This window comes from Kitasatospora sp. NPDC022856, from assembly GCF_055561235.1.
Genome location: NZ_JBVHHE010000019.1, coordinates 115,343 through 157,563 on the forward strand (window position 1 = coordinate 115,343; position 42,221 = coordinate 157,563).

General features: G+C 71.8%; 41 protein-coding genes and 4 pseudogenes (1 of these 45 cut by a window edge). 20 read left to right on the forward strand and 25 right to left on the reverse strand.

Annotation, left to right across the window (positions count from 1 at the left end; genetic code table 11):
- The 3 genes and pseudogenes from ACZ34W_RS24430 to ACZ34W_RS24440 form a co-directional block, all read left to right on the forward strand.
- Positions 1-383, forward strand: partial view of a hypothetical protein gene (locus ACZ34W_RS24430; protein ID WP_465607122.1) — the 3' portion only. It extends 289 nt beyond the left edge of the window; the window shows 383 of its 672 coding nt (coding positions 290-672); its start codon lies beyond the left edge, outside the window; its stop codon occupies positions 381-383.
- A gap of 126 nt (positions 384-509) precedes the next feature.
- A complete protein-coding gene (locus ACZ34W_RS24435; RefSeq protein ID WP_465607050.1) occupies positions 510-1,049 on the forward strand; it encodes an SMI1/KNR4 family protein in 540 nt (179 codons plus the stop codon).
- A 250-nt stretch (positions 1,050-1,299) separates the two neighbouring features.
- A pseudogene (locus ACZ34W_RS24440) lies at positions 1,300-1,496 on the forward strand (helix-turn-helix domain-containing protein); the annotation flags it as partial.
- Between the two features lie 41 nt (positions 1,497-1,537).
- On the opposite strand, the gene ACZ34W_RS24445 reads toward ACZ34W_RS24440, so the two are convergent.
- Positions 1,538-2,098 carry a carbonic anhydrase gene (locus tag ACZ34W_RS24445; RefSeq protein WP_465607052.1) on the reverse strand — a complete coding sequence of 187 codons (561 nt, stop codon included), beginning with the start codon at positions 2,096-2,098 and terminating at the stop codon, positions 1,538-1,540.
- Between the two features lie 111 nt (positions 2,099-2,209).
- Here ACZ34W_RS24445 and ACZ34W_RS24450 point away from each other — a divergent pair, with 111 nt between their 5' ends.
- On the forward strand, positions 2,210-2,635 hold the full coding sequence (locus ACZ34W_RS24450) for a MarR family winged helix-turn-helix transcriptional regulator (protein ID WP_465607054.1): 426 nt from the start codon (positions 2,210-2,212) through the stop codon (positions 2,633-2,635).
- On the opposite strand, the gene ACZ34W_RS24455 is transcribed toward ACZ34W_RS24450, so the two are convergent.
- The gene (locus tag ACZ34W_RS24455; RefSeq protein ID WP_465607056.1) at positions 2,553-2,939 is read right to left on the reverse strand and encodes a transposase; all 387 of its coding nucleotides are present in this window, start codon (positions 2,937-2,939) and stop codon (positions 2,553-2,555) included. The two genes, ACZ34W_RS24450 and ACZ34W_RS24455, sit on opposite strands and share 83 nt — an antisense overlap.
- Before the next feature lie 201 nt (positions 2,940-3,140).
- On the opposite strand from ACZ34W_RS24455, the gene ACZ34W_RS24460 reads away from it, so the two are divergent.
- A complete protein-coding gene (locus ACZ34W_RS24460; protein WP_465607058.1) occupies positions 3,141-3,659 on the forward strand; it encodes a DUF4383 domain-containing protein in 519 nt (172 codons plus the stop codon).
- A 232-nt stretch (positions 3,660-3,891) separates the two neighbouring features.
- Here ACZ34W_RS24460 and ACZ34W_RS24465 read toward each other — a convergent pair whose 3' ends face one another.
- The 6 genes from ACZ34W_RS24465 to ACZ34W_RS24490 all read right to left on the reverse strand — a co-directional run bounded on the left by ACZ34W_RS24465 (position 3,892) and on the right by ACZ34W_RS24490 (position 14,839).
- On the reverse strand, positions 3,892-4,566 hold the full coding sequence (locus ACZ34W_RS24465) for a CBS domain-containing protein (RefSeq protein ID WP_465607060.1): 675 nt from the start codon (positions 4,564-4,566) through the stop codon (positions 3,892-3,894).
- A gap of 831 nt (positions 4,567-5,397) precedes the next feature.
- Positions 5,398-6,210 carry a pyruvate formate-lyase-activating protein gene (gene pflA, locus ACZ34W_RS24470; protein WP_465607062.1) on the reverse strand — a complete coding sequence of 271 codons (813 nt, stop codon included), beginning with the start codon at positions 6,208-6,210 and terminating at the stop codon, positions 5,398-5,400.
- A gap of 80 nt (positions 6,211-6,290) precedes the next feature.
- Entirely contained in the window at positions 6,291-8,552 is a 2,262-nt protein-coding gene (pflB, locus tag ACZ34W_RS24475; RefSeq protein ID WP_465607064.1) for a formate C-acetyltransferase, read from the reverse strand.
- A gap of 34 nt (positions 8,553-8,586) precedes the next feature.
- Positions 8,587-11,229 (reverse strand): bifunctional acetaldehyde-CoA/alcohol dehydrogenase, encoded by a 2,643-nt coding sequence (gene adhE / locus ACZ34W_RS24480; protein WP_465607066.1) that lies wholly within the window; start codon positions 11,227-11,229, stop codon positions 8,587-8,589.
- A gap of 237 nt (positions 11,230-11,466) precedes the next feature.
- Positions 11,467-12,414, reverse strand: coding sequence for a universal stress protein (locus ACZ34W_RS24485; protein ID WP_465607068.1), 948 nt, complete (start codon positions 12,412-12,414; stop codon positions 11,467-11,469).
- Positions 12,415-12,454: 40 nt separating this feature from the next.
- A complete protein-coding gene (locus tag ACZ34W_RS24490) occupies positions 12,455-14,839 on the reverse strand; it encodes a phosphoketolase family protein (RefSeq protein ID WP_465607070.1) in 2,385 nt (794 codons plus the stop codon).
- Positions 14,840-15,275: 436 nt separating this feature from the next.
- Between ACZ34W_RS24490 and ACZ34W_RS24495 the strand changes: the two genes are divergently transcribed.
- Complete coding sequence (locus ACZ34W_RS24495; protein ID WP_465607072.1) at positions 15,276-16,151, forward strand: universal stress protein; 876 nt, start codon at positions 15,276-15,278, stop codon at positions 16,149-16,151.
- Positions 16,152-16,445: 294 nt separating this feature from the next.
- Here the strand turns inward: ACZ34W_RS24495 and ACZ34W_RS24500 are convergent, their stop codons facing one another.
- Positions 16,446-17,696, reverse strand: a complete 1,251-nt coding sequence (locus ACZ34W_RS24500; RefSeq protein WP_465607074.1) for an alpha/beta hydrolase — start codon at positions 17,694-17,696, stop codon at positions 16,446-16,448.
- A 128-nt stretch (positions 17,697-17,824) separates the two neighbouring features.
- Here ACZ34W_RS24500 and ACZ34W_RS24505 point away from each other — a divergent pair, with 128 nt between their 5' ends.
- From ACZ34W_RS24505 to ACZ34W_RS24515, 3 genes are all read left to right on the forward strand, one after another.
- The gene (locus tag ACZ34W_RS24505; RefSeq protein WP_465607076.1) at positions 17,825-18,271 is read left to right on the forward strand and encodes a MarR family winged helix-turn-helix transcriptional regulator; all 447 of its coding nucleotides are present in this window, start codon (positions 17,825-17,827) and stop codon (positions 18,269-18,271) included.
- 287 nt (positions 18,272-18,558) lie between these two features.
- Positions 18,559-19,257 (forward strand): response regulator transcription factor, encoded by a 699-nt coding sequence (locus ACZ34W_RS24510; RefSeq protein WP_329491780.1) that lies wholly within the window; start codon positions 18,559-18,561, stop codon positions 19,255-19,257.
- Positions 19,258-19,369: 112 nt separating this feature from the next.
- Entirely contained in the window at positions 19,370-19,783 is a 414-nt protein-coding gene (locus tag ACZ34W_RS24515; protein ID WP_465607079.1) for a pyridoxamine 5'-phosphate oxidase family protein, read from the forward strand.
- 46 nt (positions 19,784-19,829) lie between these two features.
- Here the strand turns inward: ACZ34W_RS24515 and ACZ34W_RS24520 are convergent, their stop codons facing one another.
- The 3 genes from ACZ34W_RS24520 to ACZ34W_RS24530 form a co-directional block, all read right to left on the reverse strand.
- The gene (locus ACZ34W_RS24520; RefSeq protein ID WP_465607081.1) at positions 19,830-21,545 is read right to left on the reverse strand and encodes a sensor histidine kinase; all 1,716 of its coding nucleotides are present in this window, start codon (positions 21,543-21,545) and stop codon (positions 19,830-19,832) included.
- A gap of 491 nt (positions 21,546-22,036) precedes the next feature.
- Positions 22,037-22,714, reverse strand: a complete 678-nt coding sequence (locus tag ACZ34W_RS24525; protein WP_465607083.1) for an NUDIX domain-containing protein — start codon at positions 22,712-22,714, stop codon at positions 22,037-22,039.
- Positions 22,711-23,094 (reverse strand): DUF4406 domain-containing protein, encoded by a 384-nt coding sequence (locus ACZ34W_RS24530; protein WP_465607085.1) that lies wholly within the window; start codon positions 23,092-23,094, stop codon positions 22,711-22,713. Before ACZ34W_RS24530 ends, ACZ34W_RS24525 begins: the two co-directional genes overlap by 4 nt.
- 49 nt (positions 23,095-23,143) lie before the next feature.
- Between ACZ34W_RS24530 and ACZ34W_RS24535 the strand changes: the two genes are divergently transcribed.
- On the forward strand, positions 23,144-23,902 hold the full coding sequence (locus tag ACZ34W_RS24535) for a DeoR/GlpR family DNA-binding transcription regulator (RefSeq protein ID WP_465607087.1): 759 nt from the start codon (positions 23,144-23,146) through the stop codon (positions 23,900-23,902).
- A 154-nt stretch (positions 23,903-24,056) separates the two neighbouring features.
- Here the strand turns inward: ACZ34W_RS24535 and ACZ34W_RS24540 are convergent, their stop codons facing one another.
- Together ACZ34W_RS24540 and ACZ34W_RS24545 are read right to left on the reverse strand one after the other, a co-directional pair.
- Positions 24,057-24,506, reverse strand: a complete 450-nt coding sequence (locus ACZ34W_RS24540) for an SRPBCC family protein (protein ID WP_329491774.1) — start codon at positions 24,504-24,506, stop codon at positions 24,057-24,059.
- Positions 24,507-24,582: 76 nt separating this feature from the next.
- Positions 24,583-25,188 carry a hypothetical protein gene (locus ACZ34W_RS24545; RefSeq protein ID WP_465607090.1) on the reverse strand — a complete coding sequence of 202 codons (606 nt, stop codon included), beginning with the start codon at positions 25,186-25,188 and terminating at the stop codon, positions 24,583-24,585.
- A 446-nt stretch (positions 25,189-25,634) separates the two neighbouring features.
- Between ACZ34W_RS24545 and ACZ34W_RS24550 the strand changes: the two genes are divergently transcribed.
- Positions 25,635-26,291: a hypothetical protein gene (locus ACZ34W_RS24550; protein WP_465607092.1), complete on the forward strand. Its 657-nt coding sequence runs from the start codon at positions 25,635-25,637 to the stop codon at positions 26,289-26,291.
- Here ACZ34W_RS24550 and ACZ34W_RS24555 read toward each other — a convergent pair whose 3' ends face one another.
- The gene (locus ACZ34W_RS24555) at positions 26,292-27,293 is read right to left on the reverse strand and encodes an RICIN domain-containing protein (RefSeq protein ID WP_465607094.1); all 1,002 of its coding nucleotides are present in this window, start codon (positions 27,291-27,293) and stop codon (positions 26,292-26,294) included.
- A gap of 311 nt (positions 27,294-27,604) precedes the next feature.
- On the opposite strand from ACZ34W_RS24555, the gene ACZ34W_RS24560 reads away from it, so the two are divergent.
- Positions 27,605-27,982, forward strand: coding sequence for a hypothetical protein (locus ACZ34W_RS24560; RefSeq protein ID WP_465607096.1), 378 nt, complete (start codon positions 27,605-27,607; stop codon positions 27,980-27,982).
- A gap of 293 nt (positions 27,983-28,275) precedes the next feature.
- On the opposite strand, the gene ACZ34W_RS24565 is transcribed toward ACZ34W_RS24560, so the two are convergent.
- Positions 28,276-29,292: an Lrp/AsnC family transcriptional regulator gene (locus tag ACZ34W_RS24565; RefSeq protein WP_465607098.1), complete on the reverse strand. Its 1,017-nt coding sequence runs from the start codon at positions 29,290-29,292 to the stop codon at positions 28,276-28,278.
- 179 nt (positions 29,293-29,471) lie between these two features.
- On the opposite strand from ACZ34W_RS24565, the gene ACZ34W_RS24570 reads away from it, so the two are divergent.
- Both ACZ34W_RS24570 and ACZ34W_RS24575 read left to right on the forward strand, forming a co-directional pair.
- Complete coding sequence (locus tag ACZ34W_RS24570) at positions 29,472-30,656, forward strand: M20 metallopeptidase family protein (protein WP_329491762.1); 1,185 nt, start codon at positions 29,472-29,474, stop codon at positions 30,654-30,656.
- 31 nt (positions 30,657-30,687) lie between these two features.
- Complete coding sequence (locus ACZ34W_RS24575) at positions 30,688-31,014, forward strand: nuclear transport factor 2 family protein (protein ID WP_380382045.1); 327 nt, start codon at positions 30,688-30,690, stop codon at positions 31,012-31,014.
- A gap of 460 nt (positions 31,015-31,474) precedes the next feature.
- Here the strand turns inward: ACZ34W_RS24575 and ACZ34W_RS24580 are convergent.
- Positions 31,475-31,723: pseudogene (locus ACZ34W_RS24580) on the reverse strand (short-chain dehydrogenase); the annotation flags it as partial.
- On the opposite strand from ACZ34W_RS24580, the pseudogene ACZ34W_RS24585 reads away from it, so the two are divergent.
- Positions 31,724-31,885 (forward strand): annotated as a pseudogene (locus ACZ34W_RS24585) (TetR/AcrR family transcriptional regulator); the annotation flags it as partial. It lies immediately after the preceding pseudogene.
- 174 nt (positions 31,886-32,059) lie between these two features.
- Here ACZ34W_RS24585 and ACZ34W_RS24590 read toward each other — a convergent pair.
- The 3 genes from ACZ34W_RS24590 to ACZ34W_RS24600 all read right to left on the reverse strand — a co-directional run bounded on the left by ACZ34W_RS24590 (position 32,060) and on the right by ACZ34W_RS24600 (position 33,074).
- On the reverse strand, positions 32,060-32,533 hold the full coding sequence (locus ACZ34W_RS24590) for an MSMEG_6728 family protein (RefSeq protein ID WP_465607101.1): 474 nt from the start codon (positions 32,531-32,533) through the stop codon (positions 32,060-32,062).
- A gap of 63 nt (positions 32,534-32,596) precedes the next feature.
- A complete protein-coding gene (locus ACZ34W_RS24595) occupies positions 32,597-32,749 on the reverse strand; it encodes a hypothetical protein (RefSeq protein WP_465607124.1) in 153 nt (50 codons plus the stop codon).
- An 85-nt stretch (positions 32,750-32,834) separates the two neighbouring features.
- Positions 32,835-33,074, reverse strand: a complete 240-nt coding sequence (locus ACZ34W_RS24600; RefSeq protein ID WP_465607103.1) for a hypothetical protein — start codon at positions 33,072-33,074, stop codon at positions 32,835-32,837.
- Between the two features lie 209 nt (positions 33,075-33,283).
- On the opposite strand from ACZ34W_RS24600, the gene ACZ34W_RS24605 reads away from it, so the two are divergent.
- Entirely contained in the window at positions 33,284-33,454 is a 171-nt protein-coding gene (locus ACZ34W_RS24605; protein WP_329485246.1) for a hydrophobic protein, read from the forward strand.
- Between the two features lie 73 nt (positions 33,455-33,527).
- Here ACZ34W_RS24605 and ACZ34W_RS24610 read toward each other — a convergent pair whose 3' ends face one another.
- Complete coding sequence (locus ACZ34W_RS24610; RefSeq protein ID WP_465607105.1) at positions 33,528-33,860, reverse strand: hypothetical protein; 333 nt, start codon at positions 33,858-33,860, stop codon at positions 33,528-33,530.
- A 273-nt stretch (positions 33,861-34,133) separates the two neighbouring features.
- Here ACZ34W_RS24610 and ACZ34W_RS24615 point away from each other — a divergent pair.
- Both ACZ34W_RS24615 and ACZ34W_RS24620 read left to right on the forward strand, forming a co-directional pair.
- A pseudogene (locus tag ACZ34W_RS24615) lies at positions 34,134-34,334 on the forward strand (Orn/Lys/Arg family decarboxylase); the annotation flags it as partial.
- A gap of 20 nt (positions 34,335-34,354) precedes the next feature.
- On the forward strand, positions 34,355-34,894 hold the full coding sequence (locus ACZ34W_RS24620; protein ID WP_465607107.1) for a CinA family protein: 540 nt from the start codon (positions 34,355-34,357) through the stop codon (positions 34,892-34,894).
- Positions 34,895-35,192: 298 nt separating this feature from the next.
- Here the strand turns inward: ACZ34W_RS24620 and ACZ34W_RS24625 are convergent, their stop codons facing one another.
- Together ACZ34W_RS24625 and ACZ34W_RS24630 are read right to left on the reverse strand one after the other, a co-directional pair.
- Entirely contained in the window at positions 35,193-35,690 is a 498-nt protein-coding gene (locus tag ACZ34W_RS24625; RefSeq protein ID WP_465607109.1) for a hypothetical protein, read from the reverse strand.
- Between the two features lie 338 nt (positions 35,691-36,028).
- Positions 36,029-36,703, reverse strand: coding sequence for a hypothetical protein (locus tag ACZ34W_RS24630; RefSeq protein WP_465607111.1), 675 nt, complete (start codon positions 36,701-36,703; stop codon positions 36,029-36,031).
- A gap of 833 nt (positions 36,704-37,536) precedes the next feature.
- Between ACZ34W_RS24630 and ACZ34W_RS24635 the strand changes: the two genes are divergently transcribed.
- Together ACZ34W_RS24635 and ACZ34W_RS24640 are read left to right on the forward strand one after the other, a co-directional pair.
- Positions 37,537-37,740 carry a cold-shock protein gene (locus ACZ34W_RS24635; RefSeq protein ID WP_030918248.1) on the forward strand — a complete coding sequence of 68 codons (204 nt, stop codon included), beginning with the start codon at positions 37,537-37,539 and terminating at the stop codon, positions 37,738-37,740.
- Positions 37,741-38,109: 369 nt separating this feature from the next.
- On the forward strand, positions 38,110-39,648 hold the full coding sequence (locus ACZ34W_RS24640; protein ID WP_465607113.1) for a DEAD/DEAH box helicase: 1,539 nt from the start codon (positions 38,110-38,112) through the stop codon (positions 39,646-39,648).
- Between the two features lie 376 nt (positions 39,649-40,024).
- On the opposite strand, the gene ACZ34W_RS24645 is transcribed toward ACZ34W_RS24640, so the two are convergent.
- Entirely contained in the window at positions 40,025-40,414 is a 390-nt protein-coding gene (locus tag ACZ34W_RS24645; protein WP_465607115.1) for an STAS domain-containing protein, read from the reverse strand.
- Positions 40,415-40,903: 489 nt separating this feature from the next.
- On the reverse strand, positions 40,904-41,185 hold the full coding sequence (locus tag ACZ34W_RS24650; protein ID WP_329492399.1) for a helix-turn-helix domain-containing protein: 282 nt from the start codon (positions 41,183-41,185) through the stop codon (positions 40,904-40,906).
- Between the last annotated feature and the right edge of the window lie 1,036 nt (positions 41,186-42,221).

A 42,221-nucleotide genomic window follows, 5' to 3' on the forward strand; every position in this document is an offset into this window, starting at 1 on the left:
GTGCCTTCGAGTACCGGCCCGGTGACGGCTCCGCAGCGCCTGTGGCCGCCGTGACGGTCCGCCACGGGCTGGTCCCGGTCGCCCGCCCGGTCGGTCCACTGCTGGCCGTGGTGGCGATCGGCGGCGTCACCTACGTTGCCGCCGACGCCGCCGACCACGCCCGGGCCGCCGGCAAGGCCTCGATCGCCGAGCGGAAGAAGTCGCGCGCCCTCGCGCTCCGCGCCCTGTTCGTCGAGGGCGCCACCTACCGGCCGGACGTCACCTGGGCGGGCTCGCTCGACGGCAGCCCGCGGAGCTCGGGCGCCACCGAGGCTGAGGGGCCCGCCCCGCGCTTCGGGGCGGAAGATAGGCGTGGGGAGAAATGGAACGCATGCTCGAAGTAGCATCCCTGCGAGGCTCTCCGGCCGGCACTTCCCAACCTCCGCAGTGGCGGAGTCGGACGGAATCATCCCTGTAGAGAAGTCAGAGGGCAGAGGGCGATGAGTGTGGCTGAGAGTTGGTCGCGTGTGATGAGTCTTCTTCGGGAGCACGCGCCGGCCGATCACGCGGAGCTGCCAGGGCCCACTACGGAGCAGATGCTCGCGGCAGCCGAGGAACGGATGGGGATCTCCCTGCATGGGGACCTGCGGACCTGGCTGTTGCAGAACAATCTGGATCTGCCGGAGGAAGACGTCGACGACGACATCATGTGCTGCGGCTTCGACGGGTTCCCCGACGAGGGGAGCTTCTTCCTGGGCATCCGGGCGATGGAGAGGCTCTACGCGAACCGCTCCACGGCCTGCGGATTCGACCCTCCGGACCAGCCGGAGAATCCGTTCTGGCGTAACGAGTGGATCCCGTTCCTGTCGGACCAGGACGGTTGGATGGGAAAGTTCGTCGATGTGCGGGACGGACGCGTGGGCAGTTGGTTCGTGAGTGGCCCCACAGTCACGGGCGAGCACGAATCGATGGCCCAGTACTTCGACTCCGTGGCGGAGACGCTGACGAGGATCGCCGATGGGAGCTCCCCGGTCTGTCGGTTCACCGAAGGTCGACTTGCCTGGTCGTGAGACGGGTCCCGACTGGATGACGGCCATGACCCATCCGTCCTCACCCCGGAACGGCAATGAGATTCCTCAGCGAGGAACTCGCGGTACTCGGCGGTGATTCCGCAGGGGGCCTGGCCGGTCCGGATCCGACGAGGACCATCCCCCGCAGACGGGCGAGTCGCGTCGCGGCGACGAGCTTCGCGACCTTGCCGCCCATGGGGTGTCCGACCAGCACGTAGTCCTCGATTGCGGCGGCGGCGAGGACGGCGACGCGGTGCAGCAGGTCACCGGGCGTACCGCGAAGGCTTACATCGTGGAGCGGATCGTGCTCGGGGCGAAGCGCCTACTGGCTCACGAACGCTTCACCGCGGCGCGGTGTGCGAGTGAACTCGGGTTCCCGGACCCGTCGAACTCCTCGCTCTCCTTCCGGACGAGACGGGCCTGCGCCCCGGCGCCTGGCAGGCGGCGACGATCCTCGACCGACCCGTCGACATTCGTCCCCCACCGGGCTACCTGCCGGCCGGAGCAACGGTCTCGACGACGTGTTCGACGACGTGTTCGACGACGGTCTCGACGAGCCCGGTCTCCAGCCGGAGCACGTACCCCGACACCGACGCGAGGACCTCGCCCGTCATCAGCGGGTCGGCGAGGAGCTTCTCGACGTCGTGCCGCACGGTGGCGACCGGGTCCGTCACCGCGCGCTGGGCGAGCACGGCGTCGTCGCCTCCGGTGCGGTCAGCGAACGCGCGGCGGAACGCCGGTTCGGCGAGCAGACCGGTACCGCACTGCGTGTGATGCACGATCGCGACGTCCATCCTGACTCCGAGCCGCACCGCCAAATAGGCGATGTCCTCGATCACGCGGCTGTCCACCCGTCCGCCCGTGTTCCGCAGCACTCCCACGTCCCCTGTTCCGATCCCGAGGAAGCCCGCGGGCTCGACGCGCGGATCGGCACAGACCAGTACCAGCGGAAGCCGCTCCGGCATCGGTGTGGGCATCGCCAACCGGGCGAGGTCCACGTTCGCCGCGAAAACCTGGTTGCGCTTCAAGAACTCGTCGAAGTCCGACACGATTCCTCCATGTGGTGTACCTACAACATTGATGGCGTCGGCTACGCTACATAGGAGGAGGTGCATATGCAACACCAAGGATCGGAAGAACCGAAGCTGCGAGCCCTGTGGATGGCGGACCGGTGTCTCGGCAGGCGCATCGCCCGGCTGCACCGGCTCGTCTCGCGGCGCTTCGAGGCGGAGCTGCGGGAGTCGGGGCTCACCCTGCCGCAGGTCGAGGTGCTCTCCGAGATGACCGCCTCCGGCGAGCCCGTTCGCCCGTCGGAGATCGCCGGCTGGCTCGGGATCGAGCGCTCCACGATCAGCCGCAACCTCGACCTCCTCGCCCAACTCGGCTACGTCCGCGCCACAGAGACATCGGCGACCGGGCGAACGACCCGTGTCGTCGTGACCGACGCCGGCCATCAGGCACTGGCGGACGCCCAGCCCGCCTGGGAACGGGCGCAGGCGTGGATCAGCACCGCCGTCGACGAGGACGCCGTCGACACGCTCGACCGCTGGCTATCCGCCCTCGAACTCGCCCCCCGGCCCCGCTGACCGCGAACGCGGACCCTGCGGCGCAGGGCCTCGTTCCCCCCTCCGACGATGACGCGGCCACGGGGGCGGCAGCCGAGGGGGTGGCCCGGGGTGTCGGCCTGCCGGCCGCCCGGATCCAGTTCCGCAGGGTCTCCGGGTTGATCCCGAGGTCGTCGGCGACCGACTTGATCATCGAGCCCTGCTGCGACTCGTACAGCGCGACCGCGTCCGCCTTGAACTCCGGCGGGTAGTGCTTCATCACCATCGGTGCAGGACTCCTGTCCACCCAGACCATCAAGGCCCGAGTGTCTCTGGTGTCCAACATCCGGGGTCAAGGCCCCGGGCCGACCTGACCCACGGCCCCGCACGCGCCGGCTGTCGGCCGACAGCCGGCGCTTCCCGGAGGAGAGCCGGACCGAAAACGATGCGGCACCGCTGCGACTGGGCCCGCCGACCGCACCGGCCGAACCTGCGGAAGAGCCCGCACTCTGTGCGCGCACCCGATCCTCGAGAAGCGGAGCGGACCATGAAACTGCACGATGAACTGCCGGTCGACCACCGGCTCTCCCAGGTCTACCGCGCCGGCGCCGGTCTGTGCGGCGCGGCCCTGTTCGTGTTCGGCTGCCTCGGCCTCGCGGACGGGCTGTCCTTCTTCAGTACTTCCGGGGAGACGATCGCCGGCTTGTCCAGCAACGGGCTGCTCAGCCTCGTCTCGGTCATGACGGCCGTCGTGCTCGTCGTCGGAGCGCTGATCGGCGGCAACATCGCCTCCACAGTCAACATCACCGTAGGCACGCTGTTCGTCCTCAGCGGCTTCGCCAATCTGGCACTGCTCGAGTCGTCGGCCAATATCCTGGCCTTTCGACTCCCGAACGTGCTCTTCAGCTTCGTCATGGGTCTGCTGATCGCCACATTCGGCATGTACGGGCGGGTGAGCGGCAAACTGCCGCTCGACAACCCCTACTGGCGCCACCGCCATCAGCGGCCGGCCGCCGGCGACGGGAATGCGGCCCTCCCCGAGAAGCCGGGACAGTTCGCACGGTGACCGACCTGGCCGGGAGCGCCCCTGCGGATGAGCCGGACCTGCAACCGGCGATCGAGCACCGCCGCTCCAGCCGCCGTCCCGTCGCCGAGCGCGACCTTCCAGAGGTGGTGACTCGATACCCGCCAGGTCGCGCGAGGCGGATCGACCCGCGCGACGCACCCCCTGCCCCGGGACCGTGTCTGCAGCTCGCGGCATCGGGTTCCGGGCGCACGGGGTGGCGCGCAGCCGTTGTTCAGCGAACCGGGTGCAGGGCAGCGGTGTCGTCCGTGCGGTATTCCAGTCGGCTGGTCACGTCGATGACACCGTCCACACTCCGGCACAGCCGTTCCACCACCGGCACCAGGGCGCGGTGCTCGACCGTGCCGCTCAGGGTGACCCTGCCCTCGTCGACTCGCACACCGACGCGGCCCGGCGCGACCCCCAGGGTGCGGTCGAGGATCTCGTGGGTGATCTCCTCGTTGATGGCTCGGTCCTGGCGGAGGAAGACACGCAGCAGGTCGCTCCGGCTGACGATGCCGACCAGGCGTCCTGCCTCGTCGACGACGGGGAGGCGTTTGAGGTGGTCGCGCTGCATCAGGCGGGCAGCCTCGACCACGGTCCACTCGGGCCGCGCGCACACCGCCGGACTGGTCATGAGGCCTTCGGCGGTGGCGGCGCGGCTGCGGATGTGCTCGTCGGGTGACAAGTGCGGGGTGGGCAGCAGTCCGGCGGGGTCCTCCCGGGCGGCCTCGTTGAGCAGCAGGTCGGCCTCGGAGACCAGGCCGATCGGCCGTTCCTCGTGGTCCAGGACCGGTACGGAGGTGATGTCGTGTTCGGCGAGCAGGCGGGCGACTTCCTTGAAACCGGTGTCGGGCCGGACGGGGACGACTGCCCGGGTCATCAGCTCTCCCACGATGCGGTGTCGCATGGTCGGCTCACTCCTTCGCTGGTGCCGACAGCCCCGAGGCTGCGCGGTCGGGTGTGGCGGGTGCGGTGCGGTGTGGCGCCCGCGATCCGCCGCTGGGGTTCATACTGCTCGGCCACGATTCTTCTCCCTGCCGCTGTGGTCGTCTCCACCATCGGTTGACGGGCACGTGGTGGCGAAGGGCCGGGGGGCCTCTATGCCGGGACCTTCGGCCCCGGTGCGGCACGACCGCCGTTCCGGGGGCCGACGGGCCTGCCGGACAGGGCCCATCAGTCCCTGCCGCCGCCTGGCCCGTTGCGGTGCAGTCGGTGGGGGGGACGAAGCCTTCACAGACTCCGAGGAGCCGCGTATCCCGCGCTCCGCCCCCAGAGGCCAGGTCGCCGGGAGCGTTGCTCCCCCACCAGTGGCCCAAGGCCTGGGCAGCGGGCCGAGAGTCGGCCGGCATCCGCCTCCTGATCGACCGACGTGATCAGCAGAGCACTGCCCGCGGGCGACAGCCAGGGCCGGGCCCCCTCTCGCTCGTGCGCGACCATACCTGCCTGCGCCGACATCCGCCGCACCAGCAGTAGCCGACCGCGAGACGACCGCGGCCGGCCGCTGCACTTCTGCGTTCCACGGATCTCGGCCGCTTCCCGGTATCCATGGCCCAGGGCCGGAGCAGCCCTGGAGGCGCGTCACGGATATCCCTGGGCGGCCGCCGGATCACCCGCGTCAAGATCTCGGCCCCACGCCGCGCTCCTCCAGCGGCAGCGGCGCGAGCACGACGAAGCTCTCCGGTCGGTCGTGGAACTGTGGGGCTCGACTTGCCGGCGGGCGGGCGCGCGACGGGTTCGGTCAGACGGCGTGCAACCCGTGGGCGGTGAACACCGTGCGAGCGGCGGTCACCTGGTCGCGGGTGGGCGTCGGCGCGTCGGCGAGGGTGAACTCCAGACCCAGTGCGCGCCATTTGGCGGCGCCGAGCTTGTGGAAGGGCAGCACATCGACCCGGGTGACGTTGCCGAGGGAGGCGGCGAAGGAGGCGACGCCCTCGATGTTCTCGGGAAGATCGGTGAGCCCGGGGACGAGAACGAAGCGGACCCAGACCTCCGTGCCGAGGCCGGCCAGGCGGCGGGCGAAGTCCAGGGTGGGAGCGAGTCTCTGCCCGGTCAGGTGCCGGTAGAGCGCGCGGTCCCAGGACTTGATGTCGAGCAGGACGAGGTCGGTGTCGGCGAGCAGGGCGTCGGTGGCGCGGGAGCCGAGGAAGCCGGAGGTGTCCAGGGCGGTGTGCAGGCCGAGTTCGTGCTTGAAGCGATGCAGCAACTCGCCGGTAGGACCCGGCTGGAGCAATGGCTCGCCGCCGCTGATCGTCGCTCCGCCGCCGGAGGCGCGGATGAACTCAGTGTACTTGGCGGCCTCCTGGACGATCTCGTCGGCGGTGGCGGGTCGACCGTCGCGCAGGTGCCACGTGTCGGGGTTGTGGCAGTAACGGCAGCGCAGCGGGCAGCCGGCGAGGAAGGCGACGAAGCGCGTCCCCGGGCCGTCGACGCCGGTTGACAGGTCCCAGGAGTGCAGCATGCCGGACACCGGGCGTGAGGCCGCCGTGCCCGCGGGCGGGCACGGCAGGGGCGCGGCATCGCCGGCCGAGACGGCGACGGCGGTTTCGGTCATTGCGGTTCTCCTTGCACAGAGGCGCGGTGCCGACACCCGTGGTCGGGGAGGGCGTCGGCACCGCGTGCCGGTGAGCGCGACTACAGCGCGCTGTGGAAGGTGCGGCCGATCACGTCGAGCTGCTGCTGGCGGGTGAGGCGCACGAAGTTGACCGCGTAGCCGCTGACGCGGATGGTCAGCTGGGGGTAGTTCTCCGGATGCTCCATGGCGTCCAGCAGGGTCTCGCGGCTCAGGACGTTGACGTTCATGTGGAAGCCGCGGCAAGTGGTGTAGCCGTCGAGCACGCCGACCAGGTTGGCGATCCGCTCCTCCTGGGTGCGGCCGAGCCCCCCGGGGGTGACCGTGTTGGTGAGGGAGATGCCGTCCTCGGCCTGCTCGTAGGGGAGCTTGGCCACGGACAGGGCCGCGGCGACGAAGCCGTGGTGGTCGCGTCCGTTCATCGGGTTGGCGCCGGGCGAGAACGGTTCGCCGGCCTTGCGGCCGTCCGGGGTCGCGCCGGTCTTCTTGCCGTAGACGACGTTGGAGGTGATGGTCAGCACGGACTGGGTGTGTTCGGCGCCGCGGTAGGTGGGGTGCTTGCGCACCTTGTCCATGAAGTCCTCGACCAGCCGCACCGCGATGACGTCGGCCCGGTCGTCGTTGTTGCCGTACGCCGGGTACTCGCCCTCGACGAGGTAGTCGACGGCGAGGCCGGTGTCGTCGCGCACCGGGTGGACGGTCGCGTGCTTGATGGCGGAGAGCGAGTCGGCCGCCACAGCGAGGCCGGCGATGCCGCAGGCCAGGGTGCGCCGGACGTCGCGGTCATGGAGGGCCATCTCCAGACGCTCGTAGGCGTACTTGTCGTGCATGTAGTGGATGACGTCCAGCGCGTGGACGTAGGTGGCGGCCAGCCAGTCGAGCTGCTGGTCGAACTTGGCGAGCACCTCCTCGTAGTCGAGGACGTCGCTGGTGATCGGAGCGGTGGCCGGGCCGACCTGGGTGCCGGAGACCTCGTCCCGGCCGCCGTTGATCGCGTAGAGGAGGGTCTTGGCGAGGTTGACCCGGGCGCCGAAGAACTGCATCTGTTTGCCGACCCGCATCGCGGACACGCAGCAGGCGATGGCGGTGTCGTCGCCGAGGCGCGGGCGCATCAGCTCGTCCGACTCGTACTGGATGCTGGAGGTGTCGATCGACACCTTGGCGCAGAACTCCTTGAAGCCAAGAGAGAGTCGTGGTGACCAGAACACGGTCAGGTTGGGCTCGGGAGCGGGGCCGAGGTTGTAGAGGGTCTGGAGATAGCGGAAGGAGGTACGCGTCACCAGTGGGCGCCCGTCCTCTCCTATCCCGCCGATGGACTCGGTGACCCAGGTCGGGTCGCCGGAGAACAGCTCGTCGTACTCCGGGGTGCGCAGGAAGCGCACGATCCGCAGCTTGATGACGAAGTCGTCGATCAGCTCCTGCGCCTGCTCCTCGGTCAACTTGCCTGCATCGAGGTCCCGTTGCAGGTAGATGTCGAGGAAAGTGGAGGTGCGGCCGAGCGACATCGCGGCGCCGTTCTGCTCCTTCACGGCGGCCAGGTAGGCGAAGTAGAGCCACTGGACCGCCTCGCGGGCCGTCGTCGCGGGGCCGGAGAGGTCGTGGCCGTAGCCCGCTGCCATCTGCTTCAGCTCGCCGAGTGCCCTGATCTGTTCGGCGAGTTCCTCACGCTCCCGGATGGTCTCCTCCAGCCGCGCCGGATCGTGCGGCAAGACGTCCAGTTCGGCCTTCTCGGCCCGCTTCACCTCGATCAGCCGGTTCACGCCGTACAGCGGCACCCGGCGGTAGTCGCCGATGATCCGGCCGCGGCCGTAGGCGTCGGGCAGTCCGGTGATGACGCCGGCCTTGCGGGCGGCGAGGATCTCGGACGTGTAGGCGTCGAAGACGCCGGCGTTGTGGGTCTTGCGGTACTCGGTGAACACCTTCTCCAGCTGCGGGTCGACGGGGTAGCCGTAGGTCTTCAACGCTCCGGCGACCATCCGCCAGCCGCCGTAGGGCATGACCGCCCGCTTGAGCGGGGCGTCGGTCTGCAGCCCAACGATCAGCTCCCGCTCTCGGTCGATGTATCCGGGCGCGTGCGCGGTGATTCCGGCGGGCACGTCGTGGGCGACGTCGTACACGCCCTTGGCGCGTTCCTCGGGGAAGCGGTCGGTGATCAGCTTCCACACCGCGAGGGTTCGTTCGGTGGGGCCGGCCAAGAAGGATGCGTCCGCCTGGTAGGGGGTGTAGTTGTGCTGGATGAAGTCGCGCAGGTCGATCGTTTCGCGCCACCGGTCGCCCTGGAATCCGTGCCAGGCGGTCACAGTCCCGTGCTGCTGTGTGGTCATGGTCGGTCTGTCCTTCTCGCTCGGGTGGTGGTGCTCAGGACCGGTCGCCGTAGTAGGCCTGGCGCATCAGCTGTTGCATGTCGGTGAGCAGGGGCATCCGGGGGTTGGCCGGGGCGCACTGGTCCTCGTAGGCGTTCATCGCCTGCTGCGGCAGGGCGGCCAGGAAGGCCGTCTCGTCGACGCCGGCCTCCTTGAAGGAGCGCGGGATGCCGACCCGGTCGCGCAGGTCCTCGATGGCGGCGGCCAGGGACTCGACGCCCTGCTCGGGGGTGTCGGCGGGCACGCCGAGCATCCGGGCGATGGCCTGGTAGCGCTCGGGTGCCACGTAACTGCGGTACTTGGGCCAGCTGGTGACCTTGGCCGGGGCCGTACCGTTGTAGCGGATGACGTGGGGCAGCAGCAGGCCGTTGGCGCGGCCGTGGGCGACGTGGAAGGTGGCGCCCAGGGTGTGTGCCATGGCGTGCACGACGCCGAGGAAGGCGGAGCCGAAGGCCATGCCGGCGATGGTGCCGGCGTTGTGCATCTTCTCCCGCGCGAGCGGGTTGCCCGGGCCGTCAGTGACGGCCCGTTCGAGGTTGTCGAAGATCAGCCGGATGCCCTGGAGGGCCAGGCCGTCGGTGAAGTCGTTGGCGTAGACGGAGACGTAGGTCTCGATGCAGTGCGTCAGCGCGTCGAAGCCGGTGTCGGCGGTGACGTCCTTGGGCAGGTGGGTGGTCAGCGCGGGGTCGACGATGGCCACACTCGGGGTGAGGGCGTAGTCGGCCAGCGGGTACTTCTGGCCGGTGGCGGTGTCGGTGATCACCGCGAACGGGGTGACCTCGGCTCCGGTGCCGGAGGTCGTCGGAATGCACACCAGCTTCGCCTTCTCGCCCAGGTCGGGGAACGTGAAGGCGCGCTTGCGGATGTCGAAGAACTTCTCCTTCAGGTCCGCGAACTCGACCTCCGGGTGCTCGTACATCAGCCACATCACCTTGGCGGCGTCCATCGGTGAGCCGCCGCCGAGCGCCACGATGGTGTCGGGCCGGAAGCCGCGCATCAGCTCGGCGCCCTTGCGAACGGTGTCGATGCTCGGGTTGGGCTCGACGAAGTCGACGACCCGGACCTCGACGGGCTCGCGGCGGCGGTCCAGGACGTTGCGGATCCGCTCCAGGTGGCCGATCTCCACCATCGTCCGGTCGGTGACGACCACGACACGGTGGGCGTTCGGCATGCTGGCCAGGTACTTGACGCTGTTGCGCTCGAAGTAGATCTTCGGCGGCACCTTGAACCACTGCATGTTGGTGTTGCGCCGCCCGATCCGCTTGATGTTCAGCAGGTTCGGTGCCGAGACGTTCCCGGCCACCGAGTTGTGGCCGTAGGAGCCGCAGCCCAGCGTCAGTGAGGGGGTGAAGGCGTTGTAGACGTCGCCGATGCCGCCCTGCGAGCTGGGCGCGTTCCAGATGATCCGGCAGGCCTTGACCGCATGCCCGAACTCCTCGACGAACGCCGCGTCCTCGGTGTGCACCGCCGCCGAGTGCCCGAGCCCGTTGAACTCCACCATGGCCGCTGCCAGTTCGACGCCCTCGCGGCGTGAGGCGGCGGTCAGCACCGCCAGCACCGGGCACAGCTTCTCCCGGGTCAGCGGCTCGGCCGGCCCGACCCGCTCGACGTCCACCAGGATCACCGAGGTGTCGGCCGGCACCTCGAACCCGGCCGCCGCCGCGATCTCGGGGGCGCTTCGGCCCACCGCGTCGGCGTTCAGCCGCTCGCCCGCGCAGGAGGAGCCCCCGTCATCGGCGGGAAACAGGTGCCGCTCCAGCAGCACCTTCTCCTCGGCGCTCGCGTGGTGCGCCTTCAGCATGTGGAACTCGGCAAGCGCGGCGTCGCGGATCTCCGCGTCCAGGATGACGACCTGCTCGGAGGCGCAGATCATGCCGTTGTCGAAGGTCTTGGACAATACGATGTCGTTCACCGCCCGCTTGAGGTCGGCGGTCTTCTCCACATAGGCGGGGACGTTGCCGGCGCCGACGCCGAGGGCCGGCTTGCCGCAGGAGTACGCGGCGCGGACCATCGCGTTGCCGCCCGTCGCCAGGATGGTGGCCACGTCCGGGTGGTTCATCAGGGACCGGGTGGCCGCCATCGACGGCTCCTCGATCCACTGGATGCAGGACGGCGGCGCCCCGGCGGCCACTGCCGCCTCCCGTACGATCCGGGCCGCTTCCGCGGAGCAGTGCTGGGCGGCGGGGTGGAAGGCGAACACGATCGGGTTGCGGGTCTTGAGCGCCAGCAGGCACTTGAAGATCGTGGTGGAGGTCGGATTCGTGACCGGTGTGATGCCGGCGACCACACCGACCGGCTCGGCGATCTCCACGATCCCGTCGATCTCGTCCCGGCGCACCACACCGACGGTCTTCGTGCGGGCCATCACGTGGGTGACGTTCTCGCAGGCGAAGACGTTCTTGACGGCCTTGTCCTCGAACAGGCCGCGCCCGGTCTCCTCCACCGCGAGAGCGGCGAGGCCGGTGTGCCGGGCCAGCGCGGCCAGCGACGCCTTCTTGACGATGTGGTCGACCTGCTCCTGGGTGAAGTCGGCGTACTCCCGAAGGGCCGTCAGTGCGTCGGCGACCAGGGCGTCGACGGTGGTGGTGCTGGCCGGGGCGGGAGGGGCCGGTTCCTCGGGCTGCGGGCGGCGGGGCATGGCGGGACCACCTTTCGGTTCTTCCTGCGGGGTTCCTGCGCTGGCGGGAGTCGCTCGCGCTTGCACCTACAGCCTCCCTGGGCGGCGCCGCGCGGGGAGGCGGCCGTTGGGGTATGCCTACGGGCCGAAGGTCCCTCGTCCACGGGATGCCGGGGTCAGCACGCCCCGGGGCGGACGCGACGGTGGCCGTGGCAGGACCTGGGATCGGTCCTGCCACGGCCACCGTCGCGTTGTCGGTCAGTCGTGCGGTACCACCGCGACCGGGCTGTGCGTGTGGTGCGGTACCGCGTTGGCCACGGCTCCCAGCCCGGGCACGGCCGGCCGGATCAGCGGGGTCCGCCGGCCCACCACTACCAACGAAGCGCTGCGGGATGCCTCCACCAGTGCCTTCCCGGCCGGCCAGCCGGTCACCTCGCCCTCGACGCGTACCTCGGGGTGCTTCTCCCGCCAGGGTGCCAGCGCATCCTGGAGCCGGACCAGCGCAGCCGCCGCCAGGGCATCCGTGATCTGCGGGGGGTCTATCGGGGCAGCCGGCAGGTACCGCCCGGTTGGCAGGTGCCGCCTCTCCATCGCCCGCAGCTTCGCTCCCCGTTCGGCGGCCTGCTCGGCGCTGCGTCCTTGGCCGGCCCCCGCCGCTGCCGGACCTTCCCCGGCGTGCACGATCCGCAACGGCAGGCGGTGGCTTCGTGCGGCGAGGAAGGCGAAGAGCAGCGCCGCCTCGGCAGGTCGGCGGGCGTCCAGCCCCACCACCACCTGCTCACGCGGATGCGCGCCCGGGCGGTCCACCGGGAGCACCACCGTGGGACAACTGGCCCGGGCTGCGATGTGCAGCGCGGTGGAGCCGACCCGAAGCTCCGGGAAACCGCCGCTGCCGCGCGCCCCGAGCACCAGCAGCTCGGCGTCCTCCCCCGCAGCGACCAACGCAGAGGTGGCGACATCGTGGACCTCGTCGGTGTGCACCACCACCTGCGGGTGCCGTACCGCGAGGACGTGCCGGACCTCGTGGAGCAGATCACCGTTGGGCCGGGTCGGCCGGCTCCAGCTGGGGAGCAAGTGCGGCATCAGGGGCTGGGCTTGCAGGACGCGCAGCGGACGGTCGCGCAGCAGTGCCTCGCGTGCGGCCCAGTCGGCGGCCGCCAGGCTGGCTTCCGAGCCGTCGACCCCGACGGCGACGGGCAGGTCCATGGTGTTGGTCTCCTTCGGGTGGAGCGCCTTTCGGCCTGGGTCAGCTGCCCGGCTGCCAGTCGGTGATCTCGGGCAGGTCGGTGCCGTGTTCGCGGATCCAGTCGTGGTGGCGCAGGCGCTGGTCGGCCATCTGCTGACGCAGGGCGGCGGCGCGGACGGCGAGGCTCGGGACGCGGTCGATGACGTCCATGACCAGTCGGTAGCGGTCGAGGTCGTTGCGGACCACCATGTCGAAGGGCGTGGTGGTGGTTCCGGACTCCTTGTAGCCGCGCACGTGCAGGTGCGGGTGGACGGTGCGGCGGTAGGCGAGGCGGTGGATCAGCCACGGGTAGCCGTGGTAGGCGAAGACCACCGGCTTGTCCCGGGTGAACAGGGCGTCGAACTCGGCGTCGGGCATGCCGTGCGGGTGCTCCCCGGCGGGCATCAGCCGGGCCAGGTCGACCACGTTCACCACGCGCACCCGCAGCTTGGGCAGGTGCCGGCGCAGCAGCTCCGCGGCGGCGATCACCTCCTGGGTCGGCACGTCACCCGCGCAGGCGAGCACGACGTCCGGCTCACCCGTGCCGTCGTCGGTGCCGGCCCACTCCCAGATGCCCGCCCCGCGTGCGCAGTGCGCTCGCGCCTGGTCCAGGGTGAGCCAGTCGAAGCAGGGCTGCTTGCCGGCCACCACCACGTTGACGTAGTCGCGGCTGCGCAGGACATGGTCGGCGACCGCGAGCAGGGTGTTGGCATCCGGCGGGAAGTAGACCCGCACGGCCTCGGGGCTCTTGTTGAGGACGTGGTCGACGAAGCCCGGGTCCTGGTGGGAGAAGCCGTTGTGGTCCTGGCGCCAGACGTGCGAGGTGAGCAGGTAGTTGAGCGAGGCGATCGGTGCGCGCCAAGGAATCCGCCGGGTGGTGCGCAGCCACTTGATGTGCTGGTTGACCATCGAGTCGACGATGTGGACGAACGCCTCGTAGCAGGAGAACAGCCCGTGGCGGCCGGTCAGCAGGTAGCCCTCCAGCCAGCCCTGGCAGGTGTGTTCGGAGAGGATCTCCATCACCCGGCCGTCGTGGGCGAGGTGTTCGTCGGTGTCCAGCACCTGGGCCTGCCATGCCTTGCCGGTGGCGGAGTAGACGGCCTGGAGGCGGTTGGAGGCGGTCTCGTCCGGTCCGACGATCCGGAAGTCGCGACGCTCGGCGGTGTCCGCCATCACCTGTTCGAGCAGGTCTCCGAGGACCCGGGTGGGCTCGTGCAGGGTGGCACCGGGCTTGCCTACCGGGACCGCGTACCGGTCCAGCTCCGGCAGCGGCAGGTCGCGCAGCAGCAGGCCGCCGTTGGCGTGCGGGTTCGCCCCGAGCCGGCACTCGCCCGGCGGGACGCAGGCGAGGACCTGCCCGGTGGGGCGGCCGTGTTCGTCGAAGAGCTCCTCGGGCCGGTAGGAGCGCAGCCAGGCCTCCAGCTGGGCGAGGTGCGCCGGATTGTCGCGGACCTGGTCCAATGGCACCTGGTGGGCACGCCAGGTACCCTCCACCGGTACGCCGTCCACCGCGGCCGGGCCGGTCCACCCCTTGGGCGTGCGCAGCACGATCACCGGCCAGTCGGGCCGGTCGGTGGCGCCGTCCCGGCGCGCGGCGCGCTGGATGGCTGCGATCCGGTTGACCGCGCTGTCCATGGCGGCGGCCATCGCCCGGTGGACGGTCGACGGGTCGTCGCCGGTGACGTACAGCGGATCGTGTCCGTAGCCGCGCAGCAGGGCGTCCAGCTCGTCCGCGGGGACACGGGCGAGCACCGCGGGGTTCGCGATCTTGTACCCGTTGAGGTGCAGGATCGGCAGCACGGCACCGTCGTGCACCGGATCGAGGAACTTGTTGCCGTGCCAGGAGGCGGCCAGCGGCCCGGTCTCCGCCTCGCCGTCGCCGATCACGCAGGCGACGAGCAGACCGGGGTTGTCCAGCGCCGCGCCGTAGGCGTGCGAGAGGCCGTAGCCCAGCTCGCCGCCCTCGTGGATCGAGCCGGGCGTCTCGGGCGCCACATGGCTGGGGACCCCGCCGGGGAAGGAGAACTGCCGGAACAGCTTCGCCATGCCTTCGGCGTCCCGGGTGATGTCCGGGTAGGTCTCGGTGTAGCTGCCCTCCAGCCAGGAGTTGGCCAGCACCGCCGGGCCGCCGTGGCCCGGACCCCAGACACAAACGGCCTCCAGGTCGCGCTGCCGGATCACCCGGTTCAGATGGGTGTGCACAAGGTTCAGCCCGGGCGAAGTGCCCCAGTGGCCGAGCAGGCGCGGCTTGATGTGCTCGGAACGCAGCGGCTCGCGCAGCAGCGGGTTGCCCATCAAGTAGATCTGACCGGCCGCCAGGTAGTTGGCGGCACGCCAGTGGGCATCGAGTGCCCCCAGCTCGTCCTCGGACAGATCTACGGGCGTCGAAGCGGCGGTCACGGACATGACTGCGGTCTCCTCGGGGATCGGTCGGCTGGTCCAGCCGCTGGTGGCAGGCTGTGCCCATAGTCACGCTTCGCAGCCGTCCGGGTACAGGGCCGATCGGACCACACCGCGCTGCACGGCACCGGGACCCGTGACTCAGGAGGACGTCGTCCTTACCGTCGAGCACTCCGTACGCGGCGCCATGCACGCCCTCTACAGCGGCTCGGCCTCGACCTGCCCGTCCCGCCCGCGGTCCACCACGCCCTTGCCGAACCCGCCACAGCCCTGCGGGCCCTGCGAACCGCCTTCGGCTGAAGGCCAGGGCAGAGCCGGCGCCCGGTGCGGGACCTTCGGGCCGTTCACCGGGCGCCGGTCGGCCCTGGCCGGGAAACCCGGGCCCGCGAAGACTTGCCCGACACGATCACCGAACCCCGGCTCATCCCGGAGAGGACATCTCATGACCGATCACCTGCTCGCCGCCATCGACGGCTCGGTGGAAGGCATCGCCGCCGCCCGCTGGGCAGCCGACGAAGCCACCCGCTACGGCCTGCCGCTGCGCCTGGTCCACGCCCAGACCTGGCTCGACGGCCTCCACGCCGACTCGGGCCAGCCCACCGACGTCCGCGCCCTCACCACGCGCATGCTCGCCGACGCCAAGCGAGCGGTGGAGGACACGCATCCTGGCCTGGAGATCCGCGCCGAGTCGATCGGGGGCGGCGAGCCCGTCGAGGTGCTGGTCGACGCGGCCTCCGGCGCCCGCATGCTGGCCCTCGGTTCCCGCGGGCTCGGCGGCTTCGGCGGACTCATGGTCGGCTCCATCGGCCTGGCCGTCACCGCCCGCAGCGAGGTCCCGACCGTGCTGGTCCGCTCCGGCGGGACCGACTGCCGCCCAGGGCCCGACGGACCCGAGGTCGTCCTCGGCGTAGACACCCGCGACGCCGCCGCAGACGTCATCGACTTCGCGTTCCGTGCGGCCGCGCGGCGCGGGGCGGTGCTGCGCGCTGTGCACGGCTGGACGCCGCCGCCGGTCTGGGGCTATGCCGGCTGGGCGGCTCCACAGCCCGAGGCCGAGCAGTTCCGGGCGATCGAGGACGAACTCCTCACGCTGGCGATGACCGGCTGGCAGGAGAAGTACCCCGGTGTCACGGTGATCCAGGACAGTCGGACCGGCAGCGGCGCCGCGGCGCTCGTCGACGTCGGCGCTGGCGCGGACCTCGTCGTGGTGGGCCGCCGACGCCGCCCGCACCACCACGCCGGCCTGCGGCTCGGGCCGACCGCCCACGCCGTCCTCCACCACGCACAGGCACCGGTCGCCGTCGTCCCGCACGACTGACCCACCCACCGCGTCGAGGGTGGTGGACCCCGGCACGCCAGGCGTCCACCGCCCTCTTCGCGCGCCCCGGCTCACGCGTCGAACCTCCGGCCGAGTTCGCCGGACCCGGCGCCTGGCGCGAGCTGCCCGGATCGGCGCCGATCGTGGGCGGACACCCGGCATCGGCGCTCACTGCGCCTGGGACTCCGGACAGGTGGTCCGTCGTCCGGTAGGACGGCTGCCGCGCCATCCGATCGAACTCTCGCCTTCCGTGCCGGCGTCCGGCGGACACCGGCTGAGCTGCCTGCCGGAGTACTAGCGGGCGTCGGCGATCACTGCCGGGGTGGCACCGAGCCACCAGGTGGGGTTGGCGGTGCCGTCGGTGGTGCGGCCGTCACTGTGGACGTAGTGCCGCACGTCGCGGCCCGGCTCGGCGTACTCGCCGTTCAGGGCGCGCTCGACCCATTCGGCGCCGAACCGGAAGACCTCGGCGGCGATGCCGCCCAGCGGGTGGAACTCGTTCTCGTAGACGCGCATCTCCTTGGGGGCACGGACCCGCTCGTAGTTGGCCAGCGCCTGCTCCAGCACGGTGAGTTCGTCGAACTCGCCGATGCCGTACACGACCGGGCAGGTAATCTCCCGGACCAGGTCGCCCAGCGGCATCCGGGCGACCAACTCGGTGTCGAAGGCGTCCTCGTCGGTGTAGCCGGCCATGAACATGTAGTTGTTCTTGAAGGTGGGCTGGGCGCGCTCGAAGATGGTGGTGAAGTCGCCGGTGACGGCTTCGAAGGCGGCCAGCGCGGCGAGGCGGTGGTCGGTGGCGGCGGCGCGGGAGCCCCAGTAGCCGCTCATCGAGATGCCGAACATGCCGATCCGGGCCGCGTCGACCTCCGGCAGCGAGGCCAGGTGGTCGATGTAGCGGCTGATGGCGCGCTCGTAGTTGGTGAGGTCGACGGTCAGCCCGTTGGCCCGGCTCTCGCCCTGGCCGGGGCCCTCGATGGACAGTGCCACGATGCCGCGAGAGGTGTAGTACCGCTCCGCCGCGTAGATGTAGTCCTCCTTGATCATGTTCATCCCCGGGCCGAGGATCACCGCGGGGGCGTTCCTGACGTCTCCGGCCGGCAGGTGGAGGAGGGCGAAGATCTGCTTGCCCTCGAAGTCGAGGACGACGCGTCGTACCCGATTGTCACGCAGTACGCCCAAGTGCTCGACGCAGTGATTGGCGTGCTCGCGGAAGGCGAGCTTGCGCGGGTCGTTGGCGTCGAAGATCGAGTACTGGGCGCGGCCCCACATCACCGCGGCGCGCACGTAGAGGTCGGCGGCGGTCTGGGCGAAGCCGCCGCGCTCGTGGTGGGCGGCGCGCTCCTCGGCCTGCCCAGCGATGGTGGCCCAGGCCTTGGGGAGCATCACGCCGCTCCGCACCAGGTCGAAGACCTTGTCGAAGTCGGTGTGGTCGTGGCCGAGTTGCTCCAGGGTGCCCTTCGCCTGGGGGTGCAGGGCGTCGAAGCCGCCCTGGGCGAGGGCGATGTCCAGGGCCCAGCTCTGGCCGGTGGATCGTACGGTCATGACAGACGTCCTCACGTGAAGGGGGTGCCAGGTGTTCCGTTCGGCAACACCTAAGTACTTAATCAATAAGTACTTAGGCTAAGCTGGATGTCAACCCGCCCACCGATCAGCGACACGGAGACCCTCCGATGCCCGATCCAACCCGCGACGCTGCCCTCGACCGGCTCGCCCGCGCCGCCTACAGCCTCAGCGCCGCCGACTCCCGCCTGCGCGGACGCGCCACCCGCACCCCGGGCGCCCTCTCCCTCACCCACGCGCGAGCGCTACGCGTCCTGGCCGACACCGGCCCGCTGCCGATCGGCCGGCTGGCCGCCGCCACCGAGACCACCGGCGCGGCCACCACCCAACTGGTCAACGGCCTCGCCGCGGCCGGCTACGTCACCCGTGAACGCCCCGCGGACGACAAGAGGTCCGTCCTGGTCACCCTCACCGACACCGGCCGACGCCGCCACCACGAACGCCAGACCGCCCTGGCCCAGGCACTCGACGCCGCACTCGCACGCCACGAAACCACCGCCCTGGACACCGCGACCGACGTCCTGCGGCAACTCGCCGCCATCTACGACCAGCTCTGAGCGGGCGCCTGGTCCGGTGGACCTTCCGTCCGGGCCCGCGTCCCCACCGTGCACCCGGGCCACCACGACCCGTACGTCCTGGCCCAGGCCCTGCAGACCATGCGCCGACGCTGACCTCCGCGACCACGCCTGGCTCCGCCGACTCCAACCGGCTCCACCGGCCCGACAATCCGGTCCGGGGGATGGCAAGGGGCCGTTCGGCCCTGTGCCGCCCCCAAGGCAGCTGGCAGACTGCGCTCAGGTTCGACCCGACCGCCGCAGGGCGGGCCCTTGGATATGGAGCGGTGATGGCGGACAGCTCGGTGACCGGTGTGAGCAGCCCGGTGAAGGTGTTCCTCCTTGACGACCACGAGGTGGTCCGCCGGGGCGTCCACGACCTCCTGGACGCCGAGCCCGACCTGACCGTGGTCGGCGAGGCCGCGACCGCCGAGCAGGCGATTGCCCGCGTTCCGGCGCTTCGTCCGGACGTCGCGATCCTGGACATGCGGCTTCCCGACGGCGACGGTGTGAGCGTCTGCCGGGAACTGCGCTCGCGGATGCCCGACCTGGCCTGCCTGATGCTCACGTCCTTCGACGACGAGGAAGCCCTGCTCGACTCCATCATGGCCGGTGCCGCCGGATACGTCCTCAAGCAGATCAGCGGCACCGACCTGGTCTCCGCCGTGCGCACGGTCGCCTCCGGGCAGTCCATGCTGGACCCGGGCGCCGCCACCCGGTTGATGGCCCGGCTGCGCGGCGACGCGAGTCCGCACGCTCCGGCCTTTCCCGAACTCACCGACCGTGAAAGGGAGATCCTCGCCCTGATCGGCGAGGGCCTGACCAACCGCCAGATCGGCGAACGGCTCTATCTCGCGGAGAAGACCGTGAAGAACCACATCTCCCGACTGCTGGCCAAGCTCGGTGTCGAGCGGCGCGTGCAGGCAGCCGTCATCGCCACCCAGGCCCTGGCCGCCCACGACCACGCACCCGGCCGTCCCGGGCGGTGAGCCCCGGGGCCCGCGGTGGGCGCGATGACCGCCCCCCTCCGGGACCACCTGACGGCCTTCAGGGACGTTCGACCCCTCACCCGGGCACGGATCCAAGGCGACCATCAATCCCATGAAGCCAGATCAGATCCCACCGACCGATCACACGGCACTGGACGAGCAGCAGTGCATGAAGCTGCTGGCCACAGTGCCGGTCGGCCGCATCGTCTACACCGTGCGCGCGCTGCCCGCCGTGATGCCGGCCCGCTACCACCTCGGCGAGGACGGAAGCGTGCTGCTGCGCGCCGCCGCGAAGTCCGAACTGGTGCGCGCCGTGTCCGGCGCGCTGGTGGCCTTCGAGGCAGGCGAGGTCAGCGGGTCGGACGGCAGTGGCTGGAGTGTCACTGTCCTGGGCCAGGCAGAGGTCGCAGCGGTTCCGCAGCAGCACGACACCTGGCTCAGACTACCCGGCCAGGTGTCCATCCGGATCCGCCCGGAGCTCGTCACCGGCCGCGTGCTGCCAGCCGCCCCGACCGGCCGGATCTGACCACCGGTGCCACGCCGACTCGATCCGCGCCGACGGGCGATCGTTCTCAGGGCCCGAGCGGTGCCGACCAGACCAGCCGCGTCCCGCCGTCCGGCGGGCTCGCCAGCTCCAGCTCACCCCCGAGGCCGTCGGCTCGCTCCGCGAGGTTGCGCAGGCCGCTGCGCCGCCCCTGCTCCGGGATGCCCACGCCGTCGTCCTGCACCGTCAGAACGACCTTGACCCCCGTCGCCTGCAGCAGCACCTCGACCCGTCCCGCCTGTGCGTGCCGGGCCGCGTTGCTCAACGCCTCGCCCAGCACCGCGACCACGTGGTCGGCCACCGCGGCGGGGACGTCGGTGTCCAGCAGGCCCTCCATGCTCAGCCTCGGCGCGAAGCCCAGCGCCGCCTGCGCCTCCTCCACCGCCTTCACCACCCTGGCCCGCAAGCCGTTGCCCGACGCCTCGTCCCGGGCCCGTAGCCCGAAGATCGTCGACCGGATGATCTTGATCGTCTCGTCCAGGTCTCCCACCGCACGCAGCACCCGGTCCGAGGCCCCGGGGTGCTCGATGAAGCGGGCCGCGCTCTGCAACGTCATCCCGGTCGCGAACAGCCGCTGGATCGCCAGGTCGTGCAGGTCCCGGGCGATCCGGTCCCGGTCCTCCAGCATCGCCAGCTGCTCAGCGTCACGGCGCCGGTTCGCCAGCTCCAGGCCCAGCGCGGCCTGGTCGGCGAACCCGAGCAGCGGACCGACCTCCCGCTCGGTGAACACGGCCTCCCCCACTCCACGAGCCAGCAGCAGGACCGCGTCGATGTGGCCCTCGGCCCGCCCCAGCGGCACCGCCACCGCCGGCCCCAGTCCCTCGGACCGCCGCGGATCACCCGCCAGACGCGGATCGGTGGCCAGATCCGCGGTACTGACCCGGGCACCCTCCGTCCAGGCCGCCCCGGAGAGTGTGCCCTCCCGCGGCACCACCAGGCCCATCCGCTTGGGCGCGCTGCCCCCACACGCGAACTCCACCCTCAGCGTCTCACCGCCGGCCAGCGGCACGACGATGTCCGCCAGCTCGGCGCCCGTGATCTCCCGCGCCCTCTGCGCGATCAACTCCACCACCTGGGAATGCGAACTGCCCGACAGGAGGCTGCGGGTGACCTCCGCACTCGCACTCAACCACCGCTGCTGACGCTGCGCCTCCTCGTACAGCCGCGCGTTGTCGATCGCTACCCCGGCCGCCACCGCCAGCGTCGCGATCACCGACTCGTCGTCGGCGTCGAAATCCTCACCACCGTGCTTGTCAGTCAGGTACAGATTCCCGAACACCTCCTCACGCACCCGCACCGGCACCCCTAGGAATGTCCGCATCGGCGGATGGTTGGCCGGGAACCCGTACGACGCGCCGTGCTGCGAGAGGTCGCCAAGCCGCAGCGCCTCAGGGTGGCTGATCAGCTCGCCCAGCAGGCCCTTGCCGGTCGGGTAGGGACCGATCCCGGCGATTTCCTCCTCCGCCATCCCGACCGTCAGAAACTGCGACAGCGACTCCCCATCCGGACCGATCACCCCCAACGCCGCGTAACGGGCATCCACCAGCACGGCGGCAGCCTCCACGATCCGCCGCAGCACCTGCGTCAGATCCAGTTCCCGCCCGACCGACAGCACGGCTTCCAGAAGGCTGTGCACCCGGTCCCGCGTCCCCCGGGCCGCATCGATCCGCGCCTGCAGCTCCTCCAGCAGTTCATCGAGCCGCAGCTGCGGAATCCGCGAGCGCGCCACATCGTCCCCGCCCACGCCGGCCTCCTCTGGTCCCGGTACGCGCCCGGCAGCGGTACCCGCGAGCGATTCTCGCAGACGCGACGAAGGACGGTGAGGCCCACGAGGACGGCTCGCAACGGGACCACACTCGATCACCGAGCCGACGCCTGCCGGCACCTGCCCGCCTTTCTCGTCGGAGGGCGCGTCGACCGTTGAGTGCCGCCGGAGGCTCGGGGCCCACGCGGGCGAGAGCCCCACCGACTACGACCAGCTACCGCGCAGCGCAGCCGTCCCCCTCCACTGGACGGGAGGCGCCACCGCCTGCCGCCAGCACCGCCTCGAGGACCCGCCGGTGCAGCACCTCGACAGTCCTGCGCAGCCGGTGGCCCGGTGCCGGCTTCGGTCAGGCGCCCGATGACCTTCCCCGGCCGGGCGGCCGTGACTCAGGTGGCGTCGCCCCCCAGGCCCGAGCCGGAACGCCGCTCGCCGTGGGGTCTCGGCGGGCGCTCGGGACCGAGGGCGGCATCTCAGCGGACGGCCACCGTGGCGGCGAAGGGCCCGTCCAGGGCGGCCCACTGCAGGAGCAGGATGGTCTTGCCATCGGTGATGCGCCCGTCGCGGACCATGGCGAGGGCTTCGGTGAAAGGCAGTTCGAGCACTTCGATGTCCTCGCCGTCCTCCTCGAGTCCACCGCCTTCCGTCGTGCGGTCGGCAGGGGTGTAGGGGGCGGCGAAGAAGTGCAGGCGCTCGGTGACGGAGCCGGGGCTCATGTAGGCGTCGAGGATGTGGGTGATCGGTCCGAGCGTGATGCCGAGCTCCTCCGCGCTCTCGCGCCGGATGGCGGCGAGCGGGTCGTCGCCATCGAGCAGCCCGGCCGCGGCCTCGACGAGCATGCCGTCCGGATGGTCGTTGACGTAGGCCGGGTAGCGGAACTGGCGGGTGAGCAGCACCCGGCCGCGGCCGGCGTCGTAGGGCAGGACGACCGCGCCGTTGCCGCGGTCGTAGGTCTCCCGCTGCTGGGTGCTCCAGCGCCCGTCGCGGCGCCGGTAGTCGAAGGTGGTGCGGCGCAGGACGTGCCAGCCCTGGGAGGTGAGCTCTACGTCGCGGACCACGACGTCGGGATTGCGGTCCAGGTCCCGGCCGGCGCGGTCCAGGCCGGTGCGGCCGCGGTGGTCGGGAGTGTCGGTCCCGGGGCCGGGGGTCACGCGGTCTCCCGCGGGGTGCGGTGCGGGATCTCGTCCACGTGGTGGTAGACGGGCAGGCCGCGGCGGCGGGCGACGGCGACGTCCTGGTCGGCTCCGGTGGAGTCGCCGGGGAGGCGGAGTACGGCGTCGCAGTGGGTGAGCAGGCGCTCGGCGGTCGGGTAGAGGACCTGGTCGGCGAGGGGATCGGTGAGGCCCGAACCCGCGGAGCGCAGCACGGGCAGGGCGATCCATTCCCCGATGACCGGGACGTGGCCGGCGGCGAAGACCGGCCACGCCGCCTCTTCGAGGCGGGCGAGGTTCGCCGCCATGGCCTGGGGGTCGCCGTCCGTTCCGGAGCGGTACGGACCGGCGATGAGGACGAGCATCGGCTTTTCGGTCATGGCACGGTACGATACACGCAGAAACGTGCAAGAACAGGAGAGAATACGGATGCTGGCTGCCGAGAGACGCGACCACCTGTTGGACCTGCTCGCCCGCGACGGCAAGATCGTCGCCAAGGAGGTCGCCGCCGGTTTGGGCATCTCCGAGGACAGCGTCCGCCGCGACCTGAGGGACCTCGCCGCCGAAGGACTGTGCCAGCGCGTCTACGGCGGGGCTCTGCCCGTCTCCCCCGCCGTCGCGGACTACGCCGCCCGCCGGACCCTCTCCCCCGATGGGAAGCGGCAGATCGCCGCAGTCGCCGCCGCACTCGTGCAGCCTGGCAGCGCCCTGATCCTGGACGGCGGTACCACCGCCCTCGCCGTCGCCCACGCCCTCCCACCGGACCTGGCCTGCACTGTGATCACCCACAGCCCGACCATCGCGGCCGCACTGCTCGACCACCCCCAGGCCGACGTGTTCCTCCTCGGCGGCCGCCTCTTCAAGCACTCGGCGGTCACCTGCGGCGCCGCGGCGGTCGAGGCCGCCCAGAACGTCTCCGCCGAGCTGTGCCTTCTCGGCGTCACCGGCGTCCACCCCGAAGCCGGACTGACCACGGGTGATGCGGAGGAGGCGGCGATGAAGCGCGCCCTGGCCGCACGAGGCGCGGACACCTACATCCTGGCCTCCGCCGAGAAGATCGGCACGGCCTCCCGGTTCCGCGTCCTTCCCTGGGAGGCCGTCAGCGGACTGATCACCGACGCCGACCCCAGCCACCCGGTCCTCGAACAACTCGCGGCGCACGGCGTGGAGATCCTGGCAGCCGGCTGACAGCAACAGCGAACGCGGTACCACACGGGAGCAAGCACCCGGGGGCGGACGGGCCGGCCGAGGTGACGGGGAGCTGTCCAGCCGCTCCGCCGGTACACGGCGCGGCTCCCCCCCCCGCCGCGAGAGCGGCGGGGGGGAGCCGCGCCGTGGTGGGTCAGAGCGTGTCGCGGTAGCCGCCGGAGGCGGTGCCGCGCTTCTCGATGAAGTGCTTGAACCGCTTGAGGTCGCCCTTGACCTGCCGGTCGAGCATGCCGGTCATGTCGGCGGCCTTCTCGGCCATACCGCCGGGCTGGAAGTCCATCTCCATCATCACCCGGGTATGGGTCGCGTCGATCGGCTCGAAGCGCACCATGCCCGTCTGCCGCACGTCACCACTGGTGGTACGCCACGCCACGTGGTCGTCCGGGACCTGGTCGACGATCTCGGTGTCGAACTCCCGGGACACACCGGCGATCTTCGTCTTCCAGTGGTTGTGCCGCTCGTCGAGCTGGGTGATCTCCTCGACGCCCTCCATGAACATCGGGAACTGCTCGAACTGCGTCCACTGGTTGTACGCCGTGCTGACCGGCACATCGACGTCGATCTGCTCCTGCACCTTGCTCATCGCTGCTCACTCGCCTTCGCATCGCTTCGCGGTCGGACAAGCGCCTGCCCCGACCGCCGGCCGGTATGCCCGGCCCCTACCGATTCCGCCGCACTCCGGACGAACCGGCAACAGCCACCACCCATTCGAGGACCGATCCGCCCAGGCCACCGCTCTCCGCCCACCACCCGGCGCACGCGGATCGACCGAGGAAGACCTGGTCGGCGCCGGTGACCTCCACGACGCGGGCGACCCGGGCCGAGGGCCGGGCGAGGTGCACCAGGACGCCCCGGCATCCGGCTTCGATCCAGGCACCGGGGCAGGGCGTCGAGCCGGCGGGGTTCATGAAGGTCGCAGCGCCGCGCACCACCCGACCTGGCTGGAGATCGTCCGGCCCTTGCTCGACCTGTTGGCACGGATGACGATGCTCCCCCTCGCCGGCGAGGCGCCGGCCGCACCGCGAGGGTGTTGCGGAGGGCTGCGTCCAGTCGGGGGATCTGGTCGAGGTCCAGATCGCCGGCGCACCGTCCACGGCTGGCGGCGTGAGGAGGCGATCAAGCCCTGGCAGCACCGCTCCCGGATCCTCATCACCGGCCCCGCCTCCCGTGCCAAAGCCGCTCGCGTGCTGGACCAGACCCGGCCGGGCCCGGGACGACGCGAGCGCGACGTCGACCGGCAGGGCGAAGGGCAGCTCGGGGCCCACCCGTCCTCCTGCGCCGGGGCCCTGGGCCGGTGCCGAGGAAGCAGGTGAGGGCCTCGGGATGGACTGTGGGCCGCTCTCGGTCGATGCGCTCCAGGGAGCGGGCGCCCCACGGGTTCCAGGGCGCGGTTCGCCCGCAGGCGTCGCGGATCGTCGTCGCGGTCTCGGCGACGGTCACCCGCCGAGGTCACGGTCCCGACGGCAGGCTCGCCCGGACAGCGGTCGAAGCTCGCGTGCGCCGGCGTTCCCACGATCTCGGCCGTCACGAGCCTCCCGATATCTCGGCGGTGCTCCCCCCACCCACCTGACACAAGCGCCCCGAAGGCTCGGTTCCGCCGGCTGCGGCCGGCCTCCCTCTCCCCGGAGGTCCCCCCCTGCGGGGGAGCCGCCGGACGAAGATCATCCTCGCGCGTGATCCCGCCACGCCACGGCCGTGCCAGGCTCACCGCATGCACTACGTCGTACACCGGATAGCCGCCGAGGAATGGCGGGAGCTCCGCGAGATCACACTGGAGGCGCTGCGGGACTCCCCCGGCGCCTTCAACCTCTCCTACGCCGACACCGCCGCCCACCCCGGTGCCTACTGGCAGCAACAGGCCACCGCGGAGGCTGCCGGGCAACGTGCCACCCTCACGGCCCGTGACGCGAGCGGGAACTGGGTGGGAACGGCCGGCATCGAGCCCGTCCCCGACGTCCCGGACACCGTCGGCGTAGTCGAGCCGGCGTTCGTCGCTGCCAGGGGCGTAGGAGGACGAGACAGACCCCTCTTCGCCGAGAGCGGCGGTGATCTCCTCCAGGGTCATTGCGAAATGCAGCGGTCCCACCCCGACGTACGGAGTGAACGTCCACTCATCGCGTTCCTCGCCTCCGGCGATCTGCCACGGGCCCCGATACCCCGGAGCGGCAAAGGGGATGTCTCGGACAGGCGCGCCTTTCAGTGCGCCGCCGGCCGGGCGGCATCGGACATCCGCTCGGCGGTCACCGGCGCCACGGCGCGGGCGCTGCGGAGGGCGTCGAGTGCCTCGCCCCATTCGCGGTGGGTGCGGGGCCGGCCGCGATCACCGAGGGCGGCGGACCAGGCCGGCTGCACCGGCCGACGCGAGTGATCAGTTGGTTCTGATGTCCGGGATGGCGGTCGGGGCCGGCACGGGCTCCAGGGTGAAGCTCTGCCCGGCGGGAGGGTCTGCGCAGGGGAGCTGGCGTGCGAGGACGCCCGGGGTGCCGATATCGCCCGGGATGGTCACGCAGGCGTTGCTGTGGACCAGCTGGATGAGGTAGCTACCGGCGCCTCCCGGCGACGCTCTCAGCCGGAACCGTTCCGCGGTACCCCGCCGGCCGCAGTAGTCGTTCATCAGACGGGCGCCGTCGGCGAGGAGCGCGGCCTCCACTCCCAGGCAGCCGTGACCCATCACCGGATGGAGGGAGCGGATCGTGTACTGGCCGCCGCCGGCCGGCTCGAAGACGTAGGTGGGCACGTTGCCCGGGCACGCGAACTGCCCTACCTCCCCACCGCTTTCGTGCGTGGTCGACTCCCCCAGGCAGAGTCCGGAGCCCACCGGCCGGATCAGATACGCGCCCGCCGCGACCAGTGCCCGTTCCTGGGCGCCGGAGGGGGGAGCGGGCACGGCGGGGCGGTGCGCACGGTCGTGGAGGAAGGCCGCCCCGCCCGCCACGGCGGCCGCCAGCGCCAGGACCACCACGATCGGAGTAGCGCTGCGCAGCCGCCGGCGGGAGGGCGCGGGCGGTGCGGTCCGCGGGGCGCCGGGCAGCGTCTGCGGGGCGGGTGGGCCGGCCTCGGCGGGGACGCCGGGCCCCGGGTGGGTGGCCTCGTGGGCCAGCCGCTCGCGTGCCGCGAGCCACACGGCCGGGTCCTCGCCGACTCCGCACGCCCGGACGAAGGCGTCGAGCAGTTCCGGTCGCGGCAGCAGGTCGTGGCGGAGCGCCTCGGCGATCGTGCTGCGCGGGAGCACGGCCCCGACCTCGGCAGCGCGGCGTTCCAGCGCCCTGTAGGTCAGCCCGGACCGTTGCCGAAGCTGTCGAAGATACGCGACGAACTCGGCCGTATCCCGCGCCAGGGAGGGATTCGGTGGCAAGGGTTGGGAACTCATGCCCCGATCCTGGCGGAGCAGTCCGCGGCCAACCACGTTGATTCAAGACGTTGTTGGCCAGGACGAGGGCAGCGGTGCGGCCGGCGCCGTTGTCCAGCAGTCCGGGAGGTTCGGCTGGTCAGACCGAGTCCGGCGTGTCCGACCGTTCCACCGGACCGCCCAGGACCGTCCAGGACCGTCCAGGACCGTCCGGGACCGTCCAGGACAGCCCCGGACACCTCGGGAACCTTGCCCGGCCGTGACCGCGGCGGCAAGGGTGAGGGCTCGCCGGGCCGGTCGGCTCGGCGACCCGCTCACGAGGAGTTCGCTTCATGACATCCCGTCTCCGAAAGACCGCGCTCGCCGTCGGGCTGACGGCCGTGGCCTCGCTCTCGTTCCCGGCCGTGTCGGCGGCCGCGGCGCCGTCGTCGTCCGACCTCGCCGCCGTCACCTGCGGCAACGCGAACTGGCCGCACAGCAACCTGGACCCGGGTTCGGGCACGATCTCGGCGAGCAGTGCTCCGGTGCGGACCGGCCCGTACGGAGCGTGCACCCTGGTCGGCTCGTACTCCCAGGGCCTCCGGGTGGACTACGACTGCTACTCCGTCAACGACTACGGAAACACCTGGACCTACGTCCGGGGCCCGGCCGGCAGCGGCTGGATCTACGACGCCAACCTGAGCAACGGCGGCTCCACCGTTCGCTGCTGACCAGACCGAACGCAGCGGCCGGCCCGGGCGGGGGCACCGGAGGTGCTGGGCCGGTCACGCGCCCGCGGGCGCCCTCCCGGGCGTGGATCGGCTGCCGGTCGGCCGCCCGCGCCAGCCGGGCCCCTGCTTGGCCGCAGTGGAATCCTTCCGTCCGGCGGGTACGTCGGGCGAACACTTCTGTTGGCTTCCCACCCGACTGCGTACCGCGGGACCCGCAGGCGGGTCGGCCAGCCGGTGGCGGCGAGGCCTCCGCGACCGTCTCGCGGTGGTCGGCACCTCCGGGTGGACCACCGCTAGGAGACCGGGATCGGGTCTCGCCAGATGTCCATCGGGACGGCGCGGACCGCGCGGCCGTCCGAGCCCAGGATCCGTCCCATCCTCTTCACGGTGCGCAGTGACACGCGGCGCTCGGCCACTCGCAGGTCGGGGAACCTGCGGGCGAGAGCGGCCTCCAGTCGCTGGACGTCGGCGAGGGAGCGCTGCCAGACGGAGAGGATGAGGTTGTGCCGGCCGGTGACGGCTACGCACAGCCGGATCTCGGGGAGCCTGGCGAGTTGGGGGCCGACCTCGTCGAGCCGGTCCGGAGGGATGTCGGCCCGGAAGGTCGCCAGGACCGGTCGGCCGGCGTCTCCGGCGGCGATCTCGCAGCGGAAGCGGATCGCGTCGGAGGCGGCCAGCCGGTCGAGGCGGCGGCGCAGCGTGGACGGGCTGAGCCCGGTGGCGGCGGCCAGCTCGGCTTGGCCGAGGCGGCCGTCAGTGCCCAGCCTGATGAGCAACTGCCGGTCTTCGTGGCGGATTTCGGCCCGTACTGGGGAGGACGTCCCATAGCCCGTCGGGTGGTCGTCGTGGAGTTCCAGGCGCTGGGCGGGGTCCAGTGAGTCCAGTCGCCACCGGATCCCCTCGGCGTAGAAGCCGGTCGCCAGGTGGGTGCGGACGGCGGTGATCCCCGGGAGCCTGCCCAACCGTTCGGCGGTGTACCGGGAGACCGTCGCCAGGTCGGTGAAGGCCGCGGCGATGACGAGGTCGCAGCCCTGGGAGAGGTGTTCGACGCTCATCACGTGCGGGTCCTCGGCCAGCTCGTCGGCGATCTGCCGAATCCGGTCGGGAGCGCAGTCGACGTCGAGGTACGCGACACAGCCAGGGTCCTCGGGGTGGGGCAGGCCGTAGGCGGTCACCCAGGCGATCCCGGCCTCCGAGAGCCGTCGCCAGCGGCGCGCGGCGGTGACCGGGCTGATCCCGAGAGTCTGGCCGAGCAGCGACCAGGGTGCCCGGGGCCGCAGCTGCATCGCGTTCACCAGAGCGAGATCCAACTCGTCCACTGTCACATCGGGGCCGGTCACCGTCGACTGCCGGTTGGTTCGTTCATCGAAGGGCCTCTTCATGGCGTGATCCTGCGAAATCGCGGGAATCCCCCGCTGCGGGCTCCAGAATCGCGGAACAAGATCGCTCCGCACAAGTTCCCGCCCCCGCGGGCCCGATGGAGGTACCTGTGTCCATACACGACGACGCCCTGGCTCTGGCTCCCGACCTGGTCCGGCTCCGCCATGACCTCCACCGGGTCCCCGAGCTGGGCCTTGATCTCCCGCGCACCCAGGAGCGGGTGCTGCGGGCTCTCGAGGGGCTGCCGCTGGAAGTACGTCAGGGCTCCGCCCTGAGTTCGGTCACCGCGGTGCTGCGCGGCGGGCTACCGGGGCCGGCGGTGCTCCTGCGCGCCGACATGGACGGACTGCCGGTCATCGAGAAGGCCCCGCTGCCGTTCGCGTCCGACAACGGTGCCATGCACGCCTGCGGACACGATCTGCACACCGCCATGCTCACGGGCGCCGCACACCTGCTCGCCGCACGGCGGGAGCGGCTCCACGGCGACGTGGTCTTCATGTTCCAGCCCGGCGAGGAGGGCTGGGACGGCGCCGGAGCCATGCTGGCCGAGGGCGTTCTGGACGCGGCGGGCACGCGCCCGGTCGCCGCATACGCCCTGCACGTGGCGTCGACCATGCCGCACGGGGAGTTCAGCTCCCGGCGCGGGCCGATCCTTGCCGCCTCCGACGCGCTGAACGTCACCCTCCACGGTGCGGGCGGGCACGGCTCGGTACCTCACCGGGCCAAGGACCCCGTCCCGGCGGCCTGCGAGACGGTCACCGCCTTGCAGACCATGGTGACCCGCCGCTTCGACGTGTTCGATCCGGTGGTGATCACCGTCGGACTCCTCCGGGCCGGTACCCAGCGCAACATCATCCCCGAGACCGCCTACTTCGAGGCGACCGTGCGCACCTTCTCCGCCGAGACGCGGGCCAAGGTCACCGACACCGTGGTGGAGCTGGTGCGGGCCGTCGCGGCCGCCCACGGCCTGCGGGCCGAGATCGAGTACCTTCCCGGGTACCCGGTGACGGTGAACGACGGGGCCGAGACCGATTTCCTCATGGACACCGTCCGGGAGGCCTTCGGCGAGGAACGCTTCCGGACGATGGCCAACCCGATGACCGGGTCGGAAGACTTCTCCCGGGTACTCGACGCCGTTCCGGGATCGTTCGCGTGGCTCGGCGCCGCCCCGAAGGGGAGCGATCCCGACACCCTGCCGCTCAACCACTCTCCCTACGCTGAGTTCGACGACGCGGTGCTCCCCGACGGAGCGGCGCTCTACGCCGAACTCGCCACCCGCCGTCTCGCGGCCTGAACCCCTGCCCGAGGAAGAAACGATCAAGCACATGACCGAACCGCGCGACGTGGTCGAGCAGCAGCTCACCGCCTACAACAACCACGACATCGACGCCTTCGTCGCCACCTACGCCGAGGACGTCCTCGTTCTCCGGCGGGACGGCAGCCGGCTGGAGGGCCGTCAGGCCCTGCGCGACACCTACACCCGGCAGTTCGCCGCAGGCCGCTGCCGGGCGGAGATCGTGGGGCGGCTCACCGAGGGCGACTGGGTGGTCGACCACGAAGTCGCCCACGGCCTGTCCGACGAACCGGTCCGCGTCCTGGTGGCCTACCGGGTCCGCGAAGGCCTCATCGACCGCGTTGAGTTCCTCGGCTGAGCCGCCTGGGCGTGCGGTGACGTGCGGCGTCGCTTGACTTCCCCTGAGCCCCGCTGAGCGGCCGGGTTGGCCGAACGGACCAGGAGCCCGGTGGCGCCGCCGAAAGGAAGGCCGCTACCTGTTCGGGGACGGCGGCCCACGGTCGGCGGTCACGGCGGAGCCGGGGCGGGCCGGCTCCCTTCACCAGCTGGCAGCCAGGCCCGGACGGCTTCGTCGAGGCACCCGGCGTCCTGCCTGCGGACGGCTCCGCCCGACAGCGGCCGGAACCCTGGACAGGGGGTACCCCGGGCTATGGCCGTGGAAGGCGCCCGCAGCGTGGAGGCGCGGCAGACCTGCCCGACGGCCCGGCGACAGGGCCGCGATGAAGGAGGCAGCCGGCACGATCCGCTTCTCGAAGCGCGGTGGCGGCAGGCGTGTCAGCAGGTCACCGGGGAGGAGGGGATGGTCCGGCGGTTGCGCTTCACGCCGCGGTCGGCGAGGCGGCCAGGCCCTGCTTGACGTACCGGGTGCTCTCGTCGGCGAGGATCTCGGGCAGGCCCGTCTCGATGCCGTGCAGGGCCTGGGCGGCGACGTCGGCGGGGTCGGCCTTCTGGTCGGCGGGAATCCCTGCGGCCATGTCGGTGTCCATGTATCCGACGTGCAGCGCGGAGACGGTGATGCCGTGCGGGGCCAGTTCCTCCCGGGCCGCGCCGGTCAGTGCCCATGCCGCGTGAGCGACTTCGCCGAGTGGCTCGCCACCGAGGACCAGGACGGCATCGCCCAGCTCTGCACGATGGTCGGCGCACTCGTCCTGGCCCGCGCCACCAAGGGCTCCCCGCTCTCCGAGCAGATCCTCACCACCGCGCGCGCAGCCCTGACGACAACCAGCTGATCCGCACAGCCAGGCTGGTCGGCGCGGTGCTCGAAAACGCAGCACTCGCGGCCCAGGCGACGCGACCGAGAACCGCCCGAACGGACGGCACCAGCTCGTGACACGACGCCGACGCGGCCATGTCTCGGCGCGAAACGCCCGGCCGGCCGCCGCGCGGCGGGCGGTGGCCCCGCCTCACACCCGGCGCGCACGGTCGGATGCGGGCCACACGTAGGACAGGTCGTCCGGTTCGTCCGGGAAACGGGCCCGGTAGAAGGCCGGGTCCTTGCGGAGCAGCGCGGACCGGTGGCTGGCGTGGAACTCCGCGGCTCCCAGCCACGGAGGGAGTTCTCCCGCACCCGCCAGCTCCGCCTGGGAGCGCACGGCGGGCGCCCCGGCGCGCTCCGGCAGGCCGTCCCGGAGGCTGTCCGCGCAGGTGTCCCGGCGCCCCTCGGCGGTCCAGGCCCGGCACATCTCCAGCCCGTACCGGACGAGCGCCTCCTCGTAGCCTGCCCACATCCCTACGGCCGGATGGTGGCGCCAGCCGTACCCGGGGACGGTCAGCCCGCGAAGCACCTGGAGGGCCTCCACCCGCTGCTTGCCGAGCCGCCTCGGGTCCAGCACCGCGGCGGACTCAGCGAAGTCCGGGTAGGGCAGGAAGGTCTGCACCCCTCCATCGTGCCGGGCCCCTCCGGGGCGCGCGCGGCAGGGCGGCCGGGCAGACCGGCCGGGTCAGCGGCCCGGTTCGGGCCCGCCGAAGCGCCGGGCGGCCCGGTCGCCGGAGACAGCCGGAGACAGCCGGAGCACCTCGTCCAGGTGCAGGTCGGATCCGCACAGTCCGCTGGTGGTGACCCTGACGATGACGTCGATCGGGTCCTTGCTCACGCGATCGGGTACCTCTTCGGTCCTCATGTCCCGCTGGCCGTGCGCCGGCTGACAGCCTTGACCGTGCCCCTTGCCAGGGGTGCATTCACTCGTCGGGTCGGTCGCTCGTGGACTGCTTCCGATCGCCGCTCTCCTGCCGATCGGCCTTCCGGTCGGTCCGCTGTTCGGCGACCGGCTGTCCGGCGCGGACGGTCTTCGCCTCCCGGCCGCGGCCGTCCGACGGACCGTCCGGGGTCGCGGGGCTGTCGGGAGTCCCGGGGTGGCCGGGGTCGTCGTGGTGGTGACCGGGCACTCCGCCGGAGCCGCCCTGGGGGATGTCGTCCATGGCTCCTCCTCTTCCGGTACCGCGCGCCTGCCCGGGCGGTCCTGCGCCAAACGGGCACCGCGTCAGCCCGCCGGGCCCGGGATGCGCCGAAGCGGTGGGGGCCCCTGCGCCGAACGGGCCCCTCTACCCCGGGTTGCCGGAAGGATTCGGGCGAATATGCGTGCGACCCCGGGGCAACCGGTTGCTCGACACCGACTGCGGAGGTTCCGATGGTTCCCCTTCTTCTCGTTCTGCTGCTGGCCCTGCTGCTCTTCGGCGCCGGGTTCGCACTCAAGATTCTCTGGTGGGTGGCGATCGCCGTACTCGTGCTGTGGCTGGTGGGTTTCGTGGCCCGTGGCACGCACTCCTCGGGCCGGCGCCACCGCTGGTACCGCTGGTAGGTCACATCCGCAGATCAGGCTCGGCGGGGCGCACGCGTGAAGCGGGCGCCCCGCCGCCGTGCGTGCGGCCCCGTCAGCCGGCCGTCGTTCCCGCCGGACGGGAGCTGTCGTCCCGGCGGTCCTGAGCGGCCGGCCCTGTGTTCTGCTCGGCTGTCCGGCACGTGTAGCAGGTGTTCCAGCGCGCCTGGCGCCAGGGCTGGTCGGGGTCGGTGGGTCGGTGCGGGGCGAGGGTCATCTCGCCGGTGTCCAGGCCGCACAGGGTGAGGGGGCCGCAGACGCCCGAGGCCTCCGCCGGGGCGGCGTGTGCGCGGCGCACCGGGCCCTGCGGATCGGCCGGGGCGAAGTCCGCTTCCAGGAGCCGAATGTTGGTCGGGGTGTCCGGCTCCAGCACGGTGACGATGTCCATCTCCTCAACCTGGCCGCAGGGACGGTCCGTCGCACCCCGACGGTGGCATCCGGACCAGCCCCGTCGCCCGGCGGGGGGAGCGGAGGGTACGCGCGCCCCCGGCACCCGGGTCGGCACGTCGGGCGCGGCCGCGTCAGCCCCGGCAGCTCAGAGCAGCCTCGGGGCGGGGCGGCTCCGAGCCGGCACCGCCCCGTTTCCTGCCCCGACCGGTGGGAAGACGCGCGGCATGGACCAGTCCCAGGCACCGGTACTCGAAGCCCTCGCGGCATACAGGTGCCCATCGAGAAGGCGTCCGGCCGAACCACCGCCGAGATGCTCACCCCCCACCCGCCGGGCATCCCCGCCGCCCTCCCGGGCGAACGCCTCGACGACGACGTGACCGACTACCTGCGCAGCGGCGTCGACGCGGGGATGCTCGTCCCCGACAGCGCCGACCCCGAACTCGCCTCCCTGCGCGTCGTGGTCGAGACCTGATCCTTGCCTGAGAGATCCCCATGCCCCCCGACACAGGCCGCACTGGACACGGCGGCCAGGACGGCTCCCGCGGGCTCGACCCGGCCGGCGTCCTGGTCCGGCAGATCACCTCCGCGCTGGCCGCCGCCGGCCACAGCGTCGCGGCGGCCGAATCCCTCACCGGCGGCCGCCTCGCCGTGGCGCTGTCGGACGCGCCCGGCTCCGGCGCGACGTTCCTCGGCGGAGTCGTCGCCTACGCCACCGACCTCAAGACCGGGCTGCTGCACGTCGATGCCGCCCTGGTCGGCGAGGTCGGAGCCGTCCACCCCGAGGTGGCCGCCCAGATGGCACAGGGCGTGCGCGCCCTCACCCAGGCCACCTACGGCCTGGCCACCACCGGCGTCGCCGGCCCCGCCCCCCAGGACGGCCAACCGGTGGGCACGGTCTTCGTGGCCGTCGCCGCCCCGCACGCCACGATCGCCACCCAGCCCGAGCCGCGCTCCGGACACCGCAACGACATCCAGAACGACGCAGTCCTCGCCGCCCTGCGGCTCCTCCACGACCTGCTGCGACCCGACTGATCAGCACGGACACAGTTCGGGAGTACGGCCCTGGCGCAGTCGGGGAAGAGTCTGGTCTCCTCGTCCCGGACGTGGGCGGCGGCCTCGTCCATGAGCTACTGAAGGAGCGTGCTCATCCGCGGATGGCCGTTGTGCGCCCTCTCCAGCTGCTTGAGGAGCTTCTCATCTCGGGAGCGGTCCTCGCTCCGCGTCGGCGAGGGCTGTCTTCCCCCTGGGCCAGGGGGGACGGGCCGCTCACCCTCTGCCCGTGGAGCGCTTCCCGCCGTGCCCGGACCGTGCTCGGACCGGCGGGCGTGTCTCACCCGAGTGGAGGCGCGTCAGCCAGCGAGAAGCCCGCGGCGGGCGGCCACGCGGGCCGGGAGAGGATCGTCGTCAAGGGAATGCACAGGTACAGGGCCTCCCACAGACGTCGGCAGGCCCGACCGAGCGCCTTGCCCGCCAGCGCTGATTCCACACGCCGCAGATACGCGACCGCATCCTCCACCGTCGCCGCCTCCACGACACGCCGCGCCCTGCCGGACCGGTCGCGCAGCGCGTTCTCGACAGCCACGGCCAGCTGCTGGCGGTCCGGCGTCTGCGACGGCCGGCCGACTGCGGACCGCAGACGACGCGCCACCTCCGCGGCCGCATCGCCGGACCGCCGATCGAAGAGTGGCACCCCGTGGTCGAGGACGGCCGCCGCCAGGACCAGGAGGCCTTCGTCGACCCGTAGGGCCGCTCGCCGCCGCCCCTTCCCGGGCTCTCCGCCGTCTGGGCGGCCGGGGGAATCGGTTCGCTGTGCCGTTGCGTACTCCATAACCGCAGGCTGCTGCCGAGTCACACGCCGTGGCCAGCCCAGCGCACCCGTCCAGGTGAGCCGCGCCCCGGACGTCGAAGGGGCCGCGGCGCCGTCTCGCCCGAGCAGGCCTCCTTGCCCACCCGAGGCGCCGCGCGGCACCCCTACCGCCCGCGAGGTCACGGTGGCCCTGGCGCGTCTCCCCACCGGCGCACTCGACCACGGGACACGCGGCGCCCGCTACGCCCTGTCTGGGACGCTCGGCCTGGAATTCCCGTGCCCCGATCACCGCCGCCGCCCGCCACCGGCACGGGCTGCTCGTCTGGTCCGTCTGACCATCTCCCGGGCGGGCCTCCCGGCTACCGTCCGGCCGTCTTCGGTGCCTCCAACTCGGTGTGGTGGACGGTGAAGCCACCCCGCAGGACCGGGGCGAACGGCGCCGGCGCCATACAGGTGCCGACCACCGGCTGGTACGGCTTCCCGTCGGCCCCCATGTCCATGTTCGCCACGCCCCAGGAGAACCCGAGCCGGCCGTCGCCGTGCCCGGTGCCCTGGTAGACGCTCAGGCCTATCCGCTCGCCGGTGTTGCCCACGTCCGACCTGGTGACGACAGCCGTCAGCGTGGCGACCGGGCCGCCGGTGCTCAGGCAGTCCACCTCCGCCTCGGCGCTGTAGACCTCCCCGGTGGCGGCCTTCCGGTGGGAGTAGCGGATGGTGCCCCGGGCGTCGGTGGGCAGCCCCTCGGACGCCTGGGTACCCGGCAAGGGACGGGTGTACGGCTCCGCCCAGGCGTCGAGGGTGAACCGGATCTCGTCGTCCGGAGTGATCGCGTACCAGATACGGGCCGTACCACTGACGCTCGCAGGACGACCGGGCCGCCCGTCCTGCGGCACGGACGGGCCCGCAGCGGGGCCGGCGGTGCCGGTGGCCGACGCCGGAGCGATCCCCGCGACCCCGGCAAGGGCCAGCCCGGCAGCAGCGGCACCCCGGACGACAGGGGCGCTGACGCGGGCACGGCTACGAATACGGAACATGATGGGCTTCCCTCCTCCAGGCGGCCCCGTCGGCCGCCGTCCTGATGCCCCTAACCCTCGCCTCCCCACCCCCTCCCGCACATGTGCCGATCGGCATGAACGGGGCCGCCCTCCCGGGGTGTTGCACCCTGCCGATCGGCACGGCGCAACGCCCCGGGAGAGGCCCCGGCGACCTCAGCCCCCCGATGCCCGGTCACGCCCCCGCCCGCTCAACGGCCCCGCAGGGATTCCTCCGGCGGCTCGTCGCAGTCGAAGCCGTGGACGCCGTGCGGCGCCGTGCGGCGCCGACCAGCCGCCCCTCCGGTGGCGAGCGCACCGGAGGGGTCCGCGTTCGGCTGTACGCGCCGGAAAGCGCGGGCACGAGGCTTCTCCGGCTCATTCGATTTCGGGGGACGGAATTCCGTGTACGCCGCCCGGCGCCTTGGATTGCAAGGCGGGCGTGGTACGTCACGTTTACGGCGCTGCCGGAGGAGCCAGGGTGCCCCCGGTGGCGGGACACATTCTCCCGGGGAGACACCGGTACCGACGGGGGTGCGGATGCTTTTTCAACTATCCTTCCGTAGAGGGGCATTGGTGATCCGGTCAGCTCGGGTCCGGCGGGCCCCGAGGAAAGCTGTCGCACAACCGGAGGCGAAGAAATCCACCACGGGAGGCCGTGGCCTGCTAGAGTGGCTCTTAGTTGCAGTAGTGGTTCCCATGAACTTTGTGTGCGCCTGCTGATGTATCGCAGGCGCATTTTTGTTTCCCGGCTCTTCCCCGGGTGGGTCATCATCGCGGCATCTCGGAGCACGCACGGTGCGTGCTTCGGACAGCCCCTTGAAGGAGATTTCTTTATGGCTAATGGCACTGTGAAGTGGTTCAACGCGGAAAAGGGCTTCGGCTTCATCGAGCAGGAGGGTGGCGGCCCCGACGTCTTCGCCCACTACTCGAACATCAACGCCAACGGCTTCCGCGAGCTGCTCGAGGGCCAGAAGGTCGAGTTCGACGTCACGCAGGGCCAGAAGGGCCCGCAGGCCGAGAACATTCGTCCGCTGTAGTTTCTGCCACGGCACCCGCCTGGTAGCGAGGGGCCCGCACCGCGTACTTGATGCCCGGTGCGGGCCCCTCGGCATTGCGCCACACGCGCATCCCCGGCCGTTCAGGCCCCTGGCTCCGCCACCGGCGGCCATCCCCACGCGAGACGCCCAGCGCCGCGTCCGGATCGGCGCCCTGCCGTGACAGCTCACGGTTCGAGGTTCTTCGCTCCCGCCCCTTCGCGGTGAGCGCCGACCGTAGGTGACGTGCCGCACGGTTCCACCGTCCACGCTCCGCCCGTCACACTTTCGGCCCGTTCCCTTGCGGTCTCCGCCGGCGCCTCCGCGCCACGGAGCCTTCCTCGTGACGTGCCGCCCTGAGGAAGGTCCCACATGAACCGCTCCAGTCGCTCGTCGTACCAGGACGCCAACTCCCGCTCCTCCACGGGCTCCCGCTCCGGCGGCAGCTCCTTCTACGGCGACCGGCCCGCCGGCGGCCGGTACTCCTCCGGCAGCCGGGGCTCCCGTCAGGGCTCGTCCCCGCAGGGCGAGTTCGCGATGCCGGTCAGCACCACCCCGGCGCTGCCGGCCGTCGAAGCGTTCGACGAGCTGGACATGCCGAAGGCGCTGCTGTCGGTGCTCACCCGCCAGGGCGTCACCGCGCCCTTCCCGATCCAGGCCGCGACGCTCCCGAACTCGCTGGCCGGCCGCGACGTCCTCGGACGAGGCCGCACCGGCTCCGGCAAGACCATCGCCTTCGGCCTCGCCGTCCTGGCCCGCACCGCCGGACGCAAGGCCGAGCCGCGCCGCCCGCTGGCCCTGGTCCTGGTCCCCACCCGCGAACTCGCCCAGCAGGTCACCGATGCCCTCACCCCCTACGCCCACGCGGTGCGCCTGCGGATGGCGACCGTGGTCGGCGGGATGTCGATCGGCCGCCAGGCCCAGACACTGAACCGCGGCGCCGAGGTCGTGGTAGCCACACCCGGGCGGCTCAAGGACCTGATCCAGCGCGGCGACTGCCAGCTCGACGGCGTCGGCATCACGGTGCTCGACGAGGCCGACCAGATGGCCGACATGGGCTTCCTGCCGCAGGTCACCGAGCTCCTTGAGCAGGTCGCCGAGGGCTGCCAGACGATGCTCTTCTCCGCCACCCTGGACCGCAACGTCGACCGGCTGGTGCGGCGCTTCCTCAAGGACCCGGTCACCCACTCGGTGGACCCGTCCGCCGGAGCGGTCAGCACCATGGAGCACCACGTGCTGCACGTCCAGAGCTTCGACAAGAACGCCACGATCGCCCACATCGCGTCGCGCGACGGCGGGGTGATCATGTTCATCGACACCAAGCACGGCGCGGACCGCCTGGTCGACGAGCTGCTCGCCAACGGCGTGAAGGCCGCGGCCCTGCACGGCGGCAAGTCCCAGCCCCAGCGCACCCGCACCCTGGAGCAGTTCCGCACCGGCCAGGTCACCGCGCTGATCGCGACCAACGTGGCCGCCCGGGGCATCCACGTCGACGGCCTGGACCTGGTCGTCAACCTGGACCCGCCGAACGACCACAAGGACTACCTCCACCGGGGCGGGCGCACCGCCCGCGCCGGCGAGTCAGGCACCGTCGTCACGCTGGTGCTGCCCAACCAGCGCCGCGAGATGACCCGGATGATGACCACCGCCGCCATCACCCCCGTCACCACCCGGGTCACCGCCGGCGACGAGGAACTGTCCCGCATCACCGGCGCTCGCGTGCCCACCGGCATCCCCACCGTGATCGCCGACCCCGTCGCCGACCGGCCCCGCCGCAGCGCGTCCACCAGCCGTGGCCGCCGTGGCCGCCCCGCAAGCGGCTCCGGCGACACCCGGTCTGCCGCCGGCCGCGACAACCGGGGCACCTCCGGCCGCCGCCGCGCGCCCGGGCGCGTGGCCCTCGCCGCGTAGCACCCGCCGGGCCCGGTGCTCACAGCGCACCGGGCCCGCGCGGTTCGCCGCCTCGGCAATACCGGCTCCCCGCGACGCCCCGCACGCGCGGGCCGCCGGCAGCACCCCGCCCCGGCGGACCCGCCGGGCGAAAGACGGCGAGGACGGCCGCTGCGCCGGTCAGGACCGGCCTCGGGCACCGATGTACGGCAGAGGTCGCCTGCTCCCTGCGGCCGGAGGCGACGGCCTGGGACGCCCACGAGTGCGCGACGAAGTCCCACCGGGGCTCCGCGGCCTCCGGGCCGCCCGTGGCACCCAGGCCACCGGCCACCGGCCACCGGCCACCGGCCACCGGCGAGCTTCTCCCCGCGGGGCGCTGCTCCGCGGGGGTGCGACCTCACGCGAACCCGGGCATGCCCTCCTGGGTACAGGCCGCCGCAGGGGCCGGGCCCACGAGCAGGACCTGGTCCACGCCGGTACGGCGCAGCAGAGCCGCGACGGGTGCGGTCGGACGCAGCAGGTGAAGCTCCGACCCCGCTTCGCGGGCGCGCAGGTGGGCGCGGATGAGGGCATTGAGGCCGCCGGAGTCGCAGAACGCGACCCGGGACATGTCGACCACCAGCTTCCCGGGAACGGCCGGCGTGTCGAGGACGCTCTCCACGGCGGCGCTCAGCAGTGGACCGGTGGTCTGGTCGAGGTCGCCCGCCGCGTCGAGCACCACGTCGCCCGCGCCCGGCCTCAGGGAGACATCGAGGGCAGGAGGTCGACTCTCCTCGGAGACGGTCACCGTTCACTCCTTGCGACCCCGATCTCGGCGGCCCGGGGTGCGCCCGCGAAGCGGGAATCTGACCTCACGGCCCGCGTGCGGGGGCGCACCACACCGTAGTGGCCGGGGGCCCGGCGGACCACCCGCGTGGGCGAACCGCCTACAGGCGGGTCCCGGGCAGAGCCGGCCGGGAGGCAGGCGCGGTCCGGTCGGCGGAAGTCGGCCGGCCATCGCCGCCGGGCAGGCGTCCTGACCCTGGCGCGACGGTAGTGGATGAGCGCGTCAGAGCATGGGCCCCGGGGATGACGACGAAGCCGTCGTACCGGGTGGTCGCGGACAGCTCCGCGCGCTGGTGAGGCGGGGTCTCCGGCCAGTCGGCCCAGGAGAGGACGCTCCGCGATCCAGGATCGGCGGCCGGCGGCGTCGCTCTCCGACGGGCGGCCGGGCGGCCTGCGGTGAGCGCTTGTCGCCCACCGCGGGCCGGTCTCGTCGGCCGGGCGGGGCAGACGGTCAGGTATCGGCGTCGGGGGCCTGGCCCTGCTGGGAGCGGCGGAGCTCGTCGTTGATGCGCAGGGCTTCTTCGAGCTGGTCTTCGAGGATGACGATGCGGCAGGCTGCGTCGATGGCGGTGCCCTGGTCGACGAGGTCACGCGCGCGCATCGCGATGCGCAGCTGGTAGCGGGAGTAGCGCCGGTGGCCGCCTTCGGAGCGCAGGGGGGTGATGAGGCCCTGGTCGCCGAGGGAGCGTAGGAAGCCGGGTGTGGTACCGGTCATCTCGGCGGCGCGGCCCATCGTGTAGGCGGGGTAGTCGTCGTCGTCGAGACGGTCGGGGGTGTCGGGGGTATGCGGTCGGATGGTTGCCGTGGTCACTGCACCTCTTCTTGTTGTGTCCGGGGACGCACTGAGGGGCCCCGGGGCCGTTGCGGCTCCCGGGGCCCCGAAGGGTTTTACACCATCTTCCGGCCCTATGACCGGGTTCCTTGAGTCCGCCTCGCCCCGGGTGAGGGGGCGTGCGGGGATCGCGTATGCGTGACCGGAAACCACCGTCCTTGCCTCGGGGTCCTCGGATTCCGCCCGGTGCATTGCCTCACGGGCCGGGCGATCCTGATGGCGCTACGTCCCTCCGTTCATCCTCTGCACTACCCGGGTTCTGTCCCTGCGAACTGCGGTTACTGCCGTACTGCCAACTGCTGCTGCGGCGGTCGTGATGGTCCGCCCGGTCCGGCAGCCAGCCCCGTCGCCCGTCGTGCTCACCTGCTCGGCTTGGAACCCCACTGCCCGGACCTCCCAGCACGCGCGCCCGCAGTCCTGGCGCCTTTACTGGGATACCGCGTCCTACGACTGCTGGTACTGCCCGACTCAACTTCACCTTCGGGTCATGCACTTGCTGGGCCATGCACGTGATGAACTGCGGTAACGCCGGGTGGCGGCCCCTGATACCCGCGGGCCGCCCGGAGCGGCCACCGGTCCTGTCGCCTTACTGCACATCCCTGGCTTCAGGACCCTGCAACCGCGCGGACCTGCGAACTTGCGCACTGCTGCCCGCCAGTTCGTGTCTGGCGGGTACTGCTTGACCGCGTCTACGAGAGAAACAGTAACCACGCCACCTGGCAATGTCTACTTCAGCGGGCATAGATTTTCCGGTGCGTACCGAGGAGGCAGTCTTCTCCCTGCGCGAGGGACGGGCTCGGCTGCTCGCACCCGGAGCCCACACCGGCCGGGGTCGGTGGCGGTGATGAGGCTGGTCGATTTTGGCCAACGCTGCTGTTCACCTCACTTCGTCCGGCTTTGAACGGAGTGGGGAGTCTGGGGAGCGACGAGCGCCCGT

Coding starts and splice junctions, on each gene's coding strand:
- ACZ34W_RS24435 (WP_465607050.1), top strand. CDS start 510: ATGAGTCTTCTTCGGGAGCACGCGCCGGCCGATCACGCGGAGCTGCCA.
- ACZ34W_RS24450 (WP_465607054.1), top strand. CDS start 2,210: ATGGCGGACCGGTGTCTCGGCAGGCGCATCGCCCGGCTGCACCGGCTC.
- ACZ34W_RS24455 (WP_465607056.1), bottom strand. CDS start 2,939: ATGTTGGACACCAGAGACACTCGGGCCTTGATGGTCTGGGTGGACAGG.
- ACZ34W_RS24460 (WP_465607058.1), top strand. CDS start 3,141: ATGAAACTGCACGATGAACTGCCGGTCGACCACCGGCTCTCCCAGGTC.
- ACZ34W_RS24465 (WP_465607060.1), bottom strand. CDS start 4,566: ATGCGACACCGCATCGTGGGAGAGCTGATGACCCGGGCAGTCGTCCCC.
- pflA (WP_465607062.1), bottom strand. CDS start 6,210: ATGACCGAAACCGCCGTCGCCGTCTCGGCCGGCGATGCCGCGCCCCTG.
- pflB (WP_465607064.1), bottom strand. CDS start 8,552: ATGACCACACAGCAGCACGGGACTGTGACCGCCTGGCACGGATTCCAG.
- adhE (WP_465607066.1), bottom strand. CDS start 11,229: ATGCCCCGCCGCCCGCAGCCCGAGGAACCGGCCCCTCCCGCCCCGGCC.
- ACZ34W_RS24485 (WP_465607068.1), bottom strand. CDS start 12,414: ATGGACCTGCCCGTCGCCGTCGGGGTCGACGGCTCGGAAGCCAGCCTG.
- ACZ34W_RS24490 (WP_465607070.1), bottom strand. CDS start 14,839: ATGTCCGTGACCGCCGCTTCGACGCCCGTAGATCTGTCCGAGGACGAG.
- ACZ34W_RS24495 (WP_465607072.1), top strand. CDS start 15,276: ATGACCGATCACCTGCTCGCCGCCATCGACGGCTCGGTGGAAGGCATC.
- ACZ34W_RS24500 (WP_465607074.1), bottom strand. CDS start 17,696: ATGACCGTACGATCCACCGGCCAGAGCTGGGCCCTGGACATCGCCCTC.
- ACZ34W_RS24505 (WP_465607076.1), top strand. CDS start 17,825: ATGCCCGATCCAACCCGCGACGCTGCCCTCGACCGGCTCGCCCGCGCC.
- ACZ34W_RS24510 (WP_329491780.1), top strand. CDS start 18,559: ATGGCGGACAGCTCGGTGACCGGTGTGAGCAGCCCGGTGAAGGTGTTC.
- ACZ34W_RS24515 (WP_465607079.1), top strand. CDS start 19,370: ATGAAGCCAGATCAGATCCCACCGACCGATCACACGGCACTGGACGAG.
- ACZ34W_RS24530 (WP_465607085.1), bottom strand. CDS start 23,094: ATGACCGAAAAGCCGATGCTCGTCCTCATCGCCGGTCCGTACCGCTCC.
- ACZ34W_RS24535 (WP_465607087.1), top strand. CDS start 23,144: ATGCTGGCTGCCGAGAGACGCGACCACCTGTTGGACCTGCTCGCCCGC.
- ACZ34W_RS24540 (WP_329491774.1), bottom strand. CDS start 24,506: ATGAGCAAGGTGCAGGAGCAGATCGACGTCGATGTGCCGGTCAGCACG.
- ACZ34W_RS24550 (WP_465607092.1), top strand. CDS start 25,635: ATGCACTACGTCGTACACCGGATAGCCGCCGAGGAATGGCGGGAGCTC.
- ACZ34W_RS24555 (WP_465607094.1), bottom strand. CDS start 27,293: ATGAGTTCCCAACCCTTGCCACCGAATCCCTCCCTGGCGCGGGATACG.
- ACZ34W_RS24560 (WP_465607096.1), top strand. CDS start 27,605: ATGACATCCCGTCTCCGAAAGACCGCGCTCGCCGTCGGGCTGACGGCC.
- ACZ34W_RS24575 (WP_380382045.1), top strand. CDS start 30,688: ATGACCGAACCGCGCGACGTGGTCGAGCAGCAGCTCACCGCCTACAAC.
- ACZ34W_RS24600 (WP_465607103.1), bottom strand. CDS start 33,074: ATGGACGACATCCCCCAGGGCGGCTCCGGCGGAGTGCCCGGTCACCAC.
- ACZ34W_RS24605 (WP_329485246.1), top strand. CDS start 33,284: ATGGTTCCCCTTCTTCTCGTTCTGCTGCTGGCCCTGCTGCTCTTCGGC.
- ACZ34W_RS24610 (WP_465607105.1), bottom strand. CDS start 33,860: ATGGACATCGTCACCGTGCTGGAGCCGGACACCCCGACCAACATTCGG.
- ACZ34W_RS24620 (WP_465607107.1), top strand. CDS start 34,355: ATGCCCCCCGACACAGGCCGCACTGGACACGGCGGCCAGGACGGCTCC.
- ACZ34W_RS24625 (WP_465607109.1), bottom strand. CDS start 35,690: ATGGAGTACGCAACGGCACAGCGAACCGATTCCCCCGGCCGCCCAGAC.
- ACZ34W_RS24630 (WP_465607111.1), bottom strand. CDS start 36,703: ATGTTCCGTATTCGTAGCCGTGCCCGCGTCAGCGCCCCTGTCGTCCGG.
- ACZ34W_RS24635 (WP_030918248.1), top strand. CDS start 37,537: ATGGCTAATGGCACTGTGAAGTGGTTCAACGCGGAAAAGGGCTTCGGC.
- ACZ34W_RS24640 (WP_465607113.1), top strand. CDS start 38,110: ATGAACCGCTCCAGTCGCTCGTCGTACCAGGACGCCAACTCCCGCTCC.
- ACZ34W_RS24650 (WP_329492399.1), bottom strand. CDS start 41,185: ATGGGCCGCGCCGCCGAGATGACCGGTACCACACCCGGCTTCCTACGC.